General features: G+C 72.2%; 51 protein-coding genes and 3 tRNA genes (1 of these 54 running past the window's edge). 22 read left to right on the top strand and 32 right to left on the bottom strand.

Annotation, left to right across the window (positions count from 1 at the left end; genetic code table 11):
• The first annotated feature begins 353 nt into the window (after positions 1–353).
• Complete coding sequence (locus ACWD4U_RS22845; protein ID WP_363455857.1) at positions 354–1,400, top strand: hypothetical protein; 1,047 nt, start codon at positions 354–356, stop codon at positions 1,398–1,400.
• A gap of 189 nt (positions 1,401–1,589) precedes the next feature.
• A complete protein-coding gene (locus tag ACWD4U_RS22850) occupies positions 1,590–2,873 on the top strand; it encodes a peptidoglycan-binding protein (protein WP_363455854.1) in 1,284 nt (427 codons plus the stop codon).
• Between the two features lie 33 nt (positions 2,874–2,906).
• Here ACWD4U_RS22850 and ACWD4U_RS22855 read toward each other — a convergent pair whose 3' ends face one another.
• The 5 genes from ACWD4U_RS22855 to ACWD4U_RS22875 are packed head-to-tail and all read right to left on the bottom strand — an operon-like array spanning position 2,907 to position 8,503.
• Positions 2,907–3,569, bottom strand: coding sequence for a TrmH family RNA methyltransferase (locus ACWD4U_RS22855; protein WP_363455851.1), 663 nt, complete (start codon positions 3,567–3,569; stop codon positions 2,907–2,909).
• Entirely contained in the window at positions 3,566–5,707 is a 2,142-nt protein-coding gene (locus ACWD4U_RS22860; RefSeq protein WP_363455849.1) for an FUSC family protein, read from the bottom strand. Before ACWD4U_RS22860 ends, ACWD4U_RS22855 begins: the two co-directional genes overlap by 4 nt.
• Before the next feature lie 9 nt (positions 5,708–5,716).
• Positions 5,717–6,691 carry an HTTM domain-containing protein gene (locus tag ACWD4U_RS22865; protein ID WP_363455846.1) on the bottom strand — a complete coding sequence of 325 codons (975 nt, stop codon included), beginning with the start codon at positions 6,689–6,691 and terminating at the stop codon, positions 5,717–5,719.
• Entirely contained in the window at positions 6,688–7,329 is a 642-nt protein-coding gene (locus tag ACWD4U_RS22870) for a DUF5819 family protein (protein WP_363455843.1), read from the bottom strand. The genes ACWD4U_RS22865 and ACWD4U_RS22870 overlap by 4 nt, the downstream gene beginning before the upstream one ends.
• A 49-nt stretch (positions 7,330–7,378) precedes the next feature.
• Positions 7,379–8,503 (bottom strand): rhodanese-like domain-containing protein, encoded by a 1,125-nt coding sequence (locus ACWD4U_RS22875; protein WP_363455841.1) that lies wholly within the window; start codon positions 8,501–8,503, stop codon positions 7,379–7,381.
• Between the two features lie 202 nt (positions 8,504–8,705).
• On the opposite strand from ACWD4U_RS22875, the gene ACWD4U_RS22880 reads away from it, so the two are divergent.
• A complete protein-coding gene (locus tag ACWD4U_RS22880; RefSeq protein WP_363455838.1) occupies positions 8,706–11,423 on the top strand; it encodes an ATP-binding SpoIIE family protein phosphatase in 2,718 nt (905 codons plus the stop codon).
• Between the two features lie 19 nt (positions 11,424–11,442).
• Here ACWD4U_RS22880 and ACWD4U_RS22885 read toward each other — a convergent pair whose 3' ends face one another.
• Both ACWD4U_RS22885 and ACWD4U_RS22890 read right to left on the bottom strand, forming a co-directional pair.
• Positions 11,443–12,216 (bottom strand): hypothetical protein, encoded by a 774-nt coding sequence (locus ACWD4U_RS22885; protein WP_363455835.1) that lies wholly within the window; start codon positions 12,214–12,216, stop codon positions 11,443–11,445.
• 216 nt (positions 12,217–12,432) lie between these two features.
• Positions 12,433–14,097, bottom strand: coding sequence for a phosphatidylglycerol lysyltransferase domain-containing protein (locus ACWD4U_RS22890; RefSeq protein ID WP_449787277.1), 1,665 nt, complete (start codon positions 14,095–14,097; stop codon positions 12,433–12,435).
• A 318-nt stretch (positions 14,098–14,415) separates the two neighbouring features.
• Here ACWD4U_RS22890 and ACWD4U_RS22895 point away from each other — a divergent pair, with 318 nt between their 5' ends.
• The gene (locus tag ACWD4U_RS22895; RefSeq protein WP_363455832.1) at positions 14,416–15,087 is read left to right on the top strand and encodes a response regulator transcription factor; all 672 of its coding nucleotides are present in this window, start codon (positions 14,416–14,418) and stop codon (positions 15,085–15,087) included.
• Complete coding sequence (locus tag ACWD4U_RS22900) at positions 15,084–16,235, top strand: sensor histidine kinase (protein WP_363455830.1); 1,152 nt, start codon at positions 15,084–15,086, stop codon at positions 16,233–16,235. The genes ACWD4U_RS22895 and ACWD4U_RS22900 overlap by 4 nt, the downstream gene beginning before the upstream one ends.
• Before the next feature lie 102 nt (positions 16,236–16,337).
• On the opposite strand, the gene ACWD4U_RS22905 is transcribed toward ACWD4U_RS22900, so the two are convergent.
• Positions 16,338–16,421, bottom strand: a tRNA-Leu gene (locus tag ACWD4U_RS22905).
• Positions 16,422–16,751: 330 nt separating this feature from the next.
• Between ACWD4U_RS22905 and ACWD4U_RS22910 the strand changes: the two genes are divergently transcribed.
• From ACWD4U_RS22910 to pknB, 6 genes are all read left to right on the top strand, one after another.
• On the top strand, positions 16,752–17,618 hold the full coding sequence (locus tag ACWD4U_RS22910) for a DUF3662 and FHA domain-containing protein (protein WP_363455827.1): 867 nt from the start codon (positions 16,752–16,754) through the stop codon (positions 17,616–17,618).
• A gap of 12 nt (positions 17,619–17,630) precedes the next feature.
• Complete coding sequence (locus ACWD4U_RS22915; RefSeq protein WP_363455824.1) at positions 17,631–18,155, top strand: FHA domain-containing protein FhaB/FipA; 525 nt, start codon at positions 17,631–17,633, stop codon at positions 18,153–18,155.
• Positions 18,156–18,200: 45 nt separating this feature from the next.
• A complete protein-coding gene (locus ACWD4U_RS22920; protein WP_363455821.1) occupies positions 18,201–19,670 on the top strand; it encodes a PP2C family protein-serine/threonine phosphatase in 1,470 nt (489 codons plus the stop codon).
• A gap of 28 nt (positions 19,671–19,698) precedes the next feature.
• Positions 19,699–21,159, top strand: coding sequence for an FtsW/RodA/SpoVE family cell cycle protein (locus tag ACWD4U_RS22925; protein WP_363455819.1), 1,461 nt, complete (start codon positions 19,699–19,701; stop codon positions 21,157–21,159).
• A complete protein-coding gene (locus tag ACWD4U_RS22930) occupies positions 21,156–22,613 on the top strand; it encodes a peptidoglycan D,D-transpeptidase FtsI family protein (RefSeq protein ID WP_363455816.1) in 1,458 nt (485 codons plus the stop codon). Before ACWD4U_RS22925 ends, ACWD4U_RS22930 begins: the two co-directional genes overlap by 4 nt.
• Positions 22,614–22,905: 292 nt before the next feature.
• Positions 22,906–24,948, top strand: a complete 2,043-nt coding sequence (gene pknB, locus ACWD4U_RS22935) for a Stk1 family PASTA domain-containing Ser/Thr kinase (protein WP_363455814.1) — start codon at positions 22,906–22,908, stop codon at positions 24,946–24,948.
• 62 nt (positions 24,949–25,010) lie between these two features.
• On the opposite strand, the gene ACWD4U_RS22940 is transcribed toward pknB, so the two are convergent.
• The 5 genes from ACWD4U_RS22940 to ACWD4U_RS22960 form a co-directional block, all read right to left on the bottom strand.
• Complete coding sequence (locus tag ACWD4U_RS22940) at positions 25,011–25,733, bottom strand: class E sortase (protein WP_363455811.1); 723 nt, start codon at positions 25,731–25,733, stop codon at positions 25,011–25,013.
• An 18-nt stretch (positions 25,734–25,751) separates the two neighbouring features.
• Complete coding sequence (locus ACWD4U_RS22945) at positions 25,752–26,666, bottom strand: class E sortase (RefSeq protein ID WP_449787278.1); 915 nt, start codon at positions 26,664–26,666, stop codon at positions 25,752–25,754.
• A 31-nt stretch (positions 26,667–26,697) separates the two neighbouring features.
• Positions 26,698–27,363, bottom strand: a complete 666-nt coding sequence (locus ACWD4U_RS22950) for an aminodeoxychorismate/anthranilate synthase component II (RefSeq protein ID WP_363455808.1) — start codon at positions 27,361–27,363, stop codon at positions 26,698–26,700.
• A gap of 51 nt (positions 27,364–27,414) precedes the next feature.
• Complete coding sequence (locus tag ACWD4U_RS22955; RefSeq protein ID WP_363455805.1) at positions 27,415–27,591, bottom strand: hypothetical protein; 177 nt, start codon at positions 27,589–27,591, stop codon at positions 27,415–27,417.
• Positions 27,592–27,680: 89 nt separating this feature from the next.
• Positions 27,681–28,451: a DUF881 domain-containing protein gene (locus ACWD4U_RS22960; protein ID WP_449787279.1), complete on the bottom strand. Its 771-nt coding sequence runs from the start codon at positions 28,449–28,451 to the stop codon at positions 27,681–27,683.
• Positions 28,452–28,605: 154 nt separating this feature from the next.
• Here ACWD4U_RS22960 and crgA point away from each other — a divergent pair, with 154 nt between their 5' ends.
• Complete coding sequence (crgA, locus tag ACWD4U_RS22965; RefSeq protein ID WP_363455802.1) at positions 28,606–28,860, top strand: cell division protein CrgA; 255 nt, start codon at positions 28,606–28,608, stop codon at positions 28,858–28,860.
• A 300-nt stretch (positions 28,861–29,160) separates the two neighbouring features.
• Here the strand turns inward: crgA and ACWD4U_RS22970 are convergent, their stop codons facing one another.
• Both ACWD4U_RS22970 and ACWD4U_RS22975 read right to left on the bottom strand, forming a co-directional pair.
• Positions 29,161–30,054, bottom strand: a complete 894-nt coding sequence (locus tag ACWD4U_RS22970) for a rhomboid family intramembrane serine protease (RefSeq protein ID WP_363455799.1) — start codon at positions 30,052–30,054, stop codon at positions 29,161–29,163.
• Positions 30,055–30,182: 128 nt separating this feature from the next.
• On the bottom strand, positions 30,183–30,710 hold the full coding sequence (locus ACWD4U_RS22975) for a peptidylprolyl isomerase (RefSeq protein WP_363455797.1): 528 nt from the start codon (positions 30,708–30,710) through the stop codon (positions 30,183–30,185).
• 166 nt (positions 30,711–30,876) lie between these two features.
• Here ACWD4U_RS22975 and ACWD4U_RS22980 point away from each other — a divergent pair, with 166 nt between their 5' ends.
• On the top strand, positions 30,877–31,764 hold the full coding sequence (locus ACWD4U_RS22980) for a DUF5324 family protein (RefSeq protein ID WP_363455794.1): 888 nt from the start codon (positions 30,877–30,879) through the stop codon (positions 31,762–31,764).
• A gap of 71 nt (positions 31,765–31,835) precedes the next feature.
• On the opposite strand, the gene ACWD4U_RS22985 is transcribed toward ACWD4U_RS22980, so the two are convergent.
• The 14 genes from ACWD4U_RS22985 to dnaA form a co-directional block, all read right to left on the bottom strand.
• A tRNA-Ala gene (locus ACWD4U_RS22985) sits at positions 31,836–31,908 on the bottom strand.
• A gap of 109 nt (positions 31,909–32,017) precedes the next feature.
• Complete coding sequence (locus ACWD4U_RS22990; protein ID WP_014137031.1) at positions 32,018–32,146, bottom strand: DLW-39 family protein; 129 nt, start codon at positions 32,144–32,146, stop codon at positions 32,018–32,020.
• Between the two features lie 101 nt (positions 32,147–32,247).
• The gene (locus ACWD4U_RS22995) at positions 32,248–32,637 is read right to left on the bottom strand and encodes a DUF6191 domain-containing protein (protein ID WP_363455792.1); all 390 of its coding nucleotides are present in this window, start codon (positions 32,635–32,637) and stop codon (positions 32,248–32,250) included.
• A 72-nt stretch (positions 32,638–32,709) separates the two neighbouring features.
• A complete protein-coding gene (locus tag ACWD4U_RS23000; protein WP_363455789.1) occupies positions 32,710–33,585 on the bottom strand; it encodes a hypothetical protein in 876 nt (291 codons plus the stop codon).
• 287 nt (positions 33,586–33,872) lie between these two features.
• A tRNA-Ile gene (locus ACWD4U_RS23005) sits at positions 33,873–33,946 on the bottom strand.
• A gap of 16 nt (positions 33,947–33,962) precedes the next feature.
• Complete coding sequence (locus tag ACWD4U_RS23010; RefSeq protein ID WP_363455786.1) at positions 33,963–35,327, bottom strand: cyclopropane-fatty-acyl-phospholipid synthase family protein; 1,365 nt, start codon at positions 35,325–35,327, stop codon at positions 33,963–33,965.
• 237 nt (positions 35,328–35,564) lie between these two features.
• Positions 35,565–36,290 carry a DUF3566 domain-containing protein gene (locus tag ACWD4U_RS23015; RefSeq protein ID WP_363455783.1) on the bottom strand — a complete coding sequence of 242 codons (726 nt, stop codon included), beginning with the start codon at positions 36,288–36,290 and terminating at the stop codon, positions 35,565–35,567.
• 142 nt (positions 36,291–36,432) lie between these two features.
• Complete coding sequence (gyrA, locus tag ACWD4U_RS23020; RefSeq protein WP_449787280.1) at positions 36,433–39,033, bottom strand: DNA gyrase subunit A; 2,601 nt, start codon at positions 39,031–39,033, stop codon at positions 36,433–36,435.
• 30 nt (positions 39,034–39,063) lie between these two features.
• Positions 39,064–41,058, bottom strand: coding sequence for a DNA topoisomerase (ATP-hydrolyzing) subunit B (gyrB, locus tag ACWD4U_RS23025; protein WP_363455780.1), 1,995 nt, complete (start codon positions 41,056–41,058; stop codon positions 39,064–39,066).
• A gap of 272 nt (positions 41,059–41,330) precedes the next feature.
• Complete coding sequence (locus ACWD4U_RS23030) at positions 41,331–41,843, bottom strand: DUF721 domain-containing protein (RefSeq protein ID WP_363455778.1); 513 nt, start codon at positions 41,841–41,843, stop codon at positions 41,331–41,333.
• A 67-nt stretch (positions 41,844–41,910) separates the two neighbouring features.
• Positions 41,911–43,047 carry a DNA replication/repair protein RecF gene (gene recF / locus ACWD4U_RS23035; RefSeq protein ID WP_363455776.1) on the bottom strand — a complete coding sequence of 379 codons (1,137 nt, stop codon included), beginning with the start codon at positions 43,045–43,047 and terminating at the stop codon, positions 41,911–41,913.
• Positions 43,048–43,083: 36 nt separating this feature from the next.
• Positions 43,084–43,959 carry a phosphogluconate dehydrogenase (NAD(+)-dependent, decarboxylating) gene (gnd, locus tag ACWD4U_RS23040; protein WP_363455773.1) on the bottom strand — a complete coding sequence of 292 codons (876 nt, stop codon included), beginning with the start codon at positions 43,957–43,959 and terminating at the stop codon, positions 43,084–43,086.
• Positions 43,960–44,116: 157 nt separating this feature from the next.
• Entirely contained in the window at positions 44,117–45,247 is a 1,131-nt protein-coding gene (gene dnaN / locus ACWD4U_RS23045; protein ID WP_363455770.1) for a DNA polymerase III subunit beta, read from the bottom strand.
• Positions 45,248–46,187: 940 nt separating this feature from the next.
• Entirely contained in the window at positions 46,188–48,017 is a 1,830-nt protein-coding gene (gene dnaA, locus ACWD4U_RS23050) for a chromosomal replication initiator protein DnaA (RefSeq protein ID WP_363455768.1), read from the bottom strand.
• Positions 48,018–48,428: 411 nt separating this feature from the next.
• Between dnaA and rpmH the strand changes: the two genes are divergently transcribed.
• From rpmH to ACWD4U_RS23095, 9 genes are all read left to right on the top strand, one after another.
• A complete protein-coding gene (gene rpmH, locus ACWD4U_RS23055) occupies positions 48,429–48,566 on the top strand; it encodes a 50S ribosomal protein L34 (RefSeq protein WP_033214180.1) in 138 nt (45 codons plus the stop codon).
• A 19-nt stretch (positions 48,567–48,585) separates the two neighbouring features.
• Entirely contained in the window at positions 48,586–49,014 is a 429-nt protein-coding gene (gene rnpA, locus ACWD4U_RS23060; protein ID WP_363455765.1) for a ribonuclease P protein component, read from the top strand.
• Entirely contained in the window at positions 49,011–49,325 is a 315-nt protein-coding gene (gene yidD / locus ACWD4U_RS23065; RefSeq protein ID WP_363455762.1) for a membrane protein insertion efficiency factor YidD, read from the top strand. The genes rnpA and yidD overlap by 4 nt, the downstream gene beginning before the upstream one ends.
• A gap of 3 nt (positions 49,326–49,328) precedes the next feature.
• A complete protein-coding gene (yidC, locus tag ACWD4U_RS23070; RefSeq protein ID WP_363455760.1) occupies positions 49,329–50,489 on the top strand; it encodes a membrane protein insertase YidC in 1,161 nt (386 codons plus the stop codon).
• A 61-nt stretch (positions 50,490–50,550) separates the two neighbouring features.
• Entirely contained in the window at positions 50,551–51,072 is a 522-nt protein-coding gene (locus tag ACWD4U_RS23075) for a Jag family protein (RefSeq protein WP_363455757.1), read from the top strand.
• 151 nt (positions 51,073–51,223) lie between these two features.
• Positions 51,224–52,018 carry a 16S rRNA (guanine(527)-N(7))-methyltransferase RsmG gene (gene rsmG / locus ACWD4U_RS23080; RefSeq protein WP_363455755.1) on the top strand — a complete coding sequence of 265 codons (795 nt, stop codon included), beginning with the start codon at positions 51,224–51,226 and terminating at the stop codon, positions 52,016–52,018.
• A gap of 260 nt (positions 52,019–52,278) precedes the next feature.
• Positions 52,279–53,247, top strand: a complete 969-nt coding sequence (locus ACWD4U_RS23085; protein WP_363455871.1) for a ParA family protein — start codon at positions 52,279–52,281, stop codon at positions 53,245–53,247.
• Positions 53,244–54,317 (top strand): ParB/RepB/Spo0J family partition protein, encoded by a 1,074-nt coding sequence (locus ACWD4U_RS23090; RefSeq protein ID WP_363455752.1) that lies wholly within the window; start codon positions 53,244–53,246, stop codon positions 54,315–54,317. The genes ACWD4U_RS23085 and ACWD4U_RS23090 overlap by 4 nt, the downstream gene beginning before the upstream one ends.
• A 116-nt stretch (positions 54,318–54,433) precedes the next feature.
• Entirely contained in the window at positions 54,434–55,051 is a 618-nt protein-coding gene (locus tag ACWD4U_RS23095; RefSeq protein WP_363455749.1) for a GNAT family N-acetyltransferase, read from the top strand.
• A 175-nt stretch (positions 55,052–55,226) separates the two neighbouring features.
• Here the strand turns inward: ACWD4U_RS23095 and trxA are convergent, their stop codons facing one another.
• The 3 genes from trxA to ACWD4U_RS23110 form a co-directional block, all read right to left on the bottom strand.
• Positions 55,227–55,553, bottom strand: coding sequence for a thioredoxin (trxA, locus tag ACWD4U_RS23100; protein ID WP_363455747.1), 327 nt, complete (start codon positions 55,551–55,553; stop codon positions 55,227–55,229).
• Between the two features lie 128 nt (positions 55,554–55,681).
• Positions 55,682–56,650 (bottom strand): thioredoxin-disulfide reductase, encoded by a 969-nt coding sequence (gene trxB, locus ACWD4U_RS23105; RefSeq protein ID WP_363455745.1) that lies wholly within the window; start codon positions 56,648–56,650, stop codon positions 55,682–55,684.
• Positions 56,651–56,803: 153 nt separating this feature from the next.
• A protein-coding gene (locus ACWD4U_RS23110) for a zf-HC2 domain-containing protein (RefSeq protein WP_363455743.1) crosses the window boundary here: on the bottom strand, positions 56,804–57,323 show its 3' portion. The gene runs 398 nt beyond the window's last position; only the last 520 of its 918 coding nucleotides appear in the window; its start codon lies off the right edge, out of view; its stop codon occupies positions 56,804–56,806.

The raw sequence follows: 57,323 nt of genomic DNA on the forward strand, positions 1-57,323 counted from the left end.
TGCAGAAGTCCTTCGACCTCTCGGCCTTCGCCGGCCAGACCGTCACGGTGAAGTTCACCGGCACCGAGGACTCCTCGCTCAAGACCAGCTTCGTGATCGACGACACCGCGCTCAACGTCTCCTGACGCACTGTCACCCACGGCTGCCGGAAGGGTCCCTCGGGCCCTTCCGGCAGCCGTGTGTCAGGAGTGTTTCCTATCCGATCCGGCACATAAATGCTTGTCGTGACCACTGTCATATGTCCTGATTGATGACGTAGCCTCTCAACCTGCGTAGGGTTCCCACACGCTCGGCGGCTCTCCTCCGACGCACCGGGGAGCCGGAGCGAACCCGCCGGGTGGGGAAGGTGTCGCATGGGCTCACAGCAACCACAGCACGCCGGCCGGCTTCGTCTGGTCGGCCAGCGCGAGAACAGCGGCGAGGCGGGCCCGCAAGCAGGCCCGGCCGAGCCGCCGCAGCCCGCCGACCCGGTGACCGTCGCGGCCACCGCCGCGGCCGCGGCCGCCCAGGGCGGCTTCGCCGAAGTGCTCAACGGCGCCATCGAACACAGCGGACTCAGCCTGGACCGGATCCGCGCCGCCCTCGCCAAACAGGGCGTCAGGGTCAGTGTCACCACGCTCAGTTACTGGCGTCGAGGCCGCAGCCAGCCCGAACGGGCCACCTCGCTGCGCGCCGTCCACCTGCTCGAGGAACTCCTCGGGCTGCGCCACACCACCCTCACCGGCCTGCTCGGCCCGCCGCGTCCGCGCGGCCGCTGGGTCGCCCAGGGTCCGGCCGTCGACGGCCTGCGGGTGGAACAGGTCTGGCCCGGCGAGGCCGAGATCGCCGAGGTCTTCGAGGAGCTCGACGCGCCGCCGTCCGGCCAGCTGGAACGCCAGTCCATCCACGACGCTTACTACGTCGACGCCTCCCGTCGCGGCCACCTGCTGAGGATGCGCCAGGTGGTGCGCGCCACCGTCGACAACATCACCCGCCACGTGGTGGTCCACAAGGCCGACGAGGGCGTCGAGGTCTGCCCGGAGATCACCTCCGTCCGGCACGCCCGGCTCGGCCGGGTCCGCCGCCGCCCCGCCAGCGGCCTGCTGGTCGCCGAACTGCTGCTGGACCGGCCGCTCGCGCTCGGCGACTCCACGGTCCTGGAGTACGAGGTGCAGATCCCGGACTCCGGCCCCACCACCGACTACGGCCGGTTCTTCGCCGCCCCGGTCCGCGAGTACGTCCTGCAGGTGCACTTCGACCCGTCCGCCGTCCCGGTGCAGTGCGAGCGCTTCGACCGCTCGCCCGCCGCCGAGGTCGACCGGAGCCGCGAACCGCTGTGGATCGGCGCCTCCGCCAGCGCCCACGTGCTGACCGCCGATCAGCAGCCCGGCCAGGTCGGCATCCGCTGGCAGTGGGAGTAGCCGCCCGGCCGCTCCCTCGACCCGCCGGCACCCGACGGCGCGCGCCGTCGGAACCCCCGCCACGCCCGACCTCGCGGTGCGGGGGTTCACTCGAACCGCCCTGTTCAACGCCCCATCAGGTGGTCGCGTGCCGCCCTTCCGAGGAATCTGAGTCCCACTCACCGAGGAAAGGCAGGACCTCCCGTGCTGATGGAGTTCAGCGACGTCGAACCCGATGACACCTGCGCCTGCGGCGGCTGCGCGAACCGCCGCCGGGCGCGACTGCACGCGGCCCGGGTCGAGCACGGCGGCCACCCGGCCGCCCGCGGGGCGCGCCGCGCCGCGGTGCTGGTCGCCGCCGTCGGCAGCATGCTCGGCGGCGGGGGAGCGGCCGCGATAGCCACCGCCGTCCCGCGCACCGACGCCGGCCCGCAGATACCCGACTCCCCCCAGGGCGAGGTCTCCGGACTCCACGGCGGGAGCGCCGCCCAGCCGTTCGCCAAGGCCGCCGAGCAGCCCGCCACCACCCGCGCCGAGATCATGCAGCGTGCCCAGCACTGGGTCGACCAGAAGGTGCCGTACAGCATGAGCCGCTACTGGTCCGACGGCTACCGCCAGGACTGCTCCGGCTTCGTCTCGATGGCCTGGGGCCTGGGTAGCAGCCAGACCACCTGGACCCTGCCGGACTTCGCCGAGCGGATCACCAGGAACGACCTGCAACCCGGCGACGCGCTCGTCTACAACAACCCCGGCGACCCCGAGGGCGGCTCGCACGTGGTGCTGTTCGGCGGCTGGACCGACGCCACCCACACCCGCTACACCGCCCTGGAGCAGACCCTCCCGGGCACCACCGAGCGCTCCACCCCGTACGCGTACTGGAGCCACGCCGACGCCTACGTCCCCTACCGGTACAAGGGCCTGAACGCGCCTCAGCCGCTGCCCGACGCCTTCCCCGGCGCGGACGCCTTCGGCCCCGGAAAGGTCAACGCGTACGTCACCCGGCTCGGGCGGATGCTGGTGGACCGCGGCGCCTCCCGCTACTACCACGAGGGGCCAAGCGCGGACTGGGGCGAGGCCGACCGGAAGGCCACCGAGGCGTTCCAGCTCGCCCAGGGCTGGCGCGGCGGCGAGGCCGACGGCTACCCCGGCAAGGACACCTGGGACCTGCTGGTCAACCACAAGGGCAAGGACATCCCGCCCGGCGCCGTCCAGCCCCCGCCGCCCGGGCCGACCACCACCCCGCCCCCGGCCGGCGTCCCGCCGTTCCCCGGCGCGGACAGGTTCGGCCCCGGGCAGGTCAACGACTACGTCACCCAGCTCGGCCGACAGCTCGTCAAGAAGGGCTACGGCGCCTCCTACCGGGAGGGCCCGAGCCCGGACTGGGGCGAGGCCGACCGGAAGGCCACCGAGGCCTTCCAGCGCGCCCAGGGCTGGACCGGCGCCGAGGCCGACGGCTACCCCGGCAAGGACACCTGGCGGCTGCTGTTCTCCTGACGCCGGGTCGGCTCAGCGGTGCGGGCGCACGCCTCAGAACGTCCCGTGCGCCCGCACCCAGCTGTGCATGGCGATCGCCGCCGCGGCGCCCGCGTTGATCGAGCGGGTCGAGCCGTACTGGGCGATCGAGCAGACCGCGGCGGCGTGCTCCCACGCCTGCTCGGTCAGGCCCGGGCCCTCCTGGCCGAACAGCAGCACGCAGCGCTCCGGCAGCGGGTAGGTCTCCAGCGGCACCGCGCCCGGCAGGTTGTCGATGCCGATCACCGGAAGCCCGCGCTCGGCGGCGTACGCGGCCAGCGAGGCCACCGACTCGTGGTGGCGCACGTGCTGGTAGCGGTCGGTGACCATGGCGCCGCGCCGGTTCCAGCGGCGGCGGCCGACGATGTGCACCTCCTCGGCGAGGAAGGCGTTGGCGGTGCGCACCACCGAGCCGATGTTGAAGTCGTGCTGCCAGTTCTCCACGGCGACGTGGAAGCCGTGCCGCCGGGTGTCCAGGTCGGCGACGATCGCCTCGTGCCGCCAGTACCGGTAGCCGTCGGTCACGTTGCGCCGGTCCCCCGCGGCGAGCAGCTCCGGGTCCAGCCGGGCGTCGTCGGGCCACGGCTCGGGGTGCGGGCCGACGCCGATCTCGCGGTCGTCGGCGAGGAAGCCGTCGTCGTACTGCTCGCCCAGCTGGGGTACCGAGGTGTCGCTCACGCCCTCGAGGGTACGGGCTCCGGGCGGGCCGGCTGCGGGCGCGTCCGGACGGCCTTCTCCAGGTCGGCGAGGGCCTGCATGACCAGCCGGGCGCCGGCCCGGGCGACCGCGATCCGGTCGTCGGCGGGCAGCGCGGCGAGCCGGTTGTCCCAGTCCCGGTGGGCGTCGCGCAGCCCGCCGAAGTCGACGTCCTGGCCGAGCAGCACGGCCGCCGCGGCGATCGCGGTGGCGTCCCGCAGCTCCTCGCCGAAGGCCTCCGCGCCGGGCACCGGCGGGGCGTCCTCGCCCGGCAGGTGAGCCTCCATCAGCACCGTGGAGCGGCCCAGCATGCCGACCGCCGAGCGGGCCCGGTCGAGCTGCTTGCGGGTCAGCTCCGGCACCTGGCTGTCGTGCCGGACCGGCTCCACGTCGGCCCGGTCCAGCGCGGCCAGCATCTCGCCGCGGGTCTCCCGGACGTCCAGCAGCGCCGGCCGCACGTCCCGCTCGGCGTGCCCGCCCGCCGGGTCGCCGTACGCGGTGAACACCGCCGCCGCGTACCGGCCCGCCGCGGCCAGCCACTCCGCCAGCCGCTCCGGCAGCCGGGCGGTCTGCCAGGTCGGGAACAGCGCGTACGCGCCGAGCGCCACGAAACCGCCGAGCAGGGTCATCACCAGGCGGTCGACCGCGGTCTGCACCGGGTCGCCCGGCTGCAGGCCGAGCAGGAACACCACGTACGAGGAGATCGCCACCGTCGCCACCGCGTAGCCGGTGCGCAGCGTCAGGTAGGCGAAGCCCATGCAGGTGACCGCGAGCGCCGCCAGCACCCAGTCGCCCGGGTGGAAGGCCTGCACCACGGCGGTCGCCGCCAGCACCCCGACCGCGGTGCCCGCCACCCGGGCCACGCCCCGGCTGAAGGTCTGCGCGAAGTCCGGGCGCATCACCATCGCCGAGGTCATCGGCGCCCAGTAGCCGTGCTCGATGCCCAGCGCCCGGGCCGCCAGGTAGGCGGCGGTCACCACCGCGGCGAGCCGCACCGCGTGGTGGAAGACCGCGGAGCGCTTGTGCAGCTGGCGGCCGACCGCGCCCAGCACGGTCGGCGCGACCTTCACCAGCGGCGGACGGCGCAGCCCCGCCTCCCCGCCGGACGGGACGCTGACGGTGGAGCGGTCCTGCTGGTCGAGCCGGTCGGCGGCCCGGGCGAGCAGGCTGCTCAGCCGGCGCCCGGCCCGCCGGGCGGCGCCGCGCAGCAGGTCCTCGCCGGCGCCGGGGCGGGCCAGCGCCAGGCCCGGGGAGTCCTTCGGCATCCGGAACGGGTCGCCGGAGCGGATCGCCCGGGCCTGCGCGTCCAGCACCTCGGCGGCCGCCGCCAGCACCTCCCGCGCCCGGTCCCGCTCCGCCCCCTCGGCGGCGGCGCCGACCCGCGGATCGGCGAGCGCGGCCAGCGCCGGACGGATCTGCTCCGCGATGGTGCGCAGCCCGCGCAGCTCCGGCGGGCGGCGCCGGGCCTGCCAGCCGGTCAGTCTGGCGGCCTGCCGGGCGACCACGAACGGCTCCGGGTCGATGTGCGCGACCGGGTCGTGGCGCAGCCGGCGGGCGTAGTCGCCGAGCGCGGCGTAGATGTCGGCGAGCGCGTCGCGCTGCGCCCGCCAGCTGCCGATCGGCCACACCGTCACCACCAGTGCCTGCACCGCGCCGCCGACCGAGCAGAGCAGCCCGTGGCCGATCGCGGTGGGCACCGACACCGGCAGCTGCACCACCACCATCATCACCGCGAGGGTGTTGGCGGCCACCACCCCCGCGGTCGGGCCGACCGCCCACGCCATGCCCGCGCCGAACGCCCACAGCGCCAGCAGCACCGGGAACGCGCCGGGGATGCCCACCGCGACGTAGCCGAGGAAGGTCGACGCGCCCAGGCCCGCGGCGGCCGCCAGCGCCAGCGAGGCGCGCGGGCGGAAGGAGCGCTGGAAGGTCGCGGTGCCGGCGATGAACGCGCCCATCGCCGCCGAGGTGGCCTGCGCCGGCCCGTAGACCGCGAGCACCGGGAAGACCACCAGGGCGGCGGCGAGGGCGCCGCGCAGCGCCCGGCGCGGGTCGGTGAGCGAGCGGTCCACGGTCAGCCCGGCCCTCGCGGTGTCACGGAGGGCGGCGAACCAGGACATATCGGGAGCTTATCGGCTCCCCGGCGGCCCGCCCGTCGGCTGCCGACCGGTCAGCCGCCGCTCCACGGCGAGCAGCGCCGCGGTGGGCAGGAAGACCGCGTCGGCGGCGATCATCGCCAGCGAGAAGAACGGCAGTCCGAGCACCACCGCGATCGCCAGGTGCTCGCCGATCATCACCGCCAGCAGCGCGTTCTTCAGCCGCCGGTTGGCCAGCGTGAACGGGAACGCGACCTGGGCGATCACCGTGCCGTAGGAGAGCAGGAAGGTCACCACCAGGCTCGCCCCGAGCAGCGCGGACAGCTCCGGCCAGGGGGAGAAGTAGCCCAGGTGCAGCGGGTAGTGCACGGCGGTGCCGTCCTGCCAGCGCGAGCCCTGCACCTTGTACCAGCCGGCCGTGGCGTACACCAGCACCACCTGCACGGCGACCACCAGCATCGCGCAGTTGTGCAGCATCGCGGCCAGCGCGTCCAGCACCGCCCGCGGCTCGCTCCAGGCGGTGGGATCGTCCGCGCCGCGGCGGGCCCGGCGGCGGGCGTCCAGCGACCAGACCGCGCCGCAGCGGGTGAACACCAGGTAGATCGCCATCAGGTGGACCACGTTGTCGCCGCCGTCGCCGACGAAGACGTCGCGGTTCTGCAGCGAGAGCACGGTCAGCGCGAACACCGCGGAGCTGGCCCGGGTCCGCCAGCCCAGCAGCATCGCCGCCGCGGCGGCCAGCGCCAACAGGTACACCGCCTCGAACCACCAGCGGCCGTCGTTCCAGGCCAGCAGCGTGAAGGCGTGGGTGTCGGCGAGCAGCCGGGCGTTCAGCTCCGCCGACCAGGGCGAGCGGTCGCCGTACAGCACCCGGCGGTTCGGCCATTCGCGCAGCAGGAAGCCGCCCCAGGCGGTGGCCACGCCGATCCGCAGCACCGCCGCCTGGTACGGGGCCAGGGTGGTCAGCAGGCGCGGCAGCAGGTCCCCGACCGGCCGGGCCCCCGTCATGACAGGCCCCGGTAGTCCTCGTCGTTCACCGGCCACCAGGCCAGCTCGCGGTAGTGCACCGAGGTGTCGACCTGCTCGGTGCTCCAGGCGGGCGGGGCGACGGTGGCCGCGCCGACCCGGAACTGGATCTGCAGCACCCGCTCGCCGGCCACCGTGCGGCCCAGGCGCTGCAGCGCTATCCGCTTCAGGTACTCCTCGGCGAGCTTGCCCCGCGGCCCGGCCGCGACCGCCTGGTCCTCACCGGGGTGGGTGGTCTCGTAGAAGTCCCAGGCCCGGCGCAGCAGATTCTGGTCGAGGTGGCTGGGCGCCGGGTTGTGCCGGACCGCCGCGAGGTCCCGCGCGGTCAGGCCCAGCCAGTCGCGGGTGGTGACGGCGCCGTCGTCGGCGATGGTCTGCACCCGGGCGTCGACGGTGACGTTCTGCTGCAGCGGGTTCGGCGCGAACAGCTTCCAGTTCTGCTCGAACTCCGGGTAGACCACCGCGTCGACCTGGCCGCGGTACGCGCGGGAGACCGAGTTCTCGGGTGCCACATGCAGGAACAGCGCGGCGAGGAACGCCAGGGTGCAGGCCGCGAGTCCCACCCCGGCGGTCACCAGCACCACCCGGGCGGGCTTCGACCAGACACGCACGGCGGTCATCCTGCCGCACCGCCCGTGCGTTCGAACAGGGGCGGTGCGTGCGGGAGCGTCAGAGCACGAAGGCGTCCTGCCCGCCGCTGCTCACCATCGGGCGGCCCGCGGCCTCCCAGGCGAACATCCCGCCGTCCACGTTGACCGCGTCCCGGCCGCCCGCGACCAGGTACTGCACGACCTGCGCGGAGCGTCCGCCGACCCGGCAGAGCACGTACAGGCGCTCGTCGGGCAGCTCCTCGATCCGGGCGACCACCTCGCCGATCGGGATGTGCAGGGCGCCGTCCACGTGCCCGGCGTCCCACTCGTCCTGCTCGCGGACGTCGAGCAGGACGGCGTCGGCGGGCACCGCGGCGGCGTCGGTGGTGGGCAGCTGGGCGAACATCGGATCCGTCTCCTGGGGTCGGGGGGCGTTTCGGCCGTGGTCGGACGTGTCGGGAAGCAGGGCGGCCAGCCGGCCCTGCCGGTCGGCGGCGGTGGCCAGCAGTTGCTCGGCGAGCTCCTCCAGCAGCCGCTCCGGCTCCCGGGGGTTCAGCAGCAGCAGCTCGCCCATCGGGGTGCGCTCCAGCCGGACCTGCTCGGTGGCGAGCGCCGCGATCCGGCCGGTCAGCCACTCCAGGCGGTGGTTCAGCCAGGCCAGCCGGTCCGGGGAGCCCGCCGCGGGCGCCGCCTCCGGGGCGGCCGACCACTCCTCGGCGAGCTGCTCCAGCGCGGCGGCGTCGCCGAGCGCGTACGCCTCGTTGACCCGGGCGATGAACGCCGAGCGGCGCTCCTGCTCGGCCGGCTCGGTGGACAGGTCGGGGTGGGCCCGGCGGGCCAGCTCGCGGTAGACCCGCTGGGCGTCCTTGTCGGGCCGCACCCGGCGGGCCTCCGGCTCGCCCTCGCGCGGCCCGGCCTCCTCGACCGGCTCGACCCGCTCCCGGGCCTCCCGGGCCCGGCGCAGGTCCTCCGGGTCGCCGCTGCGCGCCGCGACCGCCTCCGCGATCAGCGCGTCCAGCTCGTCGAGCCGGGCGTACAGCGGGCCCAGCAGCTGGTGGTGGACCAGGGCGAAGTTGTCGATCTCCACCCGCAGGGTGGCCACGTCGACGTCCAGGGTCAGCCAGGCCAGCTCGGCCGCCGCGACCCGTTCCTCCAGCCACTGCCGCTCGGGGTCCGCCCACACCTCGACGCTCGGTACGCTCACCCGCGCCACCCTACCGGGGCTCGGCCCTTACCCGATCGGGTGAAGCCGAAGCACCTCGGGCGACACGCAACTGATACTGACGAATCTGCCCGATTCGCTACCTGCCGCCACCCCGTCCGTGCTTCGCTGGAAGGTGCTGCGGGCAAGGACGCGCGCAACGGGCCAGGAGGAGCAGCAGGAGACAAGGGGCAGACCGATATCCATGGTGGACCAGCCCAACTCCACACCGGATCAGGACGACGCGCCGGGCAGCCATCCCGCCGGGGTGGTGGCCCTGCTCCGCGTCGCCGCCGTGCTGGTCGACCCGGACGGCCGGATCGCGCTGTGGAACCGCACCGCGGAGGAGCTCTTCGGCCACCGCGCCGAAGTCGCCCTCGGCCGCACCGCCCACGGCCTGCTGCCCGCCGTCGAACCCCGCCCGGAGACCGCCCCGCCGCCACCCGCCGGCGCGCGCCGCTGCGACGCCTTCGACACCCTCGACGACCTGACCCAGCTGAACACCCCGTGGGCCGGCTCGATGGCCGTGCACGACCGCGAGGAGCGGCTGCGCGACGTCCTGTGGTGGGTCTACCCGCTGGTCGAACCGGCCGGCCGCTCCCTGCTGGCACTGGCCGCCGACGCCCGCCCGCTGCGCTCCGCCGGCCCGCGGATCGCCCTCGGCGAGCGGCTCGTCCCGTACGCCGCCGCGCCCGCCGCCGGCCGCCCGCACCGGGTCGCCGCGGCCTTCGCCCCGGCCACCGCGCACCCCCCGCAGGCACTCGCCGGACTGCTGCCGAACGGCTCCGAGGAGCGCCGCCGCCGGCTGCTCGACCAGCTCGCCGAGGCCGGACCGCCCGCCCTGTGGGTGGACGCCGCGACCCGGCTGCCGGTGGTGCCCTACCAGACCTCCCCGGGCGGGGCGGCCGGCACCGCCCGGCTCGCCGCCGGGATCGGCCGCCGCTACCCCACCCCGCAGCAGCGCGCCGCCCAGCAGCGCGAGCGCACCGCCCGCCGTCCGGCGGAGCCGCCGCACGGCACGGGTGCCAGGGCCTCACTCGGGGTACGGATACAGGCTGCGGAGTCCGCGTCCCCGCTCGGCGGCACCATCCCCGGTCAACGCGAAGCCGCCGCCCACGTCCAGCCCCCGGGAGGCCCCGTCATCGACGCCGCAGCCAACGGCCGCGCACCCGCCGTCCCCGAGCCGCACACCGTCCCCGTCCCCGAGCTGCCCACCCAGCCGACCGGCCCGTCCGGCGCGGTCGAGGTGCTCCGCGGCCTGCCCGTCGACGGCGACCTGGCGCTGCTGGCCACCGTCGGCAACCAGGTCGGCACCACCCTCGACCTGGACACCACCGCCCGCGAACTGTGCGAGGTGCTGGTCCCCCGGGTCGCCGACTTCGCCTGCGTCGACCTGCTGGACGGCCTGATCTCGGACGCCGAGCTGCCCGCCGACCAGCCCGACGACCGCACCATGCTGCGCCGGGTCGCCCGCACCTTCAACGCCGCCTCGCAGCAGTGGAACCACGTCCTGGACGAGGGCGCGCTGCTCGCCATGCCGCGCTCCACCCCGCCGGGCCTGGCGCTGCAGGAGAACCAGCCGGTGCTGGTCCCGCTGATCACCCCCGACGTCGCCGCCGACTACGCCGTCTCGCTGGGCGGCCCGGAGCTGGTGCCCGCCGTGGTCGGCCGCTCGATGCTGGTGCTGCCGCTGTCCGCCCGCGGCACCGTGCTGGGCATCCTCAAGCTGCTGCGGCTGCCCGACCGTGCGCCGTTCACCCGCGGCGACGCCGACACCCTCAAGGAGATCGCCGCCCGCGCCGCGCTCTCGCTGGACAACGCCCGGCTGCACCGCGCCGAGTCCAAGGTCGCCACCACCCTGCAGCGCTCGATGATCCCGACCCGCCCGCCGCGGATCCCCGGCGTGCAGATCGCCCACCGCTACATGCCCGGCGACCGCAAGGCCGAGGTCGGCGGCGACTGGTTCGACGCGATCCAGCTGCCCGGCAGCCGGGTCGCCCTGGTGGTCGGCGACGTGATGGGCCACGGCCTGCACTCGGCCGCCGCGATGGGCCGCTTCCGCACCGCCATGCAGACCCTCGCCGCGCTCGACCTGCCGCCCGGCCAGCTGCTGCGCCACCTCGACAACCTGGCCCACAAGCTCGGCGACGACCACCTGGCGACCTGCCTGTACGCGGTCTACGACCCGATCAACCGCACCTGCGAGCTCGCCTCGGCGGGCCACGTCCCGCCGGTGCTGGTCCACCCCGACGGCCGCGGCGAACTGCTCGCCATCCCCGAGGGCGCCCCGATCGGCGTCGGCGGGGTGCCGTTCGTCGCCAAGAAGATCGACGTCTCGGACGGCTCGATGCTGGTGCTGTGCACCGACGGCCTGGTCGAGGTCCGCGGCGGCGACATAGGGGAGGGCCTGGCCGCGCTGTGCGGCAACCTGATCGACCCCAAGCAGACCCCCGACGAGGCCTGCGACACCGTGCTGAACACCCTGCACTCCGACGACCGGCAGGACGACATCGCGCTGCTGGTGGCCCGCTTCGACGGCGTCCCGCCGACCGAGGTGGCGACCTGGCAGCTCGGCGTCACCGAGCTGGAGGTCGGCCGGGCCCGCCGGCTGGTCCGCGACCAGCTCGCCACCTGGCAGCTGACCGCGCTCACCGACACCGTCGAACTGCTGGTCAGCGAACTGGTCACCAACGCGGTGCGGGTGGCCCGGGCCGAGGTGCAGCTCCAACTGATCCGGGTCGACAAGCTGCTGGTCGAGGTCAGCGACGACAACCACAACCTGCCGTCGCTGGAGCCCGCCGAGTCGCTGTCCGAGCACGGCCGCGGCCTCAACCTGGTCAGCAAGCTGTCCGAGAAGTGGGGCACCGCCCGCAAGGCGGTCGGCAAGGTCGTCTACTTCGAGATGCCGCTGCCGCGCGGCTGAGCGCGGCCCACCGGCCGGGTCAGGACGTCAGCGCCCTGGTCCGGCCGGCCGCGTCCGCGGCCACCGAGGCCGCCGCGCCCACCCCGGACAGCACCCGCGGCCAGAAGTCGCCGAACACCTCGACCGCCACCGCGATCAGCACCGCCGTGGTCAGCGCCACCACGTGCTCCAGACCGGCCAGGTTCGGCAGTACCACCGCCTCGCCGACCATCGCCGCCACCACCGCCGAACCGGTCACCCAGGCCCGGCACCGGAACGCGATCACCACCGCCAGCGCCACCACCGCCGCCGACGGGCCGGTGTCCCGGACGTGCGCCATCCAGCGCGGGAAGCCGAACAGGTGGTCCGGCCCGATCATCACCCCGACCCGGGCGAACAGCGTGCCCGCCAGGGTGCAGGCGTACGCCACCAGCAGGGTCAGCCGGCGGCCCAGCACGATCTCGGCCACCCCGAAGACGAAGAACACCTGCGCCAGCGCGCCCCACACCGGCAGGTCCAGCGCCGGCACGTACAGCGACAGCGGGGTGCGCAGCAGCGACACGTCCAGCGGCAGCGCCGCCTTCACCACGCCGATCTCGTTCACGAACCGGGCCCCGCCCGGCAGGTGCTGGACGATCGAGAACAGCAGCACCAGGCCCGTCGCCACGGTCGCCAGCGGCACCGCGGCGAACTTCCGGCGCAGCACCCGGTCCTTCACCGTGCCGACCAGCGGCCCCCACTCGGCGACCGCGGCCCGGCGGACGACCGTCCACGGCCCCGATCGCACGCCCCCCGCGTGGGTGATCTGCTCCACGACCCGTCTCCCCGTTTCCCAGTGGACTTTCCGATGGCTTTCCCATGCCACGTTTTCGACCCTACGCACCGGATTCCTCATCAGCATCAGCATCGAAGCCGAACCATGTCATCCCAAGGGCGTATGTCGATCGGCCCGCTCCGCCCCCCGGCGGAGGGACCACCTCTGCCCGGGCCGCCGATAACGGCCCGGGAAGCCTTGCCGCGGTAATTCCCACTAGTCCTGGCGGACGTGCCGGCGGCGGAACAGGGCGGGCATGCTCGGCACCGTGATGAAACCCTCCGCCCGGGCCGAGGCGATTCCGATCCGGGGAATCTCGCTGCTCTTCTCGAACAGCAGATAGCGCGGTTCCCAGATCGGCCGGTATTTCGCGTTCGCCCGGTACAGCGACTCGATCTGCCACCAGCGGGAGAAGAAACCCAGCACCGAACGCCACAACCGCAGCACCGGCCCGGCGCCCAGCCTCGAACCGCGCTCGAAGACCGACCGGAACATCGCGAAGTTCAGCGACACCCGCTCCAGCTCGACCTCCTTGGCCCGCTGCAGCAGCTCGATCACCATGAACTCCATCAGGCCGTTCTCGCTGTCCCGGTCCCGCCGCATCAGGTCCAGCGACAGGCCGTGCGCGCCCCACGGGACGAAGCTCAGCAGCGCCCGCAGCTCGTCCTCCCCGTCGAAGCACTCCAGCATCACGCAACGCCCGTCCCCGGGGTCGCCGAGCCGGCCCAGCGCCATCGAGAAGCCGCGCTCGGTCGCGCCGTCGCGCCAGTGGTCGGCCTTGGCCACCAGCTCGGCCATCTCGTACTCGGGAATGTCCTCGTGCCGGCGGATCCGCACCGTGTACCCGGCCCGCTTGACCCGGTTGTACGCCTGCCGGACCACCCGCATCGCCCGGCCGTCCAGCGAGAACTCGTCCAGCTCGACGATCGCCTCGTCGCCCAGCTCCAGCGCGTCCAGGCCGTGCCGGGCGTAGATCACCCCGGCCTCCTCGGAGGCGCCCATCACGGCCGGCACCCAGGCGTGCTCGCGGGCCTCCGCCAGCCAGGCGTCGATCGCGCCCGGCCAGGCCTCCGGGTCGCCGATCGGGTCGCCCGAGGCCAGCGTCACCCCGCCGACCACGCGGTAGGCGACCGCCGCCTTGGCACTCGGCGAGAAGATCACCGCCTTGTCCCGGCGCAGTGCGAAGTAGCCCAGCGAGTCCCGCTCGCCCTGCTTGTCCAGCAGCTCGCGGAGCCGGCGCTCGTCCTCGTCGCTCTGCAGCTCCTCACCGCGCGGGCTGCGGAAGGTCACGTACAGCACGGCCAGGAACAGCAGCGCGCCCATCACGTTGATCGCGGCGTTCACCCAGGTCGGCACCGAGACCACGTCGGCCACCCGGTCCGAGGGGGTGACGGTGATCATCCGGTGCACCGCGTAGCTGAACCGGCTGCCGAAGCTCGCGCCGGAGATCTCGTTGGTCAGCTGCACCAGCAGCGAGCCGACCAGGCCGCCCAGCACCAGGCCGCCCAGCGCCGCGGCCACCGCGGTCTTCGGGTTCGAGCGGTCGCCCTTGGAGGTGAACTCCTTGCGGGAGACCAGCAGGGCCAGCAGGAACAGGCCGGTCAGCGCGATCGAGAAGTAGTTCCACGGATGGGCCGCGAACCGGTCGCCGAACGCCATCAGCAGCACGTAGCCCAGGAAGGTCAGACCGGCCAGGCCCACGTTGAAGATCCACGCCGCGCGCTTGCGCCGGCGCATCGCCACCGCCAGGAACAACGACAGCGCCACCGTGGTCAGACCGGCGGTCACCAGATAAGGGGTGAAGTACTCCCCCTCGTTGTGGCGCTGCACCTGATCCCGGAACGGCACGGAGAGCACCGCCACCAGGTTCAGCAGCGCCATCAGCCGCAGGTACCAGACCGTGGAAGAGGCCGCCCGCGGGCGCCACTTCCCCAGTGGACCGGGGTCTTCTCCTCGCGACGAGGGCACGGCCGAGGCAGCCGTCTTCACAGTGGACACAGCAACCATTCCAGACGATCGATCATCGGGGCGCATCCGCTCGCGGTCGCGGGCTTCCGCCCCGATTTCCATGGTTGCCCAGCCCAGATGAGAATTGCGTGAATCCGGTAGCGGATTCCCACCCCCGCCGATCGGCGGGGGTCACCCGGCACCGGCCCCGTACCCTCGAACTGCCGCCCGCCGCACCCACCAGGGAGAGACATGCCGCCGACCCGGGTCCTGATCGTGGACGACGAGGTGCTGGTCCGCTCCGGGCTCGGCCTGATCGTCGGCTCCGCGCCCGACCTCGAGGTGGTCGGCGGCTGCTCCGGCGGCCAGGCCGAGCAGCAGGCGGTGGCGCTGCGCCCGCACGTGGTGCTGCTCGACGTCCGGATGCCCGACCTGGACGGCCTGACCGTGCTGCGCCGGCTGCGCGCCCTGCCCGACCCGCCGGCCGTGGCGATGCTCACCACCTTCGACACCGACGAGTACATCGGCACGGCGCTGCGGGCCGGCGCCGCCGGGTTCCTGCTCAAGGACACCGCCCCCGAGCAGTTGGTGCACGCCGTCCGGGTGCTGGCCTCCGGCGGCAGCGTGCTCTCGCCGACCGTCGCCGGCACCGTGATCAGCGGCTACGTCGACGGCGGCGGCCCCGACCTGGCCGCCGCCGCCCTGACCCGGCAGCTCACCGGCCGCGAACTCGACGTCCTGGCGCTGCTCGGCGAGGGCCTGTCCAACGCCGAGATAGCCGACCGCCTGTTCCTCGGCACCGGCACCGTCAAGGACCACATCAGCGCCATCCTGGCCAAGCTCGGCGCCGCCAACCGGGTGCAGGCCGCGGTCATCGCGCACCGCGCCGGACTGGTCCGGGAGAGCCGCCGGGACGAGCGGTGAGCGCCGAGCCGCCCGCCGGCCGCTGGGCCTGGCTGCGCTCCCCGCGCACCACCCTGCTCGTCCCGGTCGGGCTCGCCGCGATGGACTCCGCGCTGGTCGCCAAGGACTCCACCGGCTGGCAGCTCGCCCTCTCCGCGCTCTCCGTGGTCGCCCTGCTGCTGCGCCGCCGCTACCCGCTGACCGTGGTGCTGCTCACCCTCCCCGGCGCCTTCGTCAACGACATCTGGCTGGCCCCGCTCACCGCCGTCTACTCGGTCGCCGCCGCCTACCCGAAACCCCGCGTCCCGGTCGCCTGCGCCACCGCCTTCGCGCTGGTCGAGTTCTTCCACTGGCCGCTCTCCCCCGCCATCTTCGAACTCAGCCGGGACAACGTCCTCTACGCCATCCAGTCGGTGATGCTCGGCGCCGGCCCGGCCGCGCTCGGCATGCTCGCCCGCACCCGCCGCGAACTCGCCGAGCGGGTGACCGAACTCACCGAGGGCCGGCAACGGGAGAGCCGGCTGCTGGCCGAGAAGGTGCTCGGCGCCGAACGCGCCCGGCTCGCCCGCGAGATGCACGACGTGGTCTCCCACCAGGTCAGCCTGATCTCCGTCCAGGCCGGGGCGCTGCAGGTCTCCACCGCCGACCCGGCCGCCCGGGAGACCGCCCGCACCATCCGCGAACTCTCCGTCCGCACCCTCGACGAACTGCGGCAGATGGTCGGCGTGCTGCGCGCGGCCGGGGTGAGTCCCGTCACCCCGCTCGCCCCGCAGCCCCGGCTCGCCGACCTGCCCCGGCTGCTCGACGGCAGCGGGCTCGACGTCACCGGCGCCCTCGACCCCGGCGACCGGGACTGGCCCGAGGCGGTGGAACGCGCCGCCTACCGGACCGTCCAGGAGTGCCTCACCAACATCAGCAAGCACGCACCGGGCGCCGCCGTCACCGTCACGGTCACCGCCCGCGGCCACCGGCTGCACGTCGACGTCCACAACGGCCCGCCGCCCGCGCACGGCCCCACCCCACTGCCCGGCGGCGGCCACGGCCTGGTCGGCCTGCGCGAACGCGCCGCCCTCCTCGGCGGCACCTTCACCGCCGCCCCCACCCGCGACGGCGGGTTCAGCGTCCACGCGGAACTCCCGGCCACCGCCGAGCGCGCGGCCCAGCCGTAGCGCTCCGGTGTCGGCGGCCCGGGCGGGGCCGCGCGGGCGGCGCGGTCGGCCCCGGGGAAACGAGAAAGCCCCGCAGATCCGAAGATCTGCGGGGCTTCGCTGTGCGCGAGGGGGGAGTTGAACCCCCACGCCCTTTCGGGCACTGGAACCTGAATCCAGCGCGTCTGCCTATTCCGCCACCCGCGCATGGGTGTCGCCGTAAGATGCTTACCGCTCTTCCGACCTGCCGAGAAGCTTAGCGCATCTCTTGGGGTCTTCCGTCCGGCTCCCTCTCGGGCGCCCCTTCCGACATGGAAAACATTAGCACGCCCCGCGGGCCACCTGCGAATCCATTCCCCGTACCCCCGCAACCGGGGCGAGCCGAACGAGTGAGCGGGCCCCGCCGCGGGTAGCCCTCGGGGGCGCGACCTACCGGGGGAACCGTACGGAAGGGCCGCGCGTGGATACGATCAGTACGGAAGTACCGCTTTCAAGCCGACGAGCCGGCCCGACCGACGCCCTGAGAGGGGGTGCCCCGTGGGAGTCCTGAAGAAGTTCGAGCAGCGACTCGAAGGTCTCGTGAACGGCACCTTCGCGAAGGTGTTCAAGTCCGAGGTCCAGCCGGTGGAGATCGCGGGCGCGCTGCAGCGCGAGTGCGACAACAACGCCACCATCTGGAACCGGGACCGCACGGTCGTCCCCAACGACTTCATCGTCGAGCTCAGCCCGCACGACCACGAGCGGCTCAGCCCCTACGCCGCCCAGCTCGGCAGCGAACTGGCCGGCATGGTCCGCGAGTACGCCGAGGCCCAGCGGTACAGCTTCATGGGCCCGCTGCAGGTCAACCTGGAGAAGGCCGACGACCTGGACACCGGCCTGTACCGGGTGCGCAGCCGCACCCTGGCCGCCGAGCAGCCGCCGCAGGCCCCCGCGCCGCCGGCCGCCCCGGCGGGCTACGGCCGCCAGCCCACCCCGCACGCTCCCGGCGCGCCCTGGCAGCAGGGCACCGCCGCGCCGTACGGCGCTCCGCCGCCGCCGACCGCGCCCCCGGCGATGCCGCCCGCCCCGCCGGCCCAGGCCGGCAACGTCCGCCCCTTCCCGGGGGCCGGGCACGGCGGCGCCGGTACCCGCCGGTGGGTCGAGGTGAACGGCGCCCGGCACCAGATCGGGCAGAACGCCGTGGTGCTCGGCCGCTCGACCGAGGCGGACATCCGGGTCGACGACCCCGGGGTCTCCCGCAAGCACGCCGAGATCCGCCCCGGATCGCCCGCCATGGTGCTCGACCTCGGGTCCACCAACGGCATCGTGGTGGACGGGCAGCACACCCAGCGCGCTACGCTCCGCGACGGCTCCCGGATCGTCCTGGGGTCGACCACCATCGTCTACCGACAGGTCGAAGGGTAGAGCGGGCCGGATATGTCAGACCTGACCCTGACGGTCATGCGGCTGGGTTTCCTCGCCGTGCTGTGGCTGTTCGTCATCGTCGCGGTGCAAGTGATCCGCAGCGACCTCTTCGGCACCAAGACGACCCCGCGCTCCGGGCGCCGGGCCGCCCCCGCCGGGGCGCCCGCCGGGCAGAGCCGCCCCGCGCAGGCGCAGACGTCGGCCGCCGCCCAGCAGCAGGCCGCCGCCCGGCAGCGCCGCGGCCAGCCCACCCACCTGGTGGTCACCCAGGGCTCGCTGGCCGGAACCACGGTCGCGCTGCAGGGCCAGACCGTCACGCTGGGCCGCGCGCACGACTCGACGATCGTGCTCGACGACGACTACGCCTCCTCCCGCCATGCCAGGATCTACCCCGATCAGACTGGGCAGTGGACGGTGGAGGATCTAGGCTCCACCAACGGCACGTATCTGGACCGGCAGCGGCTGACCACGCCGACTCCGCTCCAGCCCGGCGTGCCGATCCGAATCGGCAGGACCGTCATCGAGCTGCGGAAGTAGTCAGCGCATGAGGACCAGCTCCACCCGAAGGAGGGCCCGGACAGCATGAGTCTCGTGCTGCGCTTCGCCGCCGGCTCGCACAAGGGCCTGATCCGCGAGGGGAACGAGGACTCCGGCTACGCCGGGCCCCGGCTGCTGGCGGTCGCCGACGGCATGGGCGGGGCGGCGGCCGGCGAGGTCGCCTCCTCCGAGGTGCTCGGCTCGATCGTCCGGCTGGACGAGGCCGACCCCGGTGCGGACCTGCTGACCCTGCTCAACGACGCCGTGCAGGTCGCCAACGACCGGCTGCGGCAGATGGTCGAGGACGACCCGCAGCTCGAGGGCATGGGCTGCACGCTCACCGCGCTGCTGTGGGACGGCCAGCGGATGGGCATGGTGCACATCGGCGACTCCCGCGCCTACCTGCTCCGCGACGGCCGGCTCAGCCAGATCACCCAGGACCACACCTGGGTGCAGCGGCTGGTCGACGAGGGCCGGATCACCGCCGAGGAGGCCGAGACCCACCCGCAGCGCTCGCTGCTGATGCGCGCCCTGGACGGCCGCGGCCAGGTCGAGCCCGACCTGTCGATCCGCGAGGTCCGGGCCGGCGACCGCTACCTGATCTGCTCCGACGGCCTGTCCGGCCCGGTCAGCCACCAGACCCTGGAGGAGACGCTCGGCAGCTACTACGCGCCGCAGCAGACCGTCCAGGAGCTGATCCAGCTGGCGCTGCGCGGCGGCGGCCCGGACAACATCACCTGCATCGTCGCCGACGTGATCGACGTCGGCGCCACCGACACCCTCAGCGGCCGGTTCGCGGACACCCCCGTGGTGGTCGGCGCGGTCGCCGACAGCCAGCCGCACCCGCTCACCGACCCGCGGCTGCTGGACACCCCGGCGGGCCGCGCGGCGGGCCTCGGCCGGTCCCCGCAGCCGCCGCAGGGCGCGTTCGGCCCGGCGCAGGGCTACGAGCCCGGCTACGGCGAACCCGGCTACGGCGCCCCGGCCGGCGACTTCGGTCCCGCCGAGGGCTACCAGGAGCCGGCCGCCGGCTACGGCCAGGGCGAGTACGAGGAGTACGACGAGCCCGCGCCGACCCACCGCAAGAAGAAGCGCGGCCTGAAGCTGACGCTGGCCGCGGTGCTGGCGCTGGCGGTGCTCGGCGGGGCCGGCTACTTCGCCTGGCAGTGGACCCAGGACCAGTACTACGTCGGCTCCGACGAGGGCCACGTCGCGGTCTACCGCGGTCTCGACCAGAACCTGGCGGGGCTGAAGCTCAGCTCGGTGTACCAGCAGTACACCGACGTCGAGCTGAAGTTCCTGCCCGCCTACCAGCGCGACCAGCTGGCCAAGAACATCCAGGCGACCAGCCTGGGCGACGCGCAGAAGCAGGTCGACACCCTGCGCGCACAAGCCGCGGTGTGCAAGAAGCTCGCCGAGTCCAAGCAGGCCCCGGCGGAGGGCGGCACCGCGCCGTCCGCCCCGCCGCTGACCGAGCAGGAGCAGCAGCTGGCCGCCTCCTGCTCGGCGCCGTAGGCCGCGTCCGCCGGGGGTAGGCACCGACATGAGCACCTTCGACGTGAGCAGCAGCACGCCCGCCGCCGGGCGGCGCCGCGCCGACTCCGCGAGCCCGCCGGCGAGCACCGTCCCGACCCGGCGGAACACCGAGCTGGCGCTGCTGGCGTTCGCGGTCGCCATCCCGGTGCTGGCGTACGCCAACGTCGGTCTGGCGATCGACGGGTCGCTGCCCACCGGGATGCTCGGTTACGGCCTGGGCATGGCCGTGCTGGCCGGCATCGCGCACCTGGTGACCCGCCGGTTCGCGCCGTACGCCGACCCGCTGCTGCTGCCGCTGGCCACCCTGCTCAACGGGCTCGGCGTGGTGATGATCTGGCGCCTGGACAAGGCCGGCGGCCTGCTGCGCAACAACTTCCCGGCGGCCGCCAACCAGCTGATGTGGTCCGGCCTCGGGGTGGCGCTGTTCATCGGCGTGGTGGTGCTGCTGAAGGACCACCGGATCCTGCAGCGCTACACCTACATCTCGATGGTGGTGGCGCTGGTGCTGCTGGCCGCGCCGGCCTTCTTCCCGTCCCGGGCGGAGGACTTCGGCGCGAAGATCTGGATCCGGTTCGGCTCCTTCTCGATCCAGCCCGGTGAGTTCGCCAAGATCATCCTGACGGTGTTCTTCGCCGGCTTCCTGATGGTCAAGAAGGACGCCCTGGCGCTGGCCAGCCGCAAGTTCATGGGCCTGTACCTGCCGCGCGGTCGCGACCTCGGACCGATCATCCTGGTCTGGCTGCTGTCGATCCTGATCCTGGTGTTCGAGACCGACCTGGGCACCTCCTTCCTGTTCTTCGGCCTGTTCGTGGTGATGCTGTACGTCGCCACCGAGCGGACCAGCTGGATCGTCTTCGGTCTGCTGATGTCCTTCGGCGGCGCCGCGGTGGTGGCCACCACCGAGTCGCACGTGAAGACCCGCATCAACGCCTGGCTGGACCCGATGGCGGCGTTCTCCCCGCACCCGCCGGCGCAGTCGTCCGAGCAGATCGGGCAGACCCTGATGGCGCTCGGCTCGGGCGGCACCACCGGCACCGGCCTCGGGCAGGGCCGCAGCTGGCTGATCCAGTTCGCCGCGAAGAGCGACTTCATCCTCGGCTCGTTCGGCGAGGAGCTCGGGCTGACCGGCCTGATGGCGCTGTTCATGGTGTACGCGCTGATCGTGCAGCGCGGCCTGCGCACCGCGCTGGCCGCCCGCGACCCGTTCGGCAAGCTGCTCGCGGTCGGCCTGACCTCGGCGTTCGCGCTCCAGGTGTTCGTGGTCGCGGGCGGCGTCACCGGGCTGATCCCGCTCACCGGCATGACGATGCCGTTCCTGGCGCAGGGCGGCTCCTCGGTGGTGGCGAACTGGATGCTGATCGCCGTCCTGCTGAAGATCAGCGACACCGCCCGCCGCCCGGCCGCCGAGCCCGCCACCGCCATCCCGGAACCGACCAGGCCGGACCAGATCCCCGGAGCGTCCTCGTGAACAAGCCGATCCGCCGGGTCTCGATCTTCTGCCTGCTGCTGGTGCTCGCGCTGATGCTGCGGGTGAACTGGGTGCAGGGCGTGCAGGGCTCCGCCTGGGCCGCCAACAGCCACAACGAGCGGGTGAAGTACGACCGGTACGCCTATCCGCGCGGCAACATCATCGCGGGCGGGCAGGCGGTCACGAAGTCCGACTTCGTCAACGGCCTGCGCTACAAGTACAAGCGTTCCTGGGTGGACGGCGCGATGTACGCGCCGGTCACCGGGTACTCCTCGCAGGCCTACGACAGCAGCCAGCTGGAGAAGCTGGAGGACGGCGTCCTCTCCGGCACCGACTCCCGGCTGTTCTTCCGCAACACCCTGGACATGCTGACCGGCAAGCCCAAGCAGGGCGGCGACGTGGTCACCACGATCGACCCCAAGACCCAGAAGGCCGCCTACGACGCCCTGGGCAACCGCAAGGGCGCGGCGGTGGCGATCGACCCGCGCACCGGGGCGATCCTGGCACTGGTCTCCACGCCGTCCTACGACCCGAGCACCTTCGCCGGCGGCAGCGCCGCCGACACCAAGGCGTGGACCGACCTCAACAACGACCCGAACAAGCCGCTGCTGAACCGGGCTCTGCGCGAGACCTACCCGCCCGGTTCGACCTTCAAGCTGATCACCGCGGCGACCGCGTTCGAGACCGGCAAGTACAAGAACCCGACCGACGCCACGGACACCCCGAACCCGTACATCCTCCCCGGCACCAGCACCGAGCTGAAGAACGCCAGCTCCGACGAGCCGTGCGAGAAGGCGACCGTGCAGGACGCCATGGACCTGTCCTGCAACACCGTGTTCGGCAAGATGGGCGCCGACCTGGGCCGGGACGCGCTGCGCGCGCAGGCCGAGAAGTTCGGCTTCAACAACGACCACCTGGACGTCCCGATCCGGCCCAGCGCCAGCTACTACCCGAAGGGCTCCTCGCCCGACGGCACCGCGCTGGACGCCATCGGCCAGCACGACACCCGGGCCACCCCGCTGCAGATGGCCATGGTCGCCGCGGCGATCTGCAACAACGGCTCGCTGATGGAGCCCTACCTGGTCGCCCAGGAGCGCTCCGCCCGGGACGTCATCTCCACCCACTCCGAGCACCAGCTCAGCCAGGCGGTCTCCCCGGCCACCGCGCAGAAGCTGCAGCAGCTGATGGAGTCGGTGGTGCAGAACGGCACCGGAAAGAACGCCAAGATCCCGAACGCGACGGTCGGCGGCAAGACCGGCACCGCCCAGCACGGCCAGGACAACACCGGCCTGCCGTTCGCCTGGTTCGTCTCCTACGCCAAGGGCGCGGACGGCAAGCAGGTCGCGGTCGCGGTGGTGGTCGAGGACGGCGCCGCGGACCGCAACGAGATCTCCGGCGGCAGCCTGGCGGCCCCGATCGCCAAGTCGGTGATGCAGGCGGCGCTCGGCCGCTAGGGCCGGTCGCATGCGTCACAATCCGGCCGGACTCCTCCGAACAGTGGCTTGAATTGTCACAATGGGACGGTCCTGGACGATACCGGTCTGGTCTCAGCTGCCAGGCCGTCCCGGACCGCTCAGGTTGGCCCGGTAGCGTATCCGCCAGCAGCGGGTGTACCCGCAGCCACCCGGGGCCCAGCGTTCCGGGGGTCGAAGCCGCGAACCGACGGGGCCTCGGCCGCGTCCAACAGAGCGTGCGGGGACACCTACGTCACATCCTCACCGGCCGGTGGGGGAGAGGGTCGGAGATATGGAAGAGCCTCGTCGCCTCGGCGGCAGGTACGAGCTCGGCGGCGTCCTAGGGCGCGGTGGCATGGCCGAGGTGTACCTCGCCCACGACACCCGGCTCGGCCGTACGGTCGCCGTGAAGACGCTCCGTGCCGACATGGCCCGCGACCCGTCCTTCCAGGCCCGCTTCCGGCGGGAGGCGCAGTCCGCCGCCTCGCTGAACCACCCCGCCATCGTCGCGGTCTACGACACCGGCGAGGACTACATCGACGGGATCTCCATCCCGTACATCGTGATGGAGTACGTCGAGGGCTCCACCCTGCGCGAGCTGTTGCACACCGGCCGCCGGCTGCTGCCGGAGCGCGCGCTCGAGATGACCATCGGCATCCTGCAGGCCCTGGAGTACTCGCACCGCGCCGGGATCGTCCACCGCGACATCAAGCCCGCCAACGTCATGCTGACGCGGCAGGGCAACGTCAAGGTGATGGACTTCGGCATCGCCCGCGCGATGGGCGACGCCGGCATGACGATGACCCAGACCTCCGCGGTCATCGGCACCGCCCAGTACCTCTCCCCCGAGCAGGCCAAGGGCGAGACCGTCGACGCCCGTTCCGACCTGTACTCGACCGGCTGCCTGCTGTACGAACTGCTCACCGTGCGCCCGCCGTTCGTCGGCGACTCGCCGGTCGCGGTGGCCTACCAGCACGTCCGCGAGGAGCCCGCCCCGCCGTCCGCGTACGACCCCGAGGTGCGCCCGGAGATCGACGCGATCGTGCTGCGCGCGCTCGCCAAGGACCGCGACTACCGCTACCAGTCCGCCGACGAGATGCGCGACGACATCGAGCGCTTCCTCGACGGCCTCCCGGTCAACGCCGCCCAGCAGGCCGCCGCGTACGGCGCGGCCGGCCCGGGCTACGGCTACGACCAGGGCGCCGGCCAGTACGACCCGTACGGCCAGACCAACGTGCTGCCCCAGCAGGGCGCCGGACCGACCACCATGCTCCCGCAGGTCGGCAACCAGCAGCCCGGCTACGGCTACCAGGAGCCCGGCTACAACGACGGCCGCGGCGGCGGCGGGTACGACGACGACGGCTACGAGGGCCGCGCCGGGCGCCGCCGCGAGGAGCCGAAGAAGAACAACACCTCCTGGATCATCCTGGCCGTGGCCGCGGTGCTGGTCCTGGTCGGCGCGTTCTTCGTGGTCCAGGCGATGGTGAAGACCGGCGACTCGGCGGGCGGCAAGACCACCGCGCCGAGCCTGGTCGGCAAGAGCCTCGCCGACGCCCAGGCCGCCGCCCGCGCGCAGAGCGCCAAGCTGACGGTCAAGCAGGGCGACCCGATCGCCTGCCCCGACACCAAGATCCAGAAGGACCAGGTCTGCACCCAGGACCCGGTGGCCAGCTCGCAGATCCCCGCCGACGCGGTGATCACGGTCCACCTGTCCTCCGGCCCGGCCCAGGCCGACGTCCCCGACGTCACCGGCCAGACCAAGGACGCCGCCTCGGCGACCCTCACCAAGCTGGGCTTCCAGGTCACCGTCGCCTACCAGAACGACGACAAGGTCGACCAGGACAAGGTCATCTCGCAGAACCCGACCGGCAAGGCGGCCGCCGGCGCGACCATCACGCTGACCGTCTCCTCCGGCCAGCAGAAGGTCAACGTCCCGAGCGTGATCGGCCAGTCGCAGGACAACGGTACGCAGGCCCTGACCGACGCCGGCTTCACCGTCCAGGTGCAGACCAAGGTGATCACCGACCAGAGCAAGGTCGGCCAGATCGTGGACCAGAACCCGAAGACCGGCCAGTTCAAGAAGGGCACCCAGGTCACCATCACGGTCGGCAAGATGGCCGACAAGGTCACCGTGCCGCCGCTGCAGAACGTCAAGCTCTCCGACGCCATCAAGCAGCTGACCGCGCTGGGCCTGACGCACTACCAGCTGGCCGGGTCGCAGGACCCGAACGGCGTGGTCCAGGGCACCAACCCGCCGGCCGGCACCCAGCTGAACCCCGACGACACGGTCACCCTGTTCGTCAAGCCCGCGGACCCCAAGTCACCCACCCCGTGACCGCCCGCAGCTGACGCAGGGGCCGCACCGCCCGCCGGTGCGGCCCCTGCGGCGTTCCCGGCTCAGCGCAGTTCGGCCGGCGGGGTGCGACGGGCGTCCACCGGCTCGGTGCGGACCAGTTCGGCCCAGACCGCCATCCGGTAGCGCGAGGTGTACACCGGGGTGCAGGTGGTCAGCGTGAGGTACCGGCCGGGACGGGTGAACGGCGAGCCCTCGGGAACGGGGGCCACCACGCCCACGTCGTACTTCGAGGTCTGCGGCAGCACCCCCGCCACCCGGTAGACGTACCAGGCGTCCCGGGTCTCCACCACCACCGGGTCGCCGGGCTTCAGCAGGTCCAGGTCGTGGAACCTGGCACCGTGCCCGTCCCGGTGCGCGGCGAGCGCGAAGTTGCCCTGCGCGTCCCAGGGCATCGCGGAGCGGTACGGCTCCTCGTACACCCCGGCCACGCCCTCGTTCAGCACCTCGGCCGAGGTGCCCGTCCGGATCAGCGTCCGGTTGCCCCGGCCGAGCGCCGGCACGTGCAGGAAGCCCACCCCGTCGCCGGCCTGGTAGCCCGGCGCGGGGGCGGTGTCACCGGGCGCGGCCGGGGCCGTCCAGGACTGCCGCAGCCGGTCGCCGGCCCGGTCGGCGGTGCGGTCGGCGACCACGTCGGTCCACCACAGCGAGTACCCGACGAACAGGGCCACCAGCAGCCCCAGGGTGATCAGCAACTCCCCCAGCAGCCCGAGGGCCGCCGCCGTCCGGCCGCGCCTGCGCCCGCCCGCCCCGACGGCTGTGCCCATGGTGCCGTGCCTCGCTGCTCACTGATGCCCGGTCAGCGCCTCCGGCTGGCCCTGGCTCCTCGGCCGTTCCTCGACCATCTTGCCAAAGACGATCAGCCTTCCCCGGGCACTGAACTCCGGCGTGCATGTCGTCATCGTCAGGTAGCGGCCCGGCGCGGTGAACGGAGAGCCCTTCGGCACCGCCTGAAGCACCGTCACGTTGGTCGGCGGGGTCTCCGGGATGCCGCCCGCCACCTCGTAGGTGTAGTACGCGGTCGCGGTCTCCACGACGACCTTGTCCCCCGGCACCAGCTGACCGATCTTCCGGAACGGCTGCCCGTGCGTGGTGCGGTGCGCGGCGACCGCGAAGTTGCCGGTCTTGTCGGAGGGCATCGCGGTGCCGGTGTAGTGCCCGACCAGGCCGTGGTCCAGCACCTTCTCCTTGTTGGTGCCCTCGGCGATCGGGTACTTCAGGTCCAGCTTCGGGATGTGGATGATGGCGAAGCCCTGCCCGGGCTCGAAGGCGGTCTGCGGCGCGGCGCTCTGCCCGCCCTGCGGGGCGGCGGGCGGCTGCGCCCACTGCTGCTCCAACCTGTGGCCGGCCGCGTCGGCGGCGGCGTCCGCCTGCACGTTGGTCCACCACAGCTGGTACGAGACGAACAGCAGCATCACCACGCCGAGGGTGATGAACAGCTCCCCCATCAGGCGGGCCAGCACCACCCGTCGGCGCTCCTTGGGGCGCGGCGGCCGCGCCCCGCCGGCCTTGCCGCTGGCCCGCCGGCGGCCGGTGCCGGGCCGCAGCCCCACCGGCCCCTGGGCCCGCCGCCGCCCGGCCCGGCCGCCGTCGGCGACCGGCTGGACGGGCGGCACGGGCAGCCGCAGTTGCAGTGTCTGCTCCACCGGGGCGGGCTCGTAGACCCCCCAGTCGTCCGGCTCGCCCAGGTTCCCGGGCACGCCCCCCTCCGGGCGCACGGCGGTCACCGGGTCAGCTCCGCCCGATCACCGGGGCGAGCCCGGCCGATCGGCCCACGGCCTCCGGGAAGCCGCACTCGGCCAGCCAGTTGGCGAGCATCCGGTGGCCGCCCTCGGTGAGCACCGACTCGGGGTGGAACTGCACGCCCTCGACCAGCAGTTCACGGTGGCGCAGGCCCATGATGACGCCGCTCTCCTCGGTCCGGGCGGTGACCACCAGCTCGGCGGGCACGGTGGCCGGGTCGACCGCCAGCGAGTGGTAGCGGGTGGCGACCAGCGGCGAGGGCAGGCCCTCGAACACGCCGCCGTCCTCGTGCTCCACCGTCGAGGTCTTGCCGTGCAGCAGCTCGGGCGCCCGGCCGACCACCGCGCCGTAGGCCACCGCGATCGACTGCAGGCCCAGGCACACCCCGAACAGCGGCAGCCCGGCCTCGGCGCAGTGATGCACCATCTCCACGCACACCCCGGCCTCCTCGGGCGTGCCCGGGCCGGGGGAGAGCAGCACCCCGTCGTAGCCGTCCGCGCCGTCGCGCGGGCGCGCGTCGGCGACGGTCAGCTCGTCGTTGCGGACCACCTCGCAGACCGCGCCCAACTGGTAGAGGTACTGGACGAGGTTGAAGACGAAGCTGTCGTAGTTGTCGACCACGAGGATCCGGGGCGGGCGGCCGGCGGAGGTCATCTCACTGCTCCTGGGGTGTGCGGGCATCTGCTGCGGCTACGGGGGAGCGGCTCAGCCGCCGGCGCCGCCGCCCTGATCCACCGTCACGTTGCCGAAGGGCAGCAGCGGCTCGGCCCACGGGAAGACGAACTGGAACAGGACGTAGACGACGCCGAGGACGAGCAGCACCGCGATCAGCGCGCGGACCGGGGTGGGGCCCGGGAGGTGCCGCCAGATCATGCCGTACATGCTGCTCCTCGGAGTTCGGGTCTGCACAAGCGTAGACGCCCGCCCGCCCCGCCCAGGCGGGTATCCGCGCAACAGGACCCGCGCGTCCGCTACTGCGCGGAGGCGGCCCGCAGGTCGGCCGAACCGGCGTAGCCCGGCAGGTTCAACTCGCCGCTCTCCTGGACCTTCCAGCCGAGCCCGTAGGCGGCCACGTAGCCCAGGTAGTTGCGGATGGTCGGGTCGGCGTCCACCGCGGACCTCAGCGCCTCGGTCCGGCCGACCGCGCGGATCACGTACGGCGGGGAGTAGACCCGGCCCTGCAGCAGCAGGGTGTTGCCGACGCAGCGCACCGCGCTGGTGGAGATCAGCCGCTGGTCCATCACCTGGACGCCCTCGGCGCCGCCGCGCCACAGCGCGTTCACCACCGCCTGGATGTCCTGCTGATGGATCACCAGGTCGTTCACGCCGGGCTCGGGGACGCCGGGGATCTTCGCGGTGGCGTTCGGCGGGGCGTCGTCCAGGGTCACGGTCAGGCCGGGTCCGCGCAGCGGGTCCAGCCCGGCGGCCTGCTGCAGCGCGTCCAGCCGGGCGGCGTCGGCGGGGGACTGCCCCTGCTCCTGGGCCAGCCGGTCGGCCTTGTCCTGGTCCTCGGCGACCTGCGCCTGCAGCTCCTGGTTCTGGGTGGAGCGCTGCTGTATGACGTCGCTCAGCTTGAGCAGCGAGTTGTCGGTGCGCAGATCGGTGCCGCGGGCGGTCTCCGCGCTGACGTAGAACAGCAGCCCGGCGAGCGCGAAGACGGTGCAGGTCAGGGCACGTCCGACAATTCGGGTGCGACGAGGGCGGCCGAGCGGCGGCTGGGGCGAAATCGTGGAATCCGGCACCGTACCCTTATCTCCCTAAGACCCGACGAGCCACTACGCTAACGGACGCCGATGGCATGTGCGGAGTACCGCTCGTACCAATCCGGCCCCCACACGCCGCCCGTCCCCCGCTGCACACCTGCGCGGTCACAGCGCATCGACAGGAGAACCCCTCGTGCCGAAGTCTCGACTCCGCAAGAAGGCCGACTACACGCCGCCGCCGACCACCACCACGGCCGTGAAGCTCAGCTCCGGCCGCAGCTGGGTGGCACCGCTGATGCTGGCGCTGTTCCTGATCGGCCTGGTCTGGATCGTCACGTACTACGTGACCAGCGGCACCTGGCCGATCGAGAGCTGGGGCAACTGGAACATCCTGGCCGGCTTCGGCTTCATCGCCGCCGGCTTCGGCGTCTCCACCCAGTGGAAGTGAGCCGCGCTCCGCGGCTCCCCTGACACAACGCGTCCGCACCGCTCCGGGCCCCGGGTCCGGAGCGGTGTTCGGCACGCGCCCGCCCGGAAGGCAGCGCCCGAACGTTTATCCACAGGGTTGTCCACACTGGGGAAAACTTCGCCAGGCCTGTGGATAACTTGCAACGCAGCAGGATAACGCGCGTAGACCGAAGAACGCCAACCGGCTGCCCGCACCCGCTGTGGACAAGTTCACACCCGCTGTGCACAGGCCCGCACCCGCTGTGGACAGCCGCCGCCCAGCATGCCGCCCGGGCCGGGATCACCCCGGCAGGCGCGCCGTCCCGGCCAGCACCAGCAGCAGGCTCGCCACGAGCACTCCGGCCACCGTCAACCCCTGCACCAGTGCACGGCGTTCCCGTGGGGCGTACATCATCCCCGCGCCGGTGACGACTCCGGCCACCAGGCCGCCGACGTGCGCCCGCCAGTCGATCGCCGACACCGAGAAGGTGATCACCAGGTTGACCACCAGCAGCGCGATCACCGGCTGCATCGGTACCCGGTTGACCCGGAACAGCACCGCGGTCGCCCCCAGCAGCCCGAAGATCGCCCCGGACGCCCCCACCGAGTAGAGCTTGTCGCCCGACAGCAGGTAGGCCAGCGCGTTGCCGGCGATGCCCGACACGAAGTACAGCCCGAGGAACCGCACCCGGCCCAGCACCCGCTCCAACTGCGGCCCGAGCACCCACAGCGAGAGCATGTTCATCCCGATGTGCAGCAGGCCGGAGTGCACGAACATCGCGCTGACCAGCCGGTACCAGTCCTGCGGACCGGCCGCCACGCCGATCCGGACCCCCGGCACCGGCACCCAGCTGTACAGGCCGAGTCGCAGCTCCCAGGTCCGGTCCAGGTAGGCGGTGACCAGGAAGACCAGCAGGTTGAGCCCGATCAGCACCTTGGTGACCAGCGCGCCGTCCCCGGCCTCCAGCACCCCGCCGAAGGTGGTCCGCGGCTGCCGGACCTGCTCGGCTTCACCGCGCACGCACTCCGGGCAGTGGAAGCCCACCGAGGCGCCCACCATGCACTCCGGGCAGATCGGTCGCCCGCAGCGCGCGCAGGCCACGCCGGTCTCCCGCTCCGGGTGCCGGTAGCACCCGGGCAGTCCGGTCCCCTGGCCGTCCGCGGGCGCCGGCCGCACGGGCTCCTCCGGATGCATCGCCGCAGTCCCTCCTCACAAGACCGGTCCCGGCGCGCCACCGCCTCGAACGGGGCACCGCCGGGACCGCCCAGGCTACTGCGCGCACCAGGGTGCGCGGGGGCCGCTCACGGGCGGCGGGGCCGGAATCAGCCGCGCGAGACGACGACCGACTCGATCACCACGTCCTCGACCGGGCGGTCGTACGGCTTGGTGGTGGCGGTGGTGGCGATCGCGTCCACGACCTTCTGGCTGGCCGCGTCGACGACCTCGCCGAAGATGCTGTGCTTGCGGGTCAGCCACGTGGTCGGGGCGACCGTGATGAAGAACTGCGAGCCGTTGGTGCCCGGGCCGGCGTTGGCCATGGCCAGCAGGTACGGGCGGTCGAAGGAGAGATCCGGGTGGAACTCGTCCGCGAACTTGTAGCCCGGACCGCCGGTGCCGTTGCCCAGCGGGTCGCCGCCCTGGATCATGAAGCCGTCGATCACCCGGTGGAAGACCGTGCCGTCGTACAGCGGCTTGGCGGCCACCTCGCCGGTCTCCGGGTTCTTCCACTCGCGGGTACCCTCGGCCAGCTCGACGAAGTTGGCGACCGTCTTCGGGGCGTGGTTCGGGAAGAGCTTGACCACGATGTCGCCGCGGTTGGTCTTCAGGGTGGCGATGAGTTCCTGGGCCACAGGATTACCTTCCAATCTCTTACCTGACTATCACCCGAAATCATCCCATGGGCCCAACGGACGGCTCGGCCGAAGTGCTCGCCGGCCGAGCGGGATGCATGATCTCCTATCAGGTGGAAAGGTGCATACCGGACAACACCGGAGCCCCGCCGAGAAGGAGAAGCCCGTGAGCCGTACGGACACCGCGCGCGAGACCGCCGGACGGGCGAAGGACGCCGTCGCGCCCTACGCCGCCTCTGCCAAGGAACACGCCCTGCAGTACGCCGGGGAGGCCAAGCAGGTGCTCGGCCCCAAGCTGGAGGCGCTCGGCCCGAAGGCCGCCGCCGCCGGGGCGCAGGCCAGGGCCGGCGCCGGCCAGGCCGCCCAGGCAGCCCGGGTGCAGTACGTCAAGCACGTCGCCCCGCACATCGAGCACGCCTTCTCCAGCCTCCCGCCGGAGACCCAGAAGTCGGCGCTGAAGGCGGTCCACCGGGCCCAGGAGGCGGCGCTCTCCGCCAAGCTCTCGGCCGACCGGGCCGCCGGGCACGCCAAGGCCTCGGTGGTCCCCAAGGTCACCGAGACCTTCCAGAGCGCCAAGGACACCGTCACCCCGTACGCCGCCGAGGCCCAGGCCCGCGGCGCCGCCGCGATCACCGCGCTGCAGGGGCACGTCAGCGCCGCCGAGATCAGCGATCTGGCCGCGAAGAACCTCAAGAAGGAGAACCGCGGCGGCCACGGCTGGGCCACCGGGCTCGCGGTGGCCGGCACCATCGCCATCGGCACCGGCGTGCTCTGCTGGCAGTGGTACCGGAAGCAGAACAACCCCGAGTGGCTGACCGAGCCGCCGGCCCCGGCCGCCACGCCGTCCGCGAACAGCGCGGCACCCGGCTCCCCCGGCGCCCCGCCCGCTCCCGGCAGTGCGACCGGCACCCCGGTCGGCGAGACGGTGCTCAACGGCTCCGCCCCGCGCGAGACCTCCACCGAGGCCTCCGCCGCACAGCCCGGCCAGTCGGAGGACCCCAAGCCCGCCCCGGACGACCGGCCCAAGCCCCACGACCCCCGCAAGCCGCACTGACCCGTCGCGCGAACGCCGAAGACCCCCGGTCCGGAATCCCGGACCGGGGGTCTTCGGCTTGTGAAGCCTTGTGGAGCTTAGGGGAGTCGAACCCCTGACATCTGCCATGCAAAGACAGCGCTCTACCAACTGAGCTAAAGCCCCGTGCGACAGGCATTAGCGTACCCGCTCCGGGCGGCAACCCCGAGCGAGTTCGGACCGGCCGCGGCAGGCGCTCCGCCGGCCGGTCCGAGGAAAGATCGCGTGTCGGACCTCAGCGGCCGGCCGGGACCGGGTCGGTGGCCTCGGTCCACAGGTCCTGCTCGGCGCGGTCCGCCTGCACCTGACGGTAGACAAAGAAGCCGCCGAGGGCGACCAGGGCGACCAGGAGAAGCTTCTTCACCGCGGGACCTCGTCCTTCTTCTGCTTATTGGATGTACGAGCACGAACCAGCGGTCAGGCTGCAGACCGCCCTGCGGCCGATGATACACACCGGTAACCCGTTCAAGAGCGGCCCCCGCCACGGCCAACCGACCGATCCACGGGCCGGGTTGACGACCCCCCAGCAGTGCGATGATCAGCCCGGACGGCCGTCGGGCGAATCACCGCGAGCCCGCCCTCCAGATCCACCGTACTGCGTGGCGGAGCGCCCTCCCCCTCCTCGTCGCGGAGCATCAGCGTGGTCTTCCGCTGCTCCAACTCGGCCTGCTTCCCGGCCGCGAACTGGGCGTGCAACTGCTCGAAGCCGGTCGCCGAGACCTGCCCCTCCCGCCCCGTCCCGCGCCACGGAATCCACCGCGACCGCTGCGCCGCCAACGCCAGCTGGTCCACGAAGGCCAGCAGCACCAACACGCACACCAGCCCCGGGATGCTCACCGCGAAGAACCACGCCATGCCCCGACAACGCACCCGGGTGCGTCGCCGTTCCACCCGACCGGGCCGGAACGGCGACGCACCCGTCAGCGGCTACCCGCGCCGGCGCCGACCGCGCAGGTAGGCCACGTCCCGCCGGATCGCCCGGACGTCGGCGCCCAGCGACGTCAGCTCCGCGCCCTGCCGGGAGATCCGCTCACTGATCGCCGTGATCACCGCCCCCTGCGCGTCCAACCGCCGCTCGATCGCCCCGACGGACACCGCCAACCCGGCCACCACGACCGGCAGTTCATCCACCGACGGCACCCGGACCGGCTCGCCCGGCTCCTCGTAGCACTCCTCGCACGACACCCCCGGCTCGTACGGCAGGTCGAACGGGTCCATCCCGTCGATCCGCCGCCGCCAGGCCTCGGCGGCCGGATCCCGGCTCACCGCCTCGTACTCGTCCCAGCGCAGCTCGCTCCACCGCTTCCACGGCCGCGCCCGGAACGCCCGCACCTCCGGCACCTCGACCACCGGCCGCGGCGCCGCCTCCACGAGATCGAGCAACCGGCTGCGCACCGCCCGCGCGACCTCGCTGTCCCGCAGCAGCATCGCCACGTTCAGCACGGCCCGCCGCGAGTACAACGCGATGCCGGAACCCCCGCCCTGTGGACGGTCCGAAACCGGGCTCTCACCACCTTCCGAGTCGCTGACCTGCCAGACTTGCATCTTGCAAGTCTGGTTCGCCGAGTTATCCACAGGCTTGTGGACGGTGTATCCGTTGCTTTCCAGCTCCGCCCGGTGGCGGCGGACCAGGGCGTAGACGGCTGTGTCGCCGACCTGGAAGTAGTCGGCCACCATCCGCGTGGTGACGTGCAGCCCGTCGGGCAGCAGGACGAGCGCCTTGACCTCGTCGAGGACCTCGGTGCGACTGCACAGGCCGCTGCGCAGAGTCCTCGACTCGAGCAGCGCGGCTTCCATGGACATGGGAATGCCTCACAGGGTGAAAGAAGACATGACGTGGGAACCGCCCTGTCACCCCGGGCGGCGGGGCTGGTCATCCGCCAGCAAGAGCAGAGGCGCGCTACGTCCCACGTTCCCAATGACCGGTTCTGACGCCCGGCTATCCCCGACACTGAAGTTTCGAGTCGACTCACCCTGTGTTGCCTCTGCGCACCCGGCCCAACGAGCCGCACCGGGCCGGGGTTACGGCCGAACCGGGGGCGAAAACGTCGAAGGCCCCGATCACCAGGTGATCGGGGCCTTCGCGCCGGTGGGCCTAACAGGACTTGAACCTGTGGCCTCTTCCTTATCAGGGAAGCGCTCTAACCGTCTGAGCTATAGGCCCTTGCCGCACTGAAAGATTAGCGGACCGACGGCCGATCTCCCAAATCCGTTCCCCGGGGGGTCGCCGCGCGGTGCAGCTCAGGGGCTTCGGCGAGCCACTGGGCGCGGGTGGCGGGGAGCCGGGAGGCCCCTTCGGGGGTGGGGCGGACGGCGAGGATCTGGTTCACGCCGATGTGGTTCTGCTCGAAGGCGACGGCGGACGCCGCCATGTACAGGCGCCAGACCCGGGCGCGGCCGCGGCCGACCAGCGCGACGGCCTCGGACCAGTGCGCCTCCAGGTTGGCGACCCACTCGCGCAGGGTGAGGTGGTAGTGCTCGCGCAGCGCCTCGACGTCGCGGACCTCGAAGCCGGCCTCCTCCAGCCGGGAGACGGTGGTGCCGACCGAGGAGAGCTCGCCGTCGGGGAAGACGTAGCGGTCGATGAAGGGGGAGAGCCGGTACCGCTCGTCGGGCCGCAGCGGACGGCGGGCGATCTGGTGGTTGAGCAGGCGGCCGCCGGGGGCGAGCAGGTGGTGCAGGTGGCCGGCGTAGACCAGGTACTGCTCGGAGCCGACGTGTTCGGCCATGCCGATGCTGGAGATGGCGTCGAAGGGGCCGTCGGGGATCTCCCGGTAGTCCTGCAGGCGGATCTCGATCCGGTCGGTCAGGCCGGCCTCGGCGACCCGCTGGCGGGCCAGGGCGACCTGCTCGGTGGAGATGGAGACGCCGACGGCCTCCACGCCGTAGTGCCGGGCCGCGTGCAGGACGAGGGAGCCCCAGCCGCAGCCGACGTCCAGCAGGCGCATCCCGGGGCGCAGACCGAGCTTGCGGCAGACCAGGTCGAGCTTGGCCTGCTGGGCGTCCTCCAGGCTCTTGCCCTCGGGGGTCCAGTAGGCGCACGAGTAGACCAGGGACGGGCCGAGGACCAGGCGGTAGAAGTCGTTGCCGACGTCGTAGTGGTGGCTGATCGCGGCGCGGTCCCGGCGGCGGCTGTGCAGGCGCCCGCTGCGGTGCCGGATCTCCTCGGGCGGCGGCGCGGGCTGCGGGCCGAGCACGCCCAGCCGCAGGGCGGTGGAGAGCGCGCGGCGACCGGGAGCGCCGAGGTACTGGCGCGGGCCGATCCGGATGCCGTGCAGCTCGGGGTCCTCGGCGACCGCGCCGAGCACCTCGTACAGGTCGCTGTCGGGGTCGATGTCCAGGTCGCCGGAGACGTAGCCGCGGGCCAGGCCGAGTTCGCCGGGGGACCAGAGCAGGCGGCGGGCGGCGCGGCGGTTGCGCAGGTGGACGGTGGGGGCACCGGGCGGGCCGGCCAGCGAGCCGTCCCAGGCCCGGACCCGCACGGGGACCCGACGGCCCATCAGGCCCTCCAGCGCACCCACCAGTTGTTCCGCGTTCCCAGCCATGCCGGACCTCCCGACGTACCCGTCCAGGGCCGCCCCGGAGCCGCGTCCGCGGCCGGACGGCCGGTGCTCGTCCCCGCTTCCCACTTATCCACGGCGGGCCCGGGCGCTACGCCCGGCACGCCGTCCGGTCACCCGTTTGCCCCCGATCCGGGAAAGCATGCGAACGGGCCCCGAAGGCTTCAACGGCCTTCGGGGCCCGGGACATTCCGTACGCCGCCGGAGCGGACTGACAGGAGGTCAGTCCTCCTCGGCCAGGGTCAACTCGATGCCGCCGGTGAAGCCGGCCGCGGTGTTGTAGATGAACGCGGCGAGGGTGGCCAGCGCGGTCATCAGCACCACGTCGACCACCGCGATCAGGGTGGTGAACAGCATGACCTTGCCGAAGCCGATGTAGTCCATCAGGTTGAAGGCGCCGGAGCTGTCGGTGCCGGTGACGTCCTTCAGGGTGCTGGTCAGCGAGTCGAAGACGCCCAGCCCGTCGAGGGTCATCCAGAGCACCGCGGAGGCCACGATGATGATCACGCCGACGGCCAGCGAGAGCAGGAAGCTGACCTTCATCACCGACCACGGGTCGGCCTTGGTGATCCGCAGCCGGGCCTTGCGGATCCGCCCGCCGCCGGCCGGGGCCGGGGCGCCGGTGCGGCGCGCGGCGCTGCCCTGGGCGGCGCCGCCGGTCCGGGTGCCGCGGGCCGGGGTCGGCTGGCCCTTGGTGTAGGTGGTCGGCTGGGAGAAGCCGCCGCCGGCGGTGGGCGGGGTGCTCGGCGGGGGCGGCGGGGTCTGCCCGCCGTAGCTCTGCTGGGCGCCCTGCGCCGCGCCGGGCCCGCCCTGGCCGACCGGGGGCATCAGCGAGGTGGACGCGGCGGGGTGCTCGGCCGGACGCTGCGGCACGCCGTACGCCGGCGTCCCGCCCTGCGCGCCCGACAGGCCGCCCGTGGCACCTCCAGCACCCGTGGCTCCGCTCACCGTGGTCCTCCCGAACCGTCCGCCAGGCCGATGCACCGCCCTGGTCCGTGTTGTGCTCGTCCGCCTGCCCCGGTGGCCTGCGGTCAACCGGTGCTGCCCGACCCGCGCTCGCGGGCCGGGCACCACCGGACGGGGAACAGCGTCAGCCCTGGTCGGCCGCGCCGTCCGCCTCGTGCTCCGTGGGGGCCTCGGTCGCCGTCGCCTCGGCGTCGACGTCCGCACCCTCCTCCTCGTCCGCCTCCGCGTTGCGGGCCATGCCCACCACCGCGTCGCGCTTTCCGAGGTTGATCAGTTGGACGCCCATCGTGTCACGTCCGGTTTCACGTACCTCGGAAACCCTGGTCCTGATCACGCCGCCGGAGAGCGTGATGGCCATGATCTCGTCGGTCTCCTCGACCACCAGGGCGCCGACCAGCGAGCCCCGGCCCTCGACGATCTTCGCCGCCTTGATACCGAATCCGCCACGCCCCTGGACACGGTACTCGTCAACCGAGGTCCGCTTGGCGTAGCCGCCGTCGGTGGCGGTGAACACGAAGGTACTCGGCCGGATCACGTTCATCGAGAGCAGCTCGTCGTCCTCGCGGAACGACATGCCCTTCACGCCGGAGGTGGCCCGGCTCATCGGGCGCAGCGCCTCGTCGGTGGCCTTGAACCGGATCGACTGGGCCTTCTTGGAGATCAGCAGCAGGTCGTCGTCGGCCGAGACCAGCTCGGCGCCGATCAGCTCGTCGTCCCGGCCCTCCTCGTCCTGGCGGAGGTTGATCGCGATCAGACCGCCGGAGCGCGGGGAGTCGTAGTCCTTGAGCAGGGACTTCTTCACCAGGCCGTTGCGGGTGGCGAGCACCAGGTACGGCTTGTCCTCGTAGGTGCGCACCGCCATCACCTGGGCGATGTGCTCCTCCGGCTGGAAGGCCAGCAGGTTGGCGACGTGCTGGCCGCGGGCGTCGCGGCCGGCGTCCGGCAGCTCGTAGCCCTTGGCGCGGTAGACCCGGCCCTTGTTGGTGAAGAACAGGATCCAGTTGTGGGTGGTCGTCACGAAGAAGTGGTCGACGATGTCGTCCTGCTTCAGCTGCGCGCCGCGCACGCCCTTGCCGCCGCGCTTCTGCGAGCGGTACAGGTCGGAGCGGGTGCGCTTGACGTAGCCGCCGCGGGTGATGGTGACGACGATGTCCTCTTCGGCGATCAGGTCCTCGATGGAGAGGTCGCCGTCGGACGGGATCAGGGTGGAGCGCCGCTCGTCGCCGTACTTCTCGACGATCGCGGTGAGCTCCTCGGAGACGATGCCGCGCTGGCGCTCCGGGGAGGCGAGGATCGCGTTGTACTCGTTGATCTTCGCCTGCAGCTCGTCGTGCTCGCTGAGGATGCGGGCGCTCTCCAGGGCGGCGAGCCGGCGCAGCTGCATCTCGAGGATGGCGTTGGCCTGGATCTCGTCGATGTCCAGCAGGCCCATCAGGCCGGTGCGGGCGGCGTCGGCGCTCTCCGAGGCCCGGATCAGCGCGATCACCGCGTCGATCTGGTCGAGTGCCTTGAGCAGCGCGCGCAGGATGTGGGCGCGCTCCTCGGCCTTGCGCAGCCGGAAGGTGGTGCGCCGGACGATGACCTCGATCTGGTGCGCCACCCAGTGCCGGATGAAGGCGTCCAGCGAGAGCGTGCGCGGCACGCCGTCGACCAGGGCCAGCATGTTGGCGCCGAAGTTGGTCTGCAGGTCGGTGTGCTTGTACAGGTTGTTCAGCACGACCTTGGCGACCGCGTCGCGCTTGAGCACGATCACCAGGCGCTGGCCGGTGCGCGAGGAGGACTCGTCGCGGACGTCGGCGATGCCGGCGATCCGGCCGTCCTTGACCAGGTCGGCGATCTTCAGCGCGAGGTTGTCCGGGTTGACCTGGTAGGGCAGCTCGGTGATGACCAGGCACTGGCGGCCCTGGATCTCCTCGACCTCGACCACCGCGCGCATGGTGATCGAGCCGCGGCCGGTCCGGTAGGCCTCGTCGATGCCGCGGCGGCCGACGATCAGCGCGCCGGTGGGGAAGTCGGGGCCCTTGATCCGCTCGACCAGGGCTTCCAGCAGCTCCTCGTTGGTCGCCTCGGGGTGCTCCAGCGACCAGAGCGCACCGGAGGCGACCTCGCGCAGGTTGTGCGGCGGGATGTTGGTGGCCATGCCGACCGCGATGCCGGTGGCACCGTTGACCAGCAGGTTGGGGATGCGCGCGGGCAGGACGGTGGGCTCCTGCTGCCGGCCGTCGTAGTTGGCGGCGAAGTCGACGGTCTCCTCGTCGATGTCGCGCATCATCTCCATCGCCAGCGGCATCATCTTGCACTCGGTGTAGCGCATCGCCGCGGCCGGGTCGTTGCCCGGGGAGCCGAAGTTGCCGTTGCCGTCCACCAGCGGCATCCGCATCGACCAGGTCTGGGCGAGGCGGACCAGGGTGTCGTAGATCGAGGTGTCACCGTGCGGGTGGTAGTTGCCCATCACGTCGCCGACCACGCGGGCGCACTTGTAGTAGCCCTTCTCGGGCCGGTAGCCGCCGTCGTACATCGCGTAGAGGACCCGCCGGTGCACCGGCTTGAGGCCGTCGCGGACCTCGGGCAGCGCACGCGAGACGATCACGCTCATCGCGTAGTCGAGGTACGAGCGCTGCATCTCGGTTTCGAGCTCGATCGGCTCGATCCGCATGGTCGCCTGGGCGGAGGTGGTGTCCTCGGGGAGCTGCTCGCCGCCGTCCGGACGGTTGTCGTCGACCACTGGTGGTCAGTTTCCTTTCCTGACGGGGTGTCAGACGTCCAGGAACCGGACGTCCTTCGCGTTGCGCTGGATGAAGGAGCGGCGGGCCTCGACGTCCTCGCCCATCAGGACGGAGAACAGGTCGTCGGCGCGGGCGGCGTCCTCCAGGGTGACCTGGAGCAGGAGGCGGTGGGCCACGTCCATGGTGGTGACGCGCAGTTCCTCGGCGTTCATCTCGCCGAGACCCTTGAAGCGCTGGATCGCGTCGTCCTTGGGCAGCCGGCGCCCGGCCTCGACCCCGGCGGCGATCAGCGCGTCGCGCTCGCGGTCGGAGTAGGCGTACTCGAAGTCGTCCTTGCCCCACTTGATCTTGTACAGCGGGGGCATCGCCAGGTACACGTACCCGGCTTCGACCAGCGGGCGCATGAAGCGGAACAGCAGGGTGAGCAGCAACGTCCGGATGTGTTGTCCGTCGACGTCGGCGTCGGCCATCAGCACGATCTTGTGGTAGCGGAGCTTGGACTCGTCGTAGTCCTCCTGGATGCCGCAGCCGAAGGCCGAGATCAGCGCCTGGACCTCGGTGTTCTGCAGCACCTTGTCGATCCGGGCCTTCTCGACGTTCAGGATCTTGCCGCGGATCGGGAGGATCGCCTGGGTGCGCGGGTCGCGGCCCTGCTTGGCGGAGCCGCCGGCCGAGTCGCCCTCGACGATGAAGATCTCGCACTCGGCCGGGTCCTTGGACTGGCAGTCCGAGAGCTTGCCGGGCAGCGAGGCGGACTCCAGCAGGCCCTTGCGGCGGGTCAGGTCGCGGGCCTTGCGGGCGGCGACCCGGGCGCTGGCGGCCTGGATGGACTTGCGGATGATGTCCGCGGCCTCGTTGGGGTTGCGGTCCAGCCAGTCGGCCAGGTGCTCGTTGACCACCTTCTGCACGAAGGTCTTGGCCTCGGTGTTGCCGAGCTTGTCCTTGGTCTGGCCCTCGAACTGCGGCTCGCCGAGCTTGACCGAGATGATCGCGGTCAGACCCTCGCGGATGTCCTCGCCGGAGAGGTTGTCGTCCTTCTCGCGGAGCAGCTTCTTGTCGCGCGCGTAACGGTTCATCAGACCGGTCAGCGCGGCGCGGAAGCCCTCTTCGTGGGTGCCGCCGCCGTGGGTGTGGATGGTGTTGGCGAACGAGTACACGCCCTCGGTGTAGGACGAGTTCCACTGCATCGCGATCTCGGCGGAGATCCGCTTCTCCTTGTCCTCCGCCTCGAAGTCGATGACGGAGGGGTGGACCGCCTCGCCCTTGCGGGAGTTGAGGTGGGCGACGTAGTCCGCGATGCCGCCGTCGTACTTGTAGGTGACCGAGAGCGCGTTGCCGTCCTCGTCCGCGTGCTCGGCGCGCTCGTCGGTCAGCGCGATGGTGACGCCCTTGTTCAGGAACGCCATCTCCTGGAAGCGGCGGGAGAGCGTCTCGAAGGAGTAGACGGTGGTCTCGAAGATGTCCTGGTCGGCCCAGAAGGTGACCGCGGTGCCGGTCCGCTCGGTGGCCTCGTGCTTGGCCAGCGGGGCGGTCGGGGCGCCGGACTTGTACTCCTGGGTCCAGCGGTGGCCGTCGGTCCAGATCTCCACCGCGAGGCGGGTGGAGAGCGCGTTCACCACGGAGATGCCGACGCCGTGCAGACCGCCGGAGACCGCGTAGCCGCCGCCGCCGAACTTGCCGCCCGCGTGCAGCACCGTCAGCACGACCTCGACGGCCGGCTTGTCCTGGCCCGGCATGATGCCGACCGGGATGCCACGGCCGTTGTCGATCACCCGCACGCCGCCGTCGGCCAGGATGGTCACGTCGATGGTGTCCGCGTGCCCGGCCAGCGCCTCGTCCACGGAGTTGTCGACGATCTCCTGCACCATGTGGTGCAGGCCGCGCTCGCCGGTGGAACCGATGTACATGCCCGGGCGCTTGCGGACGGCGTCGAGGCCCTCCAGCACCTGGATCGCGCTGGCGTCGTAGGCGGCCTTCTGGTCGGTCGGGTCTGGGGTCTGGCTGGGGTTGCCGGAATCGGCCACGAAGCGCCCTCTCTGGCACAGCGCGGGCCGCGCCCCTTCCCGGTTGTCCGGGCAGGTGTGCGACCACGGCGTTTCGACTCGGTTGCTGCACGCAACGGTGTTTGCGTTCAGTCTACCGGTACGACCGACAGAGAGGGGCGTTTGGCAGCCCCTGAGGGCAGATGTGCCGCCCGAAATCCCCTCCACACATGTCCCGATACTCGACAGGGGGGCTCAGAGCGCCTACACGGGCCGCCAGCGATTCCGGAGGCCTGCAGTCCGGTCGAGCGGGCTCAGCCCCAGGTGTCCCCGGGGCCCTTGCTCCCCGGCGCCCGCAACCGCCCGTAACCGCGCACCGGGGCGTCCGGCCCCAGCACCTTGATCACGCGGACCGTGCCGTGCCCCAGCTCGTGGTTCAACCGAGCCACCAACTGGCGCGCCAACAGCCGTAGTTGGGTGGCCCACGCGGTGGAGTCGCACTGCACGGTGAGCACCGCGTCCGCTTCCACGTACGACTTGGGCTCACAGTGCGCAGCGATGTCAGGCCCGACGATCTGGGCCCAGCGGCCCATCACCCCGCCCACCGCGGCCGGCGCCTCCCAGCCCCGCTCGGTGATCAGCCGGTTCAGCGCTGCCCCCAGCGGCACCGGATCGCGGCCGTCCGCGCGCGCTCCGCTGCGCAGTCCGGTCCGCTTGGCCTCCCGGCGCTCGCGCACCTGCTCGCCGCGCTGCCTGGCCTGTTCCTTGGCGGCGCGCAGCGCGACCCGGGCCAGGTCCACGCCCGACGGTTCGGAGCTCTCCGCCATCACGCTCCATCCCCAGGCTGTGGACAACTCTTCCGGTGAGCGGTCCAGCGTACGGGGTGGCAGGGGCTCACGGGGCCAGCCGGGTCACAGTGCCGTCCGAGACGCCGTAGCGCGCCCCGCTCAGCACCTTCGGGACGTCCTCCGGCACCGCCGCGGTGACCAGCACCTGCTCGCCGCCGGCCACCAGCTCGGCCAGCCGGTCCCGGCGGCGGGAGTCCAGTTCGGCGAAGACGTCGTCGAGCACCAGCACCGGCTCGCCGCCCTCGGCGCGCAGCAGTTCGTAGGAGGCCAGCCGCAGCGCCAGCGCGTAGGACCAGGACTCGCCGTGGCTGGCGTAGCCCTTGGCGGGCAGCGGGCCGAGTTTCAGCAGCAGCTCGTCGCGGTGCGGGCCGACCAGGGTCAGGCCGCGGTCGATCTCCTGCTTGCGGGTGGCCTGCAGGGCGTCCAGGAGTTGTTGTTCGGCCTGCTCGCGGCTGGTCGGCAGCTCCCCCTCGAAGGAGGAGCGGTACTCCAGCACGGTCTCCCCGGCGCCCGGGGCGAGCTGTCCGTAGGCCTGCGCCACCAGCGGCTGCAGGGCGGCCGCCAGCTGGATCCGAAAGGCGGTCAACTCGGCTCCGGTGCGCGCCAGATGGCCGTCCCAGACCTCCAGGGTGGCGAGGTCGGCGGCCTTCCCGCCGCCGGCCCGGCGAGCCATCGCGGCGGTCTTCAGCAGGGCGTTGCGCTGCTTCAGCACCCGCTCGTAGTCGGAGCGCACCCCGGCCAGCCGGGGGGCCCGGGCGGTCAGCAGCTCGTCCAGGAAGCGCCGGCGCTCGCCCGGGTCGCCCTTCACCAGGGAGAGGTCCTCGGGGGCGAACAGCACGGTGCGCAGCACGCCGAGCACGTCGCGCGGGCGGACGTTGTCGGAACGGTTCAGCCGGGCCCGGTTGGCCTTGCCCGGGGTCAGCTCCAGCTCCACCAGGGTGGTCCGGCCGCCCTGCGCCACCACGCTGGCCCGGATCACCGCCCGCTCGGCGCCGAGGCGGATCAGCGGGGCGTCGGTGGCCACCCGGTGGCTGCCCAGGGTGGCGACGTAGCCGATCGCCTCCACCAGGTTGGTCTTGCCCTGCCCGTTGGGCCCGACGAACGCGGTGACGCCCGGGTCGAGCGGAACCTCGACCCGGGCGTAGGAACGGAAGTCGGCGAGCGACAGATGCGCGACGTGCATGGCTGTGGACTGCGCTCGCCTTCTTGTGGATATCCGTTACTTGGACTCGACCGCGTGGCCGCCGAACTGGTTGCGCAGCGCGGCGATCATCTTCATCTGGGGCGAGTCGTCCTGGCGCGAGGCGAAGCGGGCGAACAGCGAGGCCGTGATGGCCGGGAGCGGCACCGCGTGGTCGATCGCGGCCTCGACCGTCCAGCGGCCCTCGCCCGAGTCGGCGGCCCAGCCCTTGAGCTTGGCCAGGTGCTCGTCGTCGTCCAGCGCCCGGACGGCCAGGTCGAGCAGCCAGGAGCGGATCACGGTGCCCTCCTGCCAGCTGCGGAACACCTCGCGCACGTCGGTCACCTCGGGGGCGGCCTCCAGCAGCTCCCAGCCCTCGGCGAAGGCCTGCATCATCGCGTACTCGATGCCGTTGTGGACCATCTTGGCGAAGTGCCCGGCGCCGACCTTGCCGGCGTGCACGGAGCCGAAGTCGCCCTCCGGCTTGAGCGCGTCGAAGATCGGCTGGACCTTCGCCACGTGGGCGGCCTCGCCGCCGTACATCAGCGCGTAGCCGTTCTCCAGGCCCCAGACGCCGCCGGAGACACCGCAGTCGACGAAGCCGATGCCCTTGGCGGCCAGCAGCTCGGCGTGCTTGATGTCGTCGGTCCAGCGGGAGTTGCCGCCGTCGACCACCACGTCGCCGGGGGCGAGCAGCTCGGCCAGGTGCTCGACGGTCTCCTGGGTGGGACCGCCGGCCGGGACCATCACCCACACCACGCGGGGGGCCTCCAGCTTGGCGACCAGCTGCTCGACGCTGTCGACGTCGGCAAGGTCCGGGTTGCGGTCGTAGCCGATGACGGTGTGGCCGGCGCGGCGGATGCGCTCGCGCATGTTGCCGCCCATCTTGCCGAGACCGATGAGGCCGAGCTCCATGACAAGTCCTTCACTGTGGTGTCGTACCTGGTGACGGCGCCGTTGCCGCTCGTGTTGAGCCTACGCCGACGACGAGGGCTCGCCGGGCAGCCACAGGGGCGCGGAGGCCCCTGGCCCTCGCGCCCCTGGTGATTGACGTCGCGTCAGTCGGACCCGGTCAGCCGGAGAGACGCACCGGCATGATCAGGTACTGGTAGGCGTCGTCCGGCTCCGCGTCCACCGCGGGCTTGCCGGTGAGCAGGGCCGGCTTGGTCGGGGTGGTGAAGCTCAGCTGCGCGTACGCGGCGTCGATCGCCTTGAGCCCCTCCTCCAGGTAGCCGGGGTTGAAGGCGATCGAGATGTCGTCGCCCTCCAGGTCCGCCTCGACCCGCTCGGAGGCCTGGGCGTCGTCGCCGGAGCCGGCCTCCAGGGTGAGCACGCCCTGCTCGAAGTTGAGGCGCACCGGGGTGTTCCGCTCGGCCACCAGCGAGACGCGCTTGAGCGCCTCCAGGAAGGGCTGGGTCTGCACCGCGGCGACCGCGGAGAACTCGGTCGGGAAGATCGACCGGAACTTCGGGAACTCGCCCTCCAGCAGGCGGGTGGTGGTCCGCCGCCCGGCGCCCTCGAAGCCGATCAGGCCCTCGCCGGCCCCACCGGACGACAGCGCGATGGAGACCGTGTCGCCGCTGCCCAGCGACTTGGCGATGTCCTGCAGGGTCTTGGCCGGGACCAGCGCCACCGCGTTGATGTCCGCCTGCTCGGGCTTCCACAGCAGGTCGCGGACGGCGAAGCGGTACCGGTCGGTGGCGGCCAGGGTGATCCGGTCGCCGTCGATCTCGACCCGGACGCCGGTGAGCACCGGCAGGGTGTCGTCCCGCCCGGCGGCGACCGCGGCCTGGCTGACCGCGGCGGCGAACACGTCGCCGGAGACGGTGCCGGTCGCGGTGGGCATCTGCGGCAGCGCCGGGTACTCGTCCACCGGCAGGGTCGGCAGGGTGAACCGCGAGCTGCCGCAGACCACGCTGACCCGCATGCCGTCGGTGGAGATCTCCACCGGACGGTTCGGCAGGTTGCGGGAGATGTCGTTGAGCAGGCGGCCGGAGACCAGCACGGTGCCCGCCTCCTCGACGTCCGCCTCGAGCTCGACCCGGGCCGAGACCTCGTAGTCGAAGCCGGACAGCGCCAGGGTGCCCTCCTGCGCGGTCAGCAGCAGGCCGGCCAGCACCGGCACCGGCGGCCGGGCGGGGAGGCTGCGGGCGGCCCAGGCCACCGCCTCCGCGAGGACATCACGCTCCACCCGGAACTTCACCGGTAACCGCCTCCTGGCTGCATGTCGCGCGGTCGGCCCGTACCGCCGACCCTGCGCTGTTGATCGTGTTCCGGCTCCCGGCGGACCGGACTCACTCGGTCCGGCTTCCAGGTGCCGAAGGACAGTCTGACGTACTCGGCCGACAGCCGGGGCAGATGGGCGGAAGCAAGCCGAACAGATGTCGGGGCCCGGTTGTCCACAGATTTCGCCCAGCCCCACTGTTGATCAAGTCCAGGGCTCTCTATGTGTAGTAGTAGTAGTAGGGCCTGTGGATACCGTGGATAACGTTGTTTTCGCAGGTCAGGGCCCCAATTTTTTCCACAGGTCCTGTGGATGACGGCTGTGGACAACCAGGCGCTCCTGTGGACAACGGAGCGTAATCCACAGGGCACGCTGAGTATCCACAGGTTATCCCCAGCTTCATCCACAGATTCCGGGTGAGTTATCCACGGGCGCCGATCAACATCACGTGACGCCTTTCACACCCAGGCGTGACAAGGGAGTTGATGTTGTCGAACTGTGGATGCAGCTGTGGACAACCTGGGGATAACTCCCCTTTTCCTGTGGACAGCCGGTGGATAACTCTGTGGACCGGCTGACGAGCCCTCAGTTCTCCACAGGCTGTGGATAACCGTTGTGCACAAGTCCCCAGGGGGTTGACCTGCGCGGAAGAGCGTAGCGGCCATCCGGCTGTGGAGAAACCTCGGGATAACTCAGGCCGGTGGACTATGTGGACGGGGAAAACCACCCGATCCTGTGGACAACTTCGCTACGCACTCGAACCGTTCGAATTGCTGCTCAAACGTTCGGTGCGGCGGCTCGCCGATCGACACGCGACTCGAACGGTTCCTGCCCCGCCGGTAGCCCTTCCACACCTCCCGGAAACGCCGAAAGGGGAGCCGGGCCGCTCGGCCCGACTCCCCTGTGCACGCGTCCCCGGCTAGCTCTTGATGCGGTTCGTGAGCTCGGTGACCTGGTTGTAGATGGACCGGCGCTCGGCCATCAGCGAGCGGATCTTGCGGTCCGCGTGCATCACCGTGGTGTGGTCCCGGCCGCCGAACTGCGCGCCGATCTTCGGCAGCGAGAGGTCGGTGAGCTCCCGGCACAGGTACATGGCGATCTGCCGGGCCGTCACCAGCACCCGGCTGCGCGAGGACCCGCACAGGTCCTCCACGCCCAGCCCGAAGTAGGCGGCGGTCTGCTGCATGATCACCTGCGCGGTGATCTCCGGCCCGGCGTCCTCGTCCCCGCCCGGGATCAGGTCCTTGAGGACGATCCCGGCCAGCTCCAGGTCGACCGGCGCCCGATTCAGGTTGGCGAACGCGGTGACCCGGATCAGCGCGCCCTCCAGCTCCCGGATGTTCCGGGTGATCCGGGACGCGATGAACTCCAACACGTCGGCGGGGGCGTTGAGTTGCTCCTGGATCGCCTTCTTGCGAAGGATCGCGATCCGGGTCTCCAGCTCCGGCGGGGTGACGTCGGTGATCAGGCCCCACTCGAAGCGGTTGCGCAGCCGGTCCTCCAGCGTGATCAGCTGCTTGGGCGGCCGGTCCGAGGAGAGCACGATCTGCTTGTTCGCGTTGTGCAGGGTGTTGAAGGTGTGGAAGAACTCCTCCTGCGTCGACTCCTTGCTGGCCAGGAACTGGACGTCGTCGACCAGCAGGATGTCGATGTCCCGGTAGCGCTTGCGGAACGCGTCCGCCTTGCCGTCCCGGATCGAGTTGATGAACTCGTTGGTGAACTCCTCCGAGCTCACGTACCGCACCCGGGTGCCCGGGAACAGGCTGCGCGAGTAGTGCCCGATGGCGTGCAGCAGGTGGGTCTTGCCGAGGCCGGACTCGCCGTAGATGAACAGCGGGTTGTAGGCCTTGGCCGGCGCCTCGGCGACCGCCACCGCCGCGGCGTGCGCGAAGCGGTTGGAGGCGCCGATCACGAAGGTGTCGAAGAGGTACTTGGGGTTCAGCCGGGCGTTCGGCTCGTCCTTGCGCGCCCCCGGTGCGGGTGGCGCGCCGGGCGGGGCCGGGACGCCGGGAGCCGGGGTGCGCTCCACCGGGGCCGGCGGACGCTCGGCCGGCGGACGGGCCGCCGCGGCGCGGCGGGAGGCACCCTGCCGCGGCCGGTCCTCGTCCGGGGAGCCCAGCGCCCCGCCGAACAGGTCGCCCTGCGCGGAGTCCGCCGCGGCCCGGCTGGAGCGCCGCGGCGCGGGGTCCGGCCGCCGGTCCGGCATCACCGGGGGCTCCCAGCTGCTGCCCGGGCCGGCCGGGTACTCGTCGTCCTGGGCCCGGTAGTCGTCCGAGCCGTAGGGGTCCGCGGCCGGGTAGCCCGAGCCGTACGGGGGCCGCTGGTAGTCGCCGCCGGGCTGCCCGGGCCAGCTCCCCGGCTGCTGCCCGGGATAGCCCTCGGAGCCGCCGTAGGGCTGGTCCTGGCGCGGGTGCGGCCACTCGGCGGCGGGCTCCGGCTCGGGTTCGGGTTCGACGAGCGGCACCGGCGGCGCCGGGGGGACGGCGTTGGCGTCCACCATCACGGCGATCCGCACCTGGCGGCCGAACTCCCGGGAGATCGCGTCGGTCAGCTGCGGCAGCAGCCGGCCCTCCAGCACCTGCTTGGCGAACTCGTTCGGCGCCGCGAGCAGGGCGGTGTCGTGCATCATCCACATCGGCTGGGTCCGTCGGACCCAGGTCTTGTCCTTGTCCCCGACATCGCTGTCGTTGACCAGTCGCTCGACGATCCTCGCCCAGACCAAGACGAGATCGCTGTTGACATCAGCCACTGGTACACGCTTTCTCGTTCCCCGGGCGGGGGGAGTCAGGGGAGGTCAAGGGGCGGATCACGGGCTGACCGAGAGCCCAGAACAAAAGAGACAAGTCCTGCAACGGTAGTCAGCGGGCAGATCTGATTCAAGTTGTTGTCCACAGGCTGTGGGCAACGGCGCGACGGCCACCTGGTTTGACCCCCCGACCCGCTCCCGCGTACCGTAACCAGGTCGAGTTGTCGATGGCCGCTGCCGCATGTCCGCGGGTCCGCCCGCTTCCATGACGCGCGCAGCACGGGCGCCGTGGTGGTCCCTCCCAGCAGATCTGGGGCCCGGGACCGGATTTCCCAAGCAGGGGAGATCGCGCGGACGCACGGTGACGGCCAAGCGATTCCCCGTCATCCTACGATTCACCCCAGGAGCCCCCGAGTGAGCAAGCGCACCTTCCAGCCGAACAACCGTCGTCGCGCCAAGACCCACGGCTTCCGGCTGCGGATGCGTACCCGCGCCGGCCGCGCCATCCTGGCGAACCGCCGTGCCAAGGGCCGCACCGCCCTGTCCGCCTGATCCGCGCCAAGGGTCTGCAGTGCTGCCCACCGAGAATCGGCTGCGGCGGCGCCAGGACTTCGCGACCGCGGTGAAACGCGGTCGCCGGGCCGGACGGCCCCTGCTGGTGGTCCACCTCCACAGAGAGGCGGACCCCGTGGGTGCCGCCGACCGGAACAGCGACTCCCGCCCGCACGTCGCCGAGGGGCTTCCTTCGGCGCGTGCGGGTTTCGTCGTGAGCAAGGCAGTGGGTCCGGCGGTCGTCCGCAACCTGGTGAAGCGTCGGCTACGTCACCTGGTCCGCGAACGTCTGTCCCGGTTGCCCGCAGGTAGCCTGATAGTGGTACGCGCGCTGCCGCCGGCAGCGACTGCTTCGTACCCCGACCTCGCGCACGACCTGGACGCGGCCCTGCGCCGCCTGCTCAGGTCGGAGCCGACCGGCAGTGCCCCGACGGGACAAGGGCGATGAAGTACCTGCTGATGGGCCTGATCAGGCTCTACCAGTGGACGATCAGTCCGCTGCTCGGTCCGGTGTGCCGTTACTACCCCTCGTGCTCCCGCTACGGGTACGAGGCGGTGCACGTCCATGGCGCGATCAAGGGCAGTGGCCTGACCGCCTGGCGCATCCTTCGCTGCAATCCGTGGTCTCCCGGTGGGGTCGACCACGTTCCGCCGCGAAAGCACCCGGTGTGGCACCGCCGGCTGCGCAATCTGCTGAGCCCCACGAGCGGGACCGCCGAGCCGGAGCCGGTGGCGAAGCCCGATGTCCAAGGAGTCTGACCGGTGACCTTCGGTTTTCTGAGTCCCCTCTACACAGCGGTGTCCTGGATCATCGTCCAGTTCCACTCGCTGTTCAGCCACGTCTTCGATCCGGACGGCGGCCTGGCGTGGGGCCTGTCCATCGTGATGATGGTGGTCGTCATCCGGATCTGCCTGATCCCGCTGTTCGTGAAGCAGATCAAGGCAACCCGGGCCATGCAGGCGATCCAGCCGAAGATGAAGGCCATCCAGGAGCGCTACAAGAACGACAAGCAGCGCCAGTCCGAAGAGATGATGAAGCTGTACAAGGAGGCGGGCACCAACCCGTTCTCCTCGTGCCTTCCGATCCTCGTGCAGGCGCCGTTCTTCACCGCCCTCTACGGCGTGCTGGCCTCGGTCGCCAACAACAAGCCGATCGGCGTCATCAACAGTGACCTGCTGGTGAGCGCGCAGAAGGCGCACATCTTCGGTGCGCCGCTGTCGGCGAAGTTCGTCGGTGCGGACAGCATCCACATCCAGATCGTCTGCGCGGTCATGATCGTGCTGATGTCGCTGTCGCAGTTCGTCACGCAGCGCCAGCTGATGACCAAGAACATGGACCTCACGGTCAAGACGCCGTTCATGCAGCAGCAGAAGATGCTGATGTACGTCTTCCCGGTCATGTTCGCCGTGATGGGCATCAACTTCCCGGTCGGTGTGCTGGTCTACTGGCTCACCACCAACGTCTGGTCGATGGGCCAGCAGCTGATCGTCATCCGCAACAACCCGACGCCGGGCAGCCAGGCGTGGAACGAGCGCCAGGCCCGGCTGAAGAAGCAGGGCCGGATCAACCCGGACGGTTCGATCAAGAAGGTCGGCCTGATGGCCATGCTCTCCGGGAAGAAGGACGGCGGTGCGCAGGCCCAGGCCGCGGCGGCGGTCGAGGAGAGCGTCCAGGTGCGCCGGCAGCAGCCGCGCAAGCAGAGCAAGGCGCAGCGCCAGGCGACCGCCGCCCACCAGCAGCACGCGGTCGATCTGGAGAAGCCCGTGGAGCCGCAGGACACCGCACCCGACGAGGCGGAGGCCGAGACGGCCGGGGCCGGGCAGTCCGGTGCCAAGTCGGGCGGAGCCAAGCCGGCGGCGCGGCAGGGCGGTCAGCGCCAGCAGCCGCGACGCGGCGGCCAGCAGCGGCCGAAGAAGAAGTAGTCTCCGCGACAACCCTCGTTCTCGGCCCCACCCGAGGGCCCATTCCTGAAGGAGTCCACCTGTGACGGATGGCACCACCTCCGCGGTCGACACCGCCCCGGCCGGTGAGGGCGCTCTCGCGCGTCTGGAGCGTGAGGGTGACATCGCCGCCGACTACCTGGAGGGTCTGCTGGACATCGCGGACCTGGACGGCGACATCGACATGGACGTCGAGGGGGACCGGGCGCTGGTCTCCATCGTCAGCGAGGGCGACGACCGGACGCTGCAGCGGCTGGTCGGGCAGGACGGCGAGGTGCTGGAGGCGCTCCAGGAGCTGACCCGGCTGGCCGTGCACCGGGAGACCGGTGAGCGCAGCCGGTTGATGCTGGACGTGGCCGGCTTCCGCGCGCGCAAGCGGGCCGAGCTGGCGGAGCTGGGCGCCGAGGCGGCCGAGCGGGTCAAGAGCACCGGCGAGCAGGTGAAGCTGCGGCCGATGACCCCGTTCGAGCGCAAGGTGGTGCACGACGCGGTGGCCGCCGCGGGCCTGCGCAGCGAGTCGGAGGGCGAGGAGCCCCAGCGCTGCGTGGTCGTGCTGCCGGCCTGACGCCGGTGGTGCCGTCGGTACGGCGTCCGACCCCGCCCGCCTCGCGCGGGCGGGGTCGTCGCCTTTTCGGCGGAGGGATGTTTCACGTGAAACAGTGCTTGTACGGCGGGTGGATACGACGGTGACTTCGACTGTGGGCGGAGAGGCAGAGATGGACAGGGACGGCGTGGCGTCCGAGGCGGGGCAGGAGTCCGTGGCACCGGTGGAGGGCCCGGCAGCGCCCCCGGAGGCGGCCGGGCGGGTCTTCGGCGACCGGCTGCCGATGGCCGTGCGCTACACCGAGCTGCTGGCCACCGCCGGGGTGCAGCGGGGCCTGATCGGTCCGCGCGAGGTGCCGCGGCTGTGGGACCGGCACGTGCTGAACTGCGCCGTGCTGGCCGAGCTGCTGCCCCAGGGCGTCTCGCTCTGCGACGTCGGCTCGGGCGCCGGTCTGCCCGGCATCCCGGTGGCACTGGCCCGTCCGGACGTCTCGGTGACCCTGCTGGAGCCGCTGCTGCGGCGCACCACCTTCCTGGAGGAGGTGGTGCGCGAGCTCGGGCTGGAGAACGTCACGGTGCTCCGCGGCCGGGCCGAGGAGACGGTGGGCAAGCTGGCGGTGGACGTGGTGACCGCCCGCGCGGTGGCGCCGCTGGACCGGCTGGCCGGCTGGGGGATGCCGCTGCTGCGGCCGTACGGGCAGATGCTGGCGCTGAAGGGCGACACCGCGGAGCAGGAGCTGGCGGAGTCCCGGGCGGCGCTGACCCGGCTCGGTGCGGTGGGGTTCTCGGTGATCGGGGTCGGCGAGGGGGTGCTGGAGACCTCGACCCGGGTGGTGCGGGTGGAGGCGGGGGAGAGCCCCGGCGGGGTCAAGGCGGCCACCCGGCGGGCCAAGGCGGCCCGCGCGGCCGGGCGTGGCGGCAAGGGCGTCGAGGGATCGGCCCGCGGCGGCGGTCGTCGGCGGCGCTGAGTCGGACCAGGTGGGAGCGGGGCGGACGGCCGGGGCGGCCGTCCGCCCCGCTGCGTTGCGCCCGGATGACTCGGAGTGTCGGACCGTCAGATTCCGACATTCCGGGCATCGTGTTTCACGTGAAACATCGCTTCCTGCTCTCCGGCGTATTTGACCAGGGGCTGTCGCGCTTGCTCGGCCGCCTCCAGGCGGCGACTGTCGCCGCTCCGGTTTCACGTGAAACACTGACCCCCATGCAGGACTCGGAGATCGTCGACCAGGTGGATGACACCCCTGTCACATGTGCCGCGCAGGCCGCCGTCCAGGGCGCCGTGCGCCCCGGGGAGGGGCTTCCCCGACCCGCCGCGACCCGGGTGATGGTGGTCGCCAACCAGAAGGGCGGGGTGGGCAAGACCACCACCACCGTCAACATGGCCGCCTCGCTCGCCATGCACGGCCTGCGGGTGCTGGTCATCGACCTCGACCCGCAGGGCAACGCGTCGACCGCGCTCGGCATCGACCACCACGCCGAGGTGCCGTCGATCTACGACGTGCTGGTCGAGGGCCGGCCGCTGGCCGAGGTGGTCCAGCCGGTGGTGGACGTGGAGGGGCTGTTCTGCTGCCCGGCCACCATCGACCTGGCCGGCGCCGAGATCGAGCTGGTCTCGCTGGTGGCCCGGGAGAGCCGGCTGCAGCGCGCCATCGCGGGCTACGAGCAGCCGCTGGACTACATCCTGATCGACTGTCCGCCCTCGCTCGGGCTGCTGACCGTCAACGCCCTGGTGGCCGGCCAGGAGGTGCTGATCCCGATCCAGTGCGAGTACTACGCGCTGGAGGGCCTCGGCCAGCTGCTGCGCAACGTGGAGCTGGTGCGGGCGCACCTCAACCCGGCGCTGCACGTGTCGACCATCCTGCTCACCATGTACGACGCCCGGACCCGGCTGGCCTCCCAGGTCGCCGAGGAGGTGCGGACGCACTTCGAGAACGAGGTGCTGGCCACCGCGATCCCGCGTTCGGTGCGCATCTCCGAGGCCCCGAGCTACGGGCAGACCGTGCTGACCTATGATCCCGGTTCCAGCGGTGCGCTCTCCTACCTGGAGGCGGCGCGCGAGCTGGCGCTGCGGGCGGTCCCCGCGGCGGCCGCCGACGAGGTTCGGGCGGGCGTCGTGGCGGTCGGTGCGCAGCGGAACGGCGCCGGCGAGCTGCCCGCGTCGATGGCACAGCACAGTTCGATGGAGGGCAACCGGTGAGTGGCGCACGCAGGGGTCTGGGCAGGGGTCTTGGGGCGCTGATCCCGGCGACCACGCCGGCCGGCGGGGGAGCTGCTCCCGCACCGGCCGCCGCGCCGGCGGCCGCCGCCGTGGTGGTGCCCACCGACCGCGGCACGGTGGCCGCCAAGGCCGCCGCCGAGAGCCTGCGCGAGCTGGCCGGCGAGCAGGCCCGCAGCGTGCTGGAGTCGGCGCTGGCGCCGGTGAACGGCGCCCGTTTCGCCGAGCTGCCGCTGGACGCGATCAGCCCCAACCCGCGTCAGCCGCGCGAGGTCTTCGACGAGGAGAAGCTGGCCGAGCTGGTCGCCTCGATCAAGGAGGTCGGTCTGCTGCAGCCCGTGGTGGTGCGTCAGACCGGGCCGGAGCGCTACGAGCTGATCATGGGCGAGCGCCGCTGGCGGGCCTCCCAGGAGGCCGGGCTGGAGCTGATCCCGGCGATCGTCCGGGCCACCGAGGACGACAAGCTGCTGCTGGACGCGCTGCTGGAGAACCTGCACCGAGCCGAGCTGAACCCGCTGGAGGAGGCCGCCGCCTACGACCAGCTGCTGCGCGACTTCTCCTGCACCCACGACGAGCTGGCGGACCGGATCGGCCGCTCCCGGGCGCACGTCTCCAACACCCTGCGGCTGATGAAGCTGCCCGCCGCGGTGCAGCGCCGGCTGGCCGCCGGGGTACTGTCCGCCGGGCACGGCCGGGCGCTGCTCACCATCCCGGACACCGCGCGCCAGGAGAAGCTGGCCGAGCGGATCGTGGCGGAGGGCATCTCGGTGCGCAGCACCGAGGAGCTCGCCAAGCTGATGGCCAGTGAGGAGCCGTCCACCCGCAAGCCGGCCTCGCCGAAGGCGGGTCGGCTGATGTCCCCGGCCTTCAACGAGTTGGCGGGGCGGCTCTCCGACCGCTTCGACACCCGGGTGAAGGTGGAGGTCTCACAGCGCGGCGGGAAGCTCGGCAAGGGCAAGGTGGTGCTGGAGTTCGCCTCGGTGGAGGACCTGAACCGGATCCTGGACAGCCTCGCTCCGGGCGAGCAGGGGCTGAACCTCTCGCAGGGCTGAGCCCGCCGCAGGGCGAACAACGGGTGCATGTTTCACGTGAAACGTGCACCCGTTTCGTTGGGCGGAGCAGACTGGACTCCGAGGCCGATTCCCGTGTGGAGGAGGAGGTGTGGGGCGTGGGACGGAGGGTCGTTCCGCTGACGCTGGACAACCTCTCTGATCTGCCGAGTACCTGCCGCTCCTGCGTCTTCTGGGAGCTGGACCCGGTCAGCGGCCGGGCGGCGCAGGACGCGGGCAAGGGGGAGCTGGAGAAGGAGGGGTGGATCTCCGCGGTGCTGCTGGAGTGGGGGTCCTGCGGGCGGGTGGCCTACGTGGACGACCGGCCGGCCGGCTTCGTGCTGTACGCCCCGCCCGCGTACGTGCCGCGCGGGCAGTCCTTCCCGACCAGTCCGATCGCGCCGGACGCGGTGCAGCTGATGGTCTCCCGGGTGCTGCCGGAGTTCCAGGGGCAGGGGCTGGGGCGGGTGTTGGTGCAGTCGGTGGCCAAGGACCTGATCCGGCGCAACTTCCGTGCGATCGAGGCGTTCGGTGCGCTGGGGCGGGAGATCCCGAGCTGTGTGCTGCCGGCCGAGCACCTGTTGGCGGTCGGCTTCAAGACGGTGCGGCCGCACCACCGGTACCCGCGGCTGCGGTTGGAGGCGCGCACCACGCTCTCCTGGAAGGGCGACGTGGAGGGTGCGCTGGAGCGACTGCTCGGGGGTCGGCGCAAGGAACCGGCGCTACGACCCTTCTGAGGGCGTTCCGAGAGCGTGATTCTGTGGGCGGAACGGGCCGGCCGGCGGGCGGGCCGTCAGCTCTCAGGGCTTCCTGACGAAGCCTCGGCGCGGCCCGGAAGGGGTGCGAAACGCCGAGGCGGCCCGGGCGGGTGATCCGCTCGGGCCGCCTCGGCGACGGTGGGCCGTGGCCGACTCAGATGAACTCGGCCAGCTCGCGCAGCAGCGCGGCCTTCGGACGGGCGCCGGTGATGGTCTTCACCAGCTCGCCGCCCTTGTAGACGTTCAGGGTCGGGATGGAGATCACGTTGTACGTGGCGGCCGTCTCCTGGTTGGCGTCCACGTCGAGCTTGGCGACGGTCAGCTTGTCGCCGTGCTCGGACGCGATCTCCTCGAGGATCGGGGCGACCTGGCGGCACGGGCCGCACCAGGTGGCCCAGAAGTCGACCAGGACGGGCTTGTCACTCTTCAGGACCTCGGTGGCGAAGGTCGCGTCGGTTACTTCCTTGGTGGCGCCGGCCACGGGGACTCCTTGGGATCGGAGGAGCGGTACGGGAGGGATAACAACGGCGGGGGCGGTTCTGTTTCACGTGAAACCGGTCCTGCCCCCGACCGGGTGGCGGGGCGCCTGGCCCCGCCTCTGGCGGTCGGTCAGACCGCGACGGCGGCGGTCTCGGCCTCGGCGGAGTCGGTCAGCGCGGCCAGGTAGCGCTCGGCGTCCAGGGCGGCGGAGCAGCCGGTGCCGGCCGCGGTGATCGCCTGGCGGTAGGTGTGGTCGACCACGTCGCCCGCGGCGAAGACGCCCGGGACGTTGGTGCGGGTGGAGGGGGCCTCGACCTTGAGGTAGCCCTCGGCGTCCAGGTCCAGCTGGCCCTTGAACAGGTCGGTGCGCGGGTCGTGGCCGATCGCGATGAACAGGCCGGTGACGGCCAGCTCGCGCAGGTCGCCGGTGTTGGTGTCGCGCAGGGTCAGACCGGTGAGCTTCGGGTCGCCGTGGATCTCCTCGACCGCGCTGTCCCAGGCGAAGGAGATCTTCGGGTCGGCGAACGCGCGCTCCTGCATCGCCTTGGAGGCGCGCAGCGAGTTGCGGCGGTGGACCACGGTGACGCTGCGGGCGAAGCGGGAGAGGAAGGTGGCCTCCTCGAGCGCGGTGTCGCCGCCGCCGACCACCGCGATGTCCTGGTCGCGGAAGAAGAAGCCGTCGCAGGTCGCGCACCAGGAGACGCCGCGGCCGGAGAGCTTGTCCTCGTTGGGCAGGCCGAGCTTGCGGTGCTGCGAGCCGGTGGTGACGATCACGGCGCGGGCGCGGTGCACGTTGCCCTCGGAGTCGGTGACGGTCTTGATGTCGCCCGTGAGGTCGACCGCGACGACGTCGTCCGGGACCAGCTCGGCGCCGAAGCGCTCGGCCTGGGCGCGCATGTTGTCCATCAGCTCGGGGCCCATGATGCCGTCGCGGAAGCCCGGGAAGTTCTCCACCTCGGTGGTGTTCATCAGCGCACCGCCGGCGGTGACCGCGCCCTCGAACACCAGCGGCTGGAGGGAGGCGCGCGCGGTGTACAGCGCAGCGGTGTACCCGGACGGGCCGGAACCGATGATGATCACGTTACGGACGTCGCTCACTGCATCTCCTGGTTGGCATCGCGCCCCGCAGGGGCGGGGGAGGGCGGTCTGCTCCGCCGCCCCGGACAACGACTCACCAGTCTCCCGCATTCCCAGGCCCCGACGCACCCAGCGCCCGCACTCTGGGCGTGGACGGCCCGGATGGCGGAGGAATCAGGGGGCCGGGACGGTGCTGTGCAACAGGATCGCCGAGCCGGGGCAGTCCGGGGTGGCGAGGTAGACGTCCAGCCGGTCGGCCTGACCGGGCAGCCGGTAGACCAGTGCCAGCACAGGTCGCCCCTGGTAGCTGCCGGCCCCGGTGGCCACCGGCTGCTCGCCGGTGTGCCCGGCGGCGGCCAGCACGCACGGTGCGGCGGCCGGGCCGCCGAGGGGCTGCGAGTCGGCCGGGCCGATCTGCTCGGTCGGTCGGGCGGGCAGCAGACGGCGGATCTGCTCCGGGAGCTGCTCGGCGCGGAAGTCCGTCGTGCCCGCGGCGGCGCCCTCGGTCGGCTGGGTGTGCGGGGTCCTCGGCGCGGTGGTGCTCGCCGCCGCGCCGTCGGCCAACGAAGGCCGGGCGGCGACGTCCTTGGCAGCACTGGCGGTGGACGCACCCTGCTGCGACCCGGGCAGGTTCAGCAGTACGCCGCCCAGGGTGAGTGCGGCGGCGACCGCGGCGGTGACGAGCAGGATCGCC

Source organism: Kitasatospora sp. NPDC002522 (genome assembly GCF_053595195.1).

What these genes read in the sequence shown, in the direction of transcription:
- ACWD4U_RS22895 (WP_363455832.1), top strand. Translation starts at nt 14,416, where the DNA reads ATGCCGCCGACCCGGGTCCTGATCGTGGACGACGAGGTGCTGGTCCGC.
- ACWD4U_RS22865 (WP_363455846.1), bottom strand. Translation starts at nt 6,691, where the DNA reads ATGACGGGGGCCCGGCCGGTCGGGGACCTGCTGCCGCGCCTGCTGACC.
- yidD (WP_363455762.1), top strand. Translation starts at nt 49,011, where the DNA reads ATGAAGTACCTGCTGATGGGCCTGATCAGGCTCTACCAGTGGACGATC.
- ACWD4U_RS22850 (WP_363455854.1), top strand. Translation starts at nt 1,590, where the DNA reads ATGGAGTTCAGCGACGTCGAACCCGATGACACCTGCGCCTGCGGCGGC.
- ACWD4U_RS23030 (WP_363455778.1), bottom strand. Translation starts at nt 41,843, where the DNA reads ATGGCGGAGAGCTCCGAACCGTCGGGCGTGGACCTGGCCCGGGTCGCG.
- ACWD4U_RS23000 (WP_363455789.1), bottom strand. Translation starts at nt 33,585, where the DNA reads ATGTCCATGGAAGCCGCGCTGCTCGAGTCGAGGACTCTGCGCAGCGGC.
- ACWD4U_RS22870 (WP_363455843.1), bottom strand. Translation starts at nt 7,329, where the DNA reads ATGACCGCCGTGCGTGTCTGGTCGAAGCCCGCCCGGGTGGTGCTGGTG.
- ACWD4U_RS22955 (WP_363455805.1), bottom strand. Translation starts at nt 27,591, where the DNA reads ATGTACGGCATGATCTGGCGGCACCTCCCGGGCCCCACCCCGGTCCGC.
- ACWD4U_RS22915 (WP_363455824.1), top strand. Translation starts at nt 17,631, where the DNA reads ATGTCAGACCTGACCCTGACGGTCATGCGGCTGGGTTTCCTCGCCGTG.
- pknB (WP_363455814.1), top strand. Translation starts at nt 22,906, where the DNA reads ATGGAAGAGCCTCGTCGCCTCGGCGGCAGGTACGAGCTCGGCGGCGTC.
- ACWD4U_RS22890 (WP_449787277.1), bottom strand. Translation starts at nt 14,097, where the DNA reads ATGGCGCTGCTGAACCTGGTGGCGGTGCTCTCCGTGCCGTTCCGGGAT.
- rsmG (WP_363455755.1), top strand. Translation starts at nt 51,224, where the DNA reads ATGGACAGGGACGGCGTGGCGTCCGAGGCGGGGCAGGAGTCCGTGGCA.
- ACWD4U_RS22920 (WP_363455821.1), top strand. Translation starts at nt 18,201, where the DNA reads ATGAGTCTCGTGCTGCGCTTCGCCGCCGGCTCGCACAAGGGCCTGATC.
- ACWD4U_RS22880 (WP_363455838.1), top strand. Translation starts at nt 8,706, where the DNA reads ATGGTGGACCAGCCCAACTCCACACCGGATCAGGACGACGCGCCGGGC.
- ACWD4U_RS22970 (WP_363455799.1), bottom strand. Translation starts at nt 30,054, where the DNA reads ATGCATCCGGAGGAGCCCGTGCGGCCGGCGCCCGCGGACGGCCAGGGG.
- gnd (WP_363455773.1), bottom strand. Translation starts at nt 43,959, where the DNA reads ATGGAGCTCGGCCTCATCGGTCTCGGCAAGATGGGCGGCAACATGCGC.
- ACWD4U_RS22940 (WP_363455811.1), bottom strand. Translation starts at nt 25,733, where the DNA reads ATGGGCACAGCCGTCGGGGCGGGCGGGCGCAGGCGCGGCCGGACGGCG.
- ACWD4U_RS22950 (WP_363455808.1), bottom strand. Translation starts at nt 27,363, where the DNA reads ATGACCTCCGCCGGCCGCCCGCCCCGGATCCTCGTGGTCGACAACTAC.
- ACWD4U_RS23010 (WP_363455786.1), bottom strand. Translation starts at nt 35,327, where the DNA reads ATGGCTGGGAACGCGGAACAACTGGTGGGTGCGCTGGAGGGCCTGATG.
- ACWD4U_RS22845 (WP_363455857.1), top strand. Translation starts at nt 354, where the DNA reads ATGGGCTCACAGCAACCACAGCACGCCGGCCGGCTTCGTCTGGTCGGC.
- recF (WP_363455776.1), bottom strand. Translation starts at nt 43,047, where the DNA reads ATGCACGTCGCGCATCTGTCGCTCGCCGACTTCCGTTCCTACGCCCGG.
- ACWD4U_RS22925 (WP_363455819.1), top strand. Translation starts at nt 19,699, where the DNA reads ATGAGCACCTTCGACGTGAGCAGCAGCACGCCCGCCGCCGGGCGGCGC.
- ACWD4U_RS22860 (WP_363455849.1), bottom strand. Translation starts at nt 5,707, where the DNA reads ATGTCCTGGTTCGCCGCCCTCCGTGACACCGCGAGGGCCGGGCTGACC.
- ACWD4U_RS22995 (WP_363455792.1), bottom strand. Translation starts at nt 32,637, where the DNA reads ATGGCGTGGTTCTTCGCGGTGAGCATCCCGGGGCTGGTGTGCGTGTTG.